Source organism: Bacillus sp. EKM501B (assembly GCF_011800505.1).
In the GTDB taxonomy this organism is placed as follows: Bacteria; Bacillota; Bacilli; order Bacillales; family Bacillaceae_G; genus Bacillus_A; species Bacillus_A cereus.
Window position 1 is genome coordinate 403014 of the sequence record NZ_JAALFZ010000001.1, and the last position, 57671, is coordinate 460684.

Here is a 57671-nt window from a genome sequence, read left to right on the forward strand (position 1 = left end):
CATTCTCTTTAACAGCTGTAGCAAGAGAAGCGAAGAAAGTAATGACAGAAGGCGGAAATATTTTAACATTAACATACCTTGGCGGCGAGCGCGTTGTGAAAAATTATAACGTTATGGGTGTTGCGAAAGCTTCATTAGAAGCGAGCGTGAAATATTTAGCGAACGATTTAGGTCAACACGGTATTCGTGTTAACGCTATTTCTGCAGGACCAATTCGTACGTTATCTGCAAAAGGTGTAGGCGATTTCAACTCAATCTTAAGAGAAATTGAGGAGCGCGCACCACTTCGTCGTACAACAACTCCAGAAGAAGTTGGGGATACAGCAGTATTCTTATTCAGTGATTTAGCACGCGGTGTAACAGGAGAAAACATTCATGTTGATTCAGGGTATCATATCCTAGGATAAATATAATATTAATTTTTAAAGGACAATCTCTAAATGCTGAGATTGTCCTTTTTATTTGTTCTTAGAAAGAACGATTTTTAACGAAAGTTCTTACCATGTGATGAATATAACTATAATAGTACACGATTTATTCAGCTACGTATGGAAGTGGGAGGGACGAGTGTGAAGAATAAAAATAAAAGTTCAACAGTTGGAAAACCGTTGTTATATATCACGCAAGTAAGTTTAGAACTTGCTGCACCGAAAATAAAAAGAATTATCCTGACAAACTTTGAAAATGAAGATCAAAAAGAGAAAAGTAATAGACAAGAAAATATTGTAAGAAGTGCTGTGGAAGAGGTAATAGAACAAGAACAACAAGAAGAGCAGCAAGTGGAAGAAAAAATAGAAGAAGAAAAAGAAGAACACATAGAACAAGAAGAGCAAGAACCAGAACCAGTAAGAACTGTCCCGTATAATAAATCATTTAAGGATATGAATAATGATGAAAAAATTCATTTTTTACTAAACCGCCCTCATTACATTCCGAAAGTAAGATGCAGAATAAAAACAGCTACAGTCTCATATGTTGGATCGATCATATCGTATCGTCATGGCATTGTATCTATTATGCCGCAAAATAGTATGAGAGATATTAGGTTGTCTATAGATGATATCCAATCGATTAGTATGGCCGGTTTTTAAATATGTAAAGGTGGTAGAAAGCTTCTACCACCCCAATAGTTTTTTAGTTTACTTTACGATAGAAACGTCGCGTAAGCATTGAATCGCACAGAAACAGCTTAAATCAACAGTAATGCAAGTAGTTGTAGATATTAATCTTGCATTTGGTACAGCTAAAAACGTACAAATTGGATCGTCACCAGGTGGTACCGGAGTACCGTCACCTAATACTACAGTTAATACACGTAGCACAGCACAGCTATCATCATCTACACTTTCCACACGGAAAATTGGAGATCGGCAGCTAGTAAGGCTTGAAGATGGTGCAAATGCTTCAAAAGGTTCTCCAGTTTTTGTGTATAAAATAAAAGGGCGTGTATTTGCTACTGATGCAGTATTGTGTGCACCTAAAAATGGGATTTCACAACCAGATCCACATGTTGTTGTAGAACAATCTTGTAATTCATTGATGAATTTTACAACGTCAACTACACAATGAGAAGAGCCATGGTGTTTATTTTCGTTACAACTCATTAATGTCACTCCTTATCTTCTTGTTTGTATTTACATTAATAAGATATTGGAGTCGAGGAGATTTGGTCACAATCTCAAGACCTTTTTTTTTAAATAGGCGAAAGAGGATAAGGGTAGGTGGAATTATGCTGTTTACAAGCTGGCTTTTATTTTTTATTTTTGCGTTAGCTGCTTTTAGGCTCACTCGTTTAATTGTTTATGATAAAATTACAGCCTTTTTGCGAAGACCATTTATTGATGAATTAGAGATTACGGAGCCGGATGGAAGTGTATCAACGTTTACAAAAGTGAAAGGTAATGGATTAAGAAAGTGGATTGGCGAATTATTAAGCTGTTATTGGTGTACAGGTGTATGGGTTAGTGCTTTTTTATTAGTCTTATATAATTGGATCCCTATCGTTGCGGAACCGTTACTTGCATTATTAGCTATTGCAGGAGCGGCAGCAATCATTGAAACAATTACAGGATATTTTATGGGAGAATAATATATTTTCATAATACGAGAAAAAGCGGAGTTTAAAAGAATGAGGGAACGGAAATAAAGAGTTGTTCATATAGTAAATAGACAGAATTGACAGTAGAGGAGATGTTTGCTGTGAGCAATAATCTAAGGCAGAATTCATATGACCTGCAGCAGTGGTATCATATACAGCAACAACACCAAGCACAACAACAGGCATATCAAGAACAATTACAACAACAAGGATTTGTGAAGAAAAAGGGATGCAATTGTGGGAAAAAGAAGAACACAATAAAACAATATGAAGAATGAAACACTCATGCTACTGTGAGTGTTTTTTATTATATATAAAAAGCGGTATTTCTGTATAAGAAATACCGCTTTTTACTAGCTAATTTGTGCAACTGTTAATGCTGCAGCACGAATGTCTACAGTTCCAATTAACTGAACTGGCACAATTTGAATTAAGTCACCAGGATTTAAGTTAATAAGAATAACACCGCTGGATACGTCTACTTCACCAGTACCAATAACGTTAGAACGAACTGCTGTACCTGATCCAGGAATAATGTTAGCTGGTGTATTTAATGATAAGAAGAAACGACCAGCTTCTGGTGCAGTAGGTACGTTATCAAGACTAATTGTTAATGTATAACTAATTTGATAAATACCAGCTCGTAGAATTCGAATGCCATCTCCGACACTTACTGTATCATTTATTACAGGAACAGTAATATTTGGGTTTGGACTTACGCTAGGTAATAATAGTGGTGTAAATAGTGAAGCAAACTGAGGTGCAGACGCGTTGAAAGCAAAACCAAAGGCAGGTAGTGTACTAGCTGGCTTCGCCTCACAATCGATTTTAGTAAATTCGCAATCAGAAGAGAACATGTTTTTCACTCCTTTATCTGTTTCTACTTTCAGTTAATGAAAAGGACAGGTTCTATGTTCTAGACAAGTTCCCAATTTTAAGAAATTTACATAAGAATACTCGTTAAGCATGGATTGGGTGGCAGAATACTCTGCCACCCAATCCATGCTTAACTCATTATTTAGTTTTAAATAGAAACATCGCGTAAGCATTGAATAGCGCAGAAGCAACTTAAATCAACAGTAATGCAAGTGGAGGTTGATATTAGTCTTGCATTTGGTACAGCTAAAAACGTACAGATTGGGTCGTCACCAGGTGGTACAGCGGTACCATCACCTAAAACTACAGTTAATACACGCAATACAGCACAGTCATCATCATCTATACTTTCTACGCGGAAAATAGGAGATCGGCAGCTAGTAAGGCTTGAAGATGGTGCAAATGCTTCAAAAGGTTCTCCAGTTTTTGTGTATAAAATAAAAGGACGTGTATTCGCTACTGATGCATTGTTATGTGCACCTAAAAATGGAACTTCGCAACCAGATCCACATGTTGTCGTGGCACATTCTTGTAGTTCATGTATAAAACGAACAACATTCGATACACAGTTGAAATCACACTCATGTTGATGATCTTCATTACAATTGCAGCTCATTATGTTCACTCCTTCTCGTGAGTTCTGACATACACTATTACAATATGAGTGGGATATGGCTGATATTACGTTAATTCTCACGATAAAAACAAGGAATTTATATAGGAGGGATGTACATAACGTGATATAAAAAAAGACATCCTTATTTAGTGGATGTCTTTTCAGGTAAATCTTTTCGCACAGTATATAAAAAACGAGATATATCTAATTTCTTTCCTCTGAAAAATTGCGGAGAAGAAATGTAAAGTTCTTCTTTCGCACGTGTAATGGCAACATAAAGTAATCGGCGTTCTTCTTCTAACGCTTCAGAAGTTTCCGTAACACGATCATTTGCATCTTTTAAAGAAGAAGTATGAGGCAGGATTCCATCACTCGCTCCAAGTAAAAAGACACATGGAAATTCAAGGCCTTTTGCGTTATGAATTGACATAAGTGAAACGGCATCTTTTTGCGGCATTGTTTTTAATGCTTCCATTTCTTTTTGACCTTGAATCGCCTCGTCGATAAATTGTAAATAAGCTGGAATATCGGTGAAACGAGTTGCAGACTCCATTAATTCTTCCAACATTTCTTCTTGTATGTCTTTATGCATTGTAAAGGAAGAACGATCGTTACTTTGTAAGTACTCTAAATATTTTCCTTTACCATGAATGATTTCTTTTAATGCTTTTTTCGGTTCTAATTCTTTAATAAACTTAATAAAATCGATGCGCTCATTTACCTTTTTCACTTGAAAAGGTTTTAAGCTTGGATTTAATAGTAAGAAATGAAGAAGAGAAGGGAAGCGCCCCTCACCATATTTCCATTGTTCACGTTCAATAAATGAAATACAATCATCACGTCCGATATACATCGTCGGCAATATGTTTGAAAGTGATTCTAGTCGAAACGGCTCAATCACGAGTCTTAAATGATCTAATACAGGCTTAATTAAAGAATGTTCATAAAATGATTGGCTCGCTCCGTGTTTAATAAACGGGATTTTATGAATGGTAAGCTGATCAAGTAACGAACGACTTACAGAATGTGTGCGATACAGTAAACAAAAATCTTTAAAGTTACGTTCACCACTCTCTACTTTTTCTTGAATAAGCTGCAAAATTTGATTTGCTTCATCAAGAGTCGTAGCAGGTCTTGCATAAAAAGGTTGTACACCTTCCTCACGAACAGAGTATAGCTCTTTATCAAAACGTTCTTGATTTAATTTTATAACTTCATTTCCAAGCCCGACGATAAAGGGATTGGATCGATAATTCGTATTTAGTGCAATGATTGTTGTGTTATCAAATTCTTTGGGAAAAGATAAAATAATTTGGTGACTTGCTCCTCGCCAGCCGTATATCGCCTGGTCGTCATCACCTGCGATAAATAAATTATTTCTTGGCGTGGCTAACAATTTTACGATTTCATATTGTGCATACGATGTATCTTGAAACTCATCTACTTCAATGTAGTGAAAACGTTGTTGTAATTGAGTTAGTAAAGGAGCATTATTTTCTAACATATAATATGTTTCCAATAAGATGTCATCGAAATCAATATAATTGTATCTTTGTTTTACCTCTTCAAAACGTTCGTATACTTCTTTAAATTCTTGTTCGACTGGTGTTTTCGCTTTTACATCTTTCGGACGATTTAATTTGTTTTTCTCAAGTGAAATCATCGCGAGCATCGTTTCAGCATCATAATCGTCTTTTAAACGCAATTCTTTTAAGATTTTCTTTATCATAATTTGTTTATGTTTTTCATTTGCTAAAATTTGCTGATTATAACCTTGGCTACGAAGCAATTTTAAGAAAACAGAGTGGAATGTACCAGCAACAACATAGCTACTTGCTGCATGATTCATACCCGGTAACTTCGCAACACGACTTCGTATTTCTTCAGCTGCTTTTTGTGTAAATGTAAGTAATAAAATATTTCGTGGATGAACTTGTTTTACATTTACTAAATAACCAACGCGAGTTGTTAAAACAGATGTTTTCCCGCTTCCGGCACCAGCTAGTGTAAGAACAGGACCTTCTGTTGTACGCACGGCTTCTAATTGTTTTTCGTTTAAAAAAACATTTTGTTGCTCGAGAGCGCGGAAATAAGCCGCATCTACATCTTCTTCCATAATTAAATGGGTAGATGTTTTCGGAATATGATATGTCGCACGCGGAATATCAGCGTGTGTTAACGATTTTTGTGAAAATTTTTCTTGTGTCATATGTTCACCTTCAAAACTATAGCATCAACATTTAACTTTAGCGGAAGAAAAAGAAAATAGCAATGTAAAAAAACAGGAGGGGTCACCTCCTGCTTTCAAATTACAATTCTTTTATCATTACGACGTGCGGGATATTTGCTTCCATAAATACATCAGAACTTGTTACATATCCAAGTTTTTTATAGAAATCTTCAGCATGTGTTTGAGCGTGAAGTTTCAATTTCGGTAGCGAATTTTCTTTTGCATACGCTTCAAGCGAATCCATAATAATTTTTCCGATGCCTTTTTTACGATGGGAATTTAGCACGCAAATGCGTTCCATTTTTCCTATACCATCAAGGGTGCGAAAACGTCCAGCACCAACTGGAACATCATTGTCATATATAACAACGTGTGTTGAAGTTTCTTCAAACTCATCGTACTCTTCTTCAGCAGAGACACGTTGTTCATTTACAAACACTTGTTTACGTACAGAGAATGCATCTCTTAGTTGTTCGTCCGTTTGTACAATCTGTGCGTGCAAATTAGTTGTTCCCCTTTCCAAGACGGAATGTTTCGTGTACAGTCCATGTTCCATTTTCTAATTGATATAGAAGATGGAAACGATCAATTGGTTGTTCGTAATAGAAATCTTTCATACGTAATCGGCCCAACACATCAGCATGCTCTGCATCTGATAAGCCTTGTCCGATTGTTAAATGAGGTACGAAAGCATATTCGCGTTCTTGCGTGAATAACCCGCTATGCATTTCTTCATTTAAGAAAGTAAGTTCAGGTGTTTTTTCTACTTTAAAGTAAAGGACGTTATTAACAGGTGCGAATGAACCAACTTTCCCAACATGAAGGGTGAAAGGGTTCGTTTTACTTGCGATTGTATGTAACTCGTTTACAATCGACTCTAATTGTTCATCTTGCGCCTCAAAGGGTGTTTTCAATGTAATATGTGGCGGAACTAATGCGTAGTGCGGGTCATAACGTTTACGCAATCCGTTCGCTTTATCTTGAATCATTTTAGATGGAAAAATTACAATGCCTAATTTCATGTTCCAATTCCTCCCTTTGTAAGTCTAGTTAGATTTTGAGATAAATAAATCTCTTTATCTATTATATCAAATTATTCTGAATACTGCTCTCTATTATTTCATTGATAGAATATGAGAGAAGGCTTTCGGTAAATCAGTCTGCCAATATTTCCAAGTATGATTGCCTTCAAATTCCTCATAATGCGTGATGAAGTTTCTATCTGTAAGAAGCGTATTTAACTCACGGTTCGGCCCTACGAAATCAGATACTTGTCCATCAGTACGCTTTACAGCCGTTTCTTCTGTACCGATGACGTGATACAGTTCTAACGCCTGTGGATCTTTGAATTCTTTTGCTAAGTTCATCACTGTCTCATCCACAAATGGTGATTGCATAACGACTTTACCGAATGTATGCGGATACATAAGTGCAGTCATAAAGGAAACTGTTCCGCCAAGAGAATCACCAATTAAAACACGACCTTTTCCCATTTGGTACGTTGGATAATTTTCATCAATATATGGTGCAAGTTCATGAGCAAGGAAACGAATATATGCAGCATTTTTTACTTCATTTGGGAAATATTTTTCTTTACGATCATGTACATTTTTATATGGAATACCGACAATAATTGTACGGTCAATTTCTTCGGTTTCACGAAGGCGCTCAATTACACGGTGCGCTTTACCAAGCTGAAAATAATCTCTACCATCTTGTGCAATTACAACTGTATGTTTGTGCAGTGGTGTGTAATTTACTGGTAAATAAACGAGAAGTGTAACATCTTCTTGAAGTGATGCGCTATAAAATGAAATTTCTTCAATTCTCCCTATTGTTTGACTCATGTAGATCCCCCTAAATAAAAATTTACTGTAACGATTGTAAGAGCGACGCTTGTAGTGAAAAGGAAAGAAATATTCACTAATTGGTGCCTTAATTTCTATTTTACCATAATGGTACGAAGAATCTAAAAAATTAGTATTTAAGTTGCGAAAGAAAACGGATATAATGAAGTGGGATTTTTGACAGGTGAGAGGGGAGACAGGATTTGAAACAAGAAAAATCAATCGCACTACCATTAGCAATTTCTATAATTGCCATTTCCTTTGCAGCAGTTTTTGTAAAGATGTCCTCAGCACCATCTTCAATATTAAGTATGTACCGCTTATGGATTATCGTACTTATTATGCTGCCTATCGTATGGAAAAAAAGAGAGGAATTTAATAGGATTCAAATGAAAGATTGGGGCTTTTTAATTGGATCTGGTTTCTTTTTAGCACTGCATTTTCTTTTATGGTTTGAATCTTTAAAGCATACAACAGTTGCTAGTTCAACAATTATTTTGGCACTTCAACCAATCGTATCTTTAGTTGGAGGTTTTTTTCTATTTAAAGAAAGAACAACATATTCAGCCATTGCAACGATGGGAATCGCTATTTTAGGAGTAATGTGCATTGGTTGGGGAGATTTAGGTTTAAGTAAGCAAGCAATTTATGGTGACATATTATCCTTTCTAAGTGTAATAGCGGTTGTCGGTTATTTATTTATCGGGCAAACGACAGTGAAGAAAGTATCGCACTGGATTTATAGCTTTACAGTCTTTGCGTTCGCAGGTCTTTTTATGGGGATTTATAATGTTATATTACAAGTACCCTTTACAGGTTATACGAAGTGGGATTGGACTGTTTTTCTTTTACTTGCGGTTGTGCCGACAGTGTCACATGTAATTAATAACTGGCTATTAAATTATGTAAATGCAACGACAATTTCAATGAGTATTTTAGGAGAACCTGTTGGAGCATCTATACTTGCGTTCTTCTTACTTGGAGAAAAATTAAATGCAATGCAAATGATCGGTAGCATGCTCGTATTGTTTGGTGTATCTGTTTTCTTAATGCAGCAACAAAAGCGAACAGCAAAAAATGTCGTAAACGAGCCAGTGTATACACAGGAATTATAGTGTTAGGGGAGAAAAGAGAAGTTATGATACTTCTCTTTTTGTTTTATAGAAATGCGGGCGTAGAAGGGGGAGGAAAATGGAAGAGATATTAAAGAAGTATATGAATAGATTTACAACACTAAGTGAAGAAGAGCAGCAAATGATCCTCAGGGAATTACAAATTGAAGAATATAAAAAAGGAACAGTGCTCCTAAGACAAGGAAATGTTCCGTTAAAATGTTATTTTGTATTAAAAGGATGCGTTAGGCAACATAGTATAGATGAAGCAGGGAAAGAAGTTACATCAAATTTTTATACAGAAGAACAGGCAATTTCGAATTTCAACCATCATAAACAAGATAAATCTTCATCTTTTTTTATTAACCTTGTAAAAAGTAAAAACTAAAATATTGAAATCAAGTAAAAGAGTGGCTACGAAGCCACTCTTTTACTTTGGATTTGTCATATAAGGTTGTACATGAATGACACATAGGTCACGAAATTTGCCTTCAGCAGTTGTGACAATTACGACTGCTTTACCTGCACTTTTTCCAGTAATCGTCACGGTGTCACCTTTTGGATATATGGTGATGATATCAGAATTCATATTTGACCAAATAAGCTCTTTATTCGTTGCTTGTATTGGTAAAATGGAAGCTGATAACACAATGTTTTGTCCCGTTTTTATTTTTAATTTATGTTTTTCCATATGAACACCGATGACTGAAATAACAGAAGGAGCAATTGAAATTTTAGGCGGGTTAGGTTGCATGTTTAAACAAGACGCAGAAGTATTTGTGATAGGTGAAAATTTTCGTGTTTGTTGTTGCTGGAAAGCTGCTAACATGTTGGAGTCCCCTTTCTGTATAAGTGCTGATACTCATACTATAAAGGAGTAGTGTTATGTTAAATTTAACGAAACATAAAGAATTTGTTAAATTTGATAAAAAGATTGTCGAACTGTAAAAAATCTCTGCTGTTATGATAACAGCAGAGATTTTTTTATAAATTATGACGATGTTGTTTTTCGAAATCCTCAAATTGCTCTTTAACTTCTTTTGAAGGTTGTGTTAGTAAACTAACAATTACGATGGCTAGTAAACTAATAGCGAAACCTGGAATCATTTCATATAAGAAATCTTTTAAGAATTTGAATTGAGTCCATATAATAACAGTAGCGGCACCAGAAATCATACCGGCAAGTGCGCCCCACTTCGTCATACGTTTCCAATATAAGCTTAATAAAATAGCAGGTCCGAATGAAGAACCAAATCCAGCCCAAGCGTATCCAACAAGAGCTAAAATCGTATCATTTTGTTTAAACGCTAATGCGCACCCAACTAATGCAATAACAAGTACAGCCATACGACCGACAAATACAAGTTCTTTATCAGATGCAGAACGTTTGAAGAATGTACGATATAAATCTTCAGTTACAGCACTAGAAGTAACGAGTAGCTGTGATGAAATTGTACTCATAATCGCTGCTAGAATGGCTGCTAATAAAAATCCAGTAATAAGTGGATGGAATAAAATTTTCCCAAGTTCAAGGAAAATTGTCTCTGGATTAGATAATGTCAACTCTTGTTGTGAGTAGTAAGCAATACCGATAAGACCAGTAAACATAGCTCCGACAACAGAAAAAATCATCCAGCTCATACCAATTCTTCGTGCGCTTTTCAGTTCTTTTACGGACGAAATCGCCATAAAGCGTACGATAATATGAGGTTGTCCAACATAACCAAGCCCCCATGCGAATAAAGAAATCATTCCTAAAGTAGAGGCACCTTTAAAAATATCTAAACGTGTTGGATCTACAGAGCGGATTGTATCAAATGCAGGTCCAAGTCCATTCGAATTCATAATTGTTACGATAGGAACAAGAATAAGAGCGACTACCATAATGATTCCTTGCACGAAGTCTGTCCAACTTACTGCTAAGAACCCACCAAATAATGTGTAAGCTACAACAACGCCTGCAACAATGAATAATCCAACGTGGTAGTTCATACCAAATGAATTTTCAAATAATACAGCGCCTGAAACTAATCCTGAAGCTACATAGAAAGTAAAGAAAATCATAATAACAAGTCCAGATACTAAACGTAGCATATGAGATTTGTCGTGGAAACGGTGTTCCAAAAATTCTGGAATAGTAATAGAGTTATTTGCAATTTCTGAGTAGGTACGTAAGCGAGGAGCAACATAAAGCCAGTTTGCGTATGCGCCTAGTGTTAGGCCGATCGCAATCCAACTACTACTTAATCCAACGCTAAACATTGCACCTGGTAATCCCATTAAAAGCCAACCACTCATATCGGATGCTCCAGCACTTAATGCCGTTACTGCGGGGCCTAGTGTACGCCCGCCAAGCATATAATCTGTTAAGTTGGACGTTCGTTTATAGGCGAAATAGCCGATTACTAACATCCCGAGCATGTAAATAGAGATTGAAGTTAAAGTTAACATCTGCGTACTCATGAAGTTCCCCTTCCTTTTGTCATGTCTTTTGATGCGTTATGCATATTTATCCCGCATAAACGGGCAGTAAAACTCCCACCTTAAAATTGGCTGGGCAAGGAAGTTAGGTGGGAGAGCAACTGCCCGTAAATGCCCGATTGATTTAACTAATAATCAGTGGGATGAACAAACCCCTACTGATTAAAGTTTCACTTTATAATCTATCATGATTATTCTGAAAAATCCATATAGAAATACGAATTTTCAGAAATGTAAGCGTTTTTTGATGTCATTTTACTTTTTTAATATATAATATTCATACAAAAAACCTTATTTTTAATAGAGTATTTATTATATTTACATAAAAAGAGGTTGTTTTGTCAATATAATATTGAAAGGAAAGAAAAATAAAATTTTTGAAAAAGTATTGACTTGTGAAAAAAGTCAGGTCTATAATGAGTGCAACTTAAAAAAAATGCAAGCGTTGATGAAGAAGAGTACACATGATGAACATGTCAGAGAGCTGATGGTTGGTGCGAATCAGTATGGAATTGATGTGGAATGGGCTTCGGAGCTTCCAAACCGAAACGAAAGAAGTAGGCTTTGGCGACATGATCTCATCGATACAAGAGACACGTATTGTTTTTGATACGGTAAAGTGCGTTACATTTGTAACGAATTAAGGTGGCACCACGGGAGTACCCGTCCTTTCAATAGGATGAGTACTCCCTTTTTGTGTATAAAAAATTAAATAAATGAAATCGTTTAAGTAAGAAGAGTACGTATATTGGAGACGTTACAGAGAGCCGGGAATAGGTGGGAGCCCGGTACGGTGCCATATACGGAATGGGCTTACGAGAGGTATGCTGAACAATTATTTTCAGTAGGCAACCCGGGTTCCGCCGTTACAAGGATAAGGTATAAATTTTGTACCTGAACAAAGCGGGATGCTTTTGCATCCAACACGAGGTGGTACCGCGGTATATTTATCGTCCTCTACATATTTTCGATATGTAGAGGACTTTTTTATTTTTCAGAGCGAGGTGAAGGACATGATGACGAAAGAAGAATTTATAAAACAAAAAAGAGAGAGAAAGACATTTTTAGTAATCACTGAAGAAGAAGGAGATAGCATTACGCCAATTTCTTTATATAGACGTATGAAAGGGAAGAAGAAATTCTTATTAGAAAGTTCACAGCTTCATCAAGATAAAGGGCGTTATTCTTACTTGGGATGTAATCCTTATGGAGAAGTGAAAAGCGTTGGTACGGGAGTGGAACGAACGATTTACGGCCGCGCAGAAAAGTTACAAGGTAACGTACTACAAGTGTTAGAAGAAGTAATTGCACCATCACAAGTAGACAGTCCATTTCCATTTTGCGGAGGAGCAGTTGGTTATATTGGGTATGATGTCATTCGGCAGTATGAAAACATTGGAGCGGATTTACACGACCCATTAAATATTCCAGAAGTACACCTTTTACTATATCGTGAGTTTATCGTTTACGATCATTTACGCCAAAAGTTGTCGTTTGTATATGTATGCAAGCAAGATGATTCAGCAGATTATGAAGAAGTATACGAAAGGCTGCGAGTATACAAAGAGGAAGTGCTACAAGGAGAAGAAGCTGAAGTAAATGCAATACAATCCACATTATCATTTACTTCTTCTATAACGGAAAAAGAGTTTTGTGAGATGGTAGAAATTGCGAAAGAATATATAAGAGCAGGAGACATATTCCAAGTCGTATTATCACAGCGTTTACAAAGTGAATGTATTGGGGATCCATTCGGGTTATACCGAAAACTTCGAATTGCAAATCCATCACCATATATGTTCTATATCGATTTTCAAGATTATGTTGTACTCGGTTCTTCGCCGGAAAGTTTACTATCAGTAAGGGAGGATAAAGTGATGACGAATCCAATTGCTGGTACAAGGCCGAGGGGGAAAACGAAGAGGGAAGATGAGGAAATCGCAAAAGAACTGTTAGGCAATGAGAAAGAGCGAGCAGAGCATATGATGCTTGTAGATCTTGGGCGAAACGATATTGGTAGAGTGAGCGAAATCGGCTCGGTTACGATAGATAAATATATGAAAGTAGAAAAATACTCTCACGTTATGCACATTGTATCTGAAGTTTACGGAACATTGCGAAAACAAATGGGCGGATTTGATGCGTTAGCGTATTGCTTACCAGCAGGGACGGTTTCTGGAGCTCCGAAAATTAGAGCGATGGAAATTATAAATGAACTAGAGAATGAAAAAAGAAATGTATACGCTGGTGCAGTTGGATACGTTAGTTTTTCAGGAAATCTTGATATGGCGCTCGCCATTCGAACGATGGTCGTAAAGGATGAAAAAGCATACGTTCAGGCAGGAGCAGGAGTCGTTTACGATTCAGATCCAGTAGCTGAATATGAAGAAACATTAAATAAAGCGAGAGCGCTTTTGGAGGTAATGAAATGATTGTACTTATTGATAATTACGATTCGTTCACATATAACTTGTATCAACTGTTAGGCGAACATGAAGAAGAAATTGTAGTTGTAAGAAATGATGAAATAACGATAGAACAGTTAGAAGAGATGAATCCAAGAGGAATTGTACTTTCACCAGGACCAGGAAAACCAGAGGATGCTGGCATTTGTATCGACGTCATCCGTCATTTTTATAAGAACGTTCCCATATTAGGGATTTGTCTTGGCCACCAAGCGATCATATCTGCATTTGGAGGAGACATTGTTAGAGCAGAGCGTATTAAACACGGAAAAACATCGCGTGTGAAACATAACGGAACGTCAATCTTTTCATATGTTACACAGCCCCTAACGGCGATGCGCTATCATTCCCTTGTTGCAGAGCAAACGAGCTTGCCAAAGTGCTTTGACATATTAGCGACAGCGATGGACGACGGAGAAATAATGGCAGTCCGTCACAATTATTATCCGCTCTTCGGATTACAGTTTCATCCGGAATCAATCGCAACAGAAGAAGGCGGAAAGTTAATCCGTGCCTTTTTAACAGAAGTAAAAGAGGAGGAAAGAGTATGAACAACTATCTTCGTAAATTAGTGGAGGGTCAACATTTAACAGAAGAGGAAATGTATAAAGCAGGACTACTTTTATTAAGTGAAAACATATTAGAAAGTGAAATTGCAGCTTTCTTAGTCTTACTGAAAGCGAAAGGTGAAACTGCAGAAGAAATATACGGTCTCGTTCGAGCTCTTCGCGAAAAGGCATTGCCGTTTTCGAACCATATACAAGGAGCAATGGACAATTGCGGGACGGGTGGTGATGGTGCTCAAACGTTTAATATTAGCACAACATCAGCATTCGTACTGGCAGGAGCAGGTGTAAAGGTTGCAAAACATGGTAATCGTGCTGTTTCTAGTAAAACAGGAAGTGCAGACTTATTAGAAGAACTAGGTGTAAATATTAGTAGTACGCCAAACGAAATTGATTATTTACTAGAGCATGTAGGTATTGCATTTTTATTTGCACCAGCGATGCATCCAGCACTAAGGCGCATTATGAAAATAAGAAAAGAGTTAAACGTGCCGACGATCTTTAACTTAATTGGCCCTTTAACAAATCCAGTGAATTTAGAAACACAATTTGTCGGTATTTATAAACGAGATATGTTATTACCAGTTGCACAAGTATTACAAAAGTTAGGCCGGAAACAAGCGCTTGTCGTAAATGGAAGTGGTTTTTTAGATGAAGCATCATTACAAGGGGAAAATCACGTAGTCCTTTTAAAAGATAATGAAATAGTAGAAATGAGTATTGATCCAGAAAAGTATGGTTTTTCAAGAGTGAAAAATGAAGAAATTAGAGGGGGGAATTCAAAAGAAAATGCAAAGATTACGCTTGAAGTATTGAGCGGAGAAAAGAGTGTTTATCGTGATACAGTTTTATTAAATGCAGGTCTAGCTCTTTTCGCAAATGGAAAAACGGAAACGATTGAAGAAGGAATTAAACTCGCGGCACATAGCATTGACTCTGGAAAAGCATTAGCCAAATTAAACTTATTAATTGTAGCAAGCAACGAAAAATTAGAAAGGGTGAACTAAAGTGGGGACGATTTTAGATAAAATTGTAGAACAGAAGAAAAAGGAAGTTGCGGAGTTATATGAAATATATACACCAGTAAAAACAAAAAGAAAGACACATTCACTTGTAGAAGCGTTACAGCAGTTTACTGTCATTGCAGAAGTAAAGCGAGCATCACCATCAAAAGGAGATATCAATTTACACGTTGACGTACGAAAACAAGTGGGAACATATGAGAAATGTGGTGCAGGAGCAGTATCTGTTTTAACAGATGGTCAATTTTTTAAAGGATCGTTTCACGATTTACAAACAGCAAGAGAAGAAAGTAACATTCCGCTTTTATGTAAAGATTTCATAATCGATAAGATTCAAATCGATAGAGCGTATGAAGCGGGAGCAGATATTATTTTACTAATCGTAGCAGCGTTAACGAAAGAGAAGTTAAAAGAGTTGTATAGCTACGTGTTAGAAAAAGGATTGGAAGCGATTGTTGAAGTTCATGATGAACAGGAATTAGAAACTGCGATTGTATTAAATCCGCACGTTATTGGCATTAATAATCGTAATTTAAAAACGTTCGAAGTAGATTTAAGCCAAACTGAAAAGCTTGGAAAAAGATTGAATGAGGAGAAATTACTTTGGATTAGTGAAAGTGGCATTCATTCAAAAGAAGATATTATTCGTGTTAAAAGAGCTGGAGCCAAAGGTGTATTAGTTGGAGAGGCGCTTATGACATCATCTTCTATTAGTAGTTTTTTTGAAGATTGTAAGGTGAATATATGAAAGTAAAAATTTGCGGCATCACTGATGTGGAAACAGCGAAAAGTGCGTGTGAATATGGCGCAGATGCACTCGGATTTGTTTTTGCGGAAAGTAAACGGAAAATCACTCCAAAGAGAGCGAAAGAAATCATTCAGGAGCTTCCAGCCAACGTGTTAAAAATCGGTGTTTTCGTAAATGAATCAGTAGAAGTGATCCAGAAAATTGCAGATGAGTGTGGGTTAACACATGTACAACTACATGGAGATGAAGATAATTATCAAATTAGAAGATTGAATATTCCGTCTATAAAATCACTAGGAGTAACTTCAGAAAGTGATATGAAAAATGCTCAAACATATGAAACGGATTATATATTGTTTGATAGCCCGAAAGAAAAGTTTCACGGAGGAAATGGGAAGAAATTTTCATGGGAACTACTTGTGCATATGCCAGAAGAGTTGCGAGAGAAAACGATATTAGCTGGTGGATTAAACGCTCTTAATATAGAAGAAGCGATTCGAACTGTTCGGCCTTATATGGTCGATGTGAGCAGCGGAGTAGAGACAGAAGGAAAGAAAGATGTAGAGAAAATAAAACAATTTATTATAAAAGCGAAGGAGTGTTCCAAATGAACTACGCATATCCAGATGAAAAAGGACATTACGGTATATACGGAGGACGATACGTTCCAGAAACGTTAATGCAATCTGTACTAGAACTAGAAGAAGCATATAAAGAAGCGATGCAAGATGAGGCATTTCAAAAGGAATTAAATCATTATTTAAAAACGTACGTCGGAAGAGAAACACCGCTTTATTTCGCTGAAAATCTGACGAAGTATTGCGGAGGTGCAAAGATTTATTTAAAACGTGAAGATTTGAATCATACAGGAGCTCATAAAATTAACAATACAATCGGTCAGGCACTACTTGCAGTGCGAATGGGCAAGAAAAAAGTTGTCGCTGAAACAGGAGCTGGACAACACGGAGTTGCAACAGCTACTGTATGTGCTCTTCTCGGATTAGAATGCGTCATTTTTATGGGAGAAGAAGATGTAAGACGTCAAAAATTAAATGTGTTCCGAATGGAATTACTCGGAGCGAAAGTAGAAAGTGTAGCGGCAGGTAGTGGTACATTAAAAGATGCGGTAAACGAGGCGCTTCGTTACTGGGTTTCACATGTGCATGATACGCACTACATTATGGGATCTGTTCTCGGACCACATCCATTCCCGCAAATTGTACGTGATTTCCAAAGTGTAATTGGAAATGAAACGAAAAAACAATATGAGGCGTTAGAAGGAAAGTTACCAGAAGCAGTCGTTGCTTGTATTGGAGGTGGTAGTAATGCAATGGGGATGTTTTATCCGTTCGTACACGATGAAGAAGTTGCTCTTTACGGCGTAGAAGCAGCTGGAAAAGGCGTTCATACAGAACAGCATGCAGCAACTTTAACGAAAGGAAGCGTCGGTGTTTTACATGGATCAATGATGTATCTTCTGCAAAACGAAGAAGGACAAATTCAAGAAGCACACTCTATTTCAGCAGGACTTGATTATCCAGGTGTTGGTCCAGAACATAGCTTGCTAAAAGATATTGGCCGCGTTTCTTATCATTCGATAACAGACGAAGAAGCATTAGAAGCATTTCAATTATTAACGAAAAAAGAAGGCATTATCCCGGCGCTAGAAAGTTCACATGCTGTCGCATATGCATTAAAATTAGCTCCGAAAATGAAGGAAGATGAAGGACTTGTTATTTGTTTATCTGGCCGTGGTGATAAAGATGTAGAGAGTATAAAACGTTATATGGAAGAGGTGTAAAAAATGGGAGTAGAAAAAATTAAAGCAGCGTTTGAAAATGGCAAGAAAGCATTTATTCCGTACGTAATGGGCGGAGATGGCGGCTTTGAAAAATTAAAAGAAAGAATTCGTTTTTTAGATGAAGCAGGAGCGAGCATCGTTGAAATCGGCATTCCTTTTTCGGATCCAGTCGCAGACGGTCCAACGATTCAAAGAGCAGGGAAACGAGCGCTAGATAGCGGTGTAACAGTAAAAGGTATTTTTCAAGCATTAATAGAGGTAAGGAAAGAAGTGCAAATTCCGTTTGTACTCATGACATATTTAAATCCAGTACTTGCATTCGGAAAAGAACGATTCATCGAAAACTGTATAGAAGCAGGGGTAGACGGCATCATCGTTCCAGACCTACCATATGAAGAACAAGACATTATTGCACCGCTCCTTCGAGAGGCAAACGTTGCGCTAATTCCACTCGTTACCATCACGAGCCCAATTGAGCGAATCGAAAAAATTACGAGTGAATCAAAAGGATTTGTTTACGCAGTTACAGTAGCGGGCGTAACAGGAGTACGTCAAAACTTTAAAGGTGAGATTCATAGTTACTTAGAAAAAGTAAAATCACATACGCATTTACCGATAGTGGCAGGGTTCGGTATTTCAACAAAAGAACATGTAGAAGAAATGGTTACAATATGCGACGGAGTTGTCGTTGGAAGTAAGATCATTGAGCTTTTAGAAAATGAAAAGCAAGAAGAAATATGTGAATTAATATATGCAACAAAACAAAAAGAAGAGGCGTAGTCTCTTCTTTTTGTTTTGCGTAATAAATGTTAAAATATACAGAAAATACATATAATTTAGAGGGTGAGAAGACATGCTAAGACGGAAATTACTATATCTTCTTTTAACTGTACCACTATACGCTTGGCTCATTAGCATGACGAAAATAGAGTTAATGGCTCTATTTTTAGGATATGTATTTATCTTTTCCAACTTAAATCGCATTCAAGAACAGTCTATTTTAGAAATATGTCTATTTTCGATTAGTATAGAATTATTTAGTATCGTTTCGATTGTATTATTAAACGAATTATTTCTACGGATTCATTCATTTACATTAATGAAATTTTGGAATATTATATTGCAAGCAATATGTACTTACATTGTGTTTGTTGTGTTGAAAGAAATAGTCGGAAAGCAGACCGTTTTTCAGGATAATAGAAAATGGGAGTGAATGAAAAGGAGCCGTTTGGTTCCTTTTTTAAATCTGTTGTAAAAACAATTGAAAATTATAGTATCTGTTATATAATAGTTAAAAATTGTATTTTAAACGAAATGAGATGATAACATGGCCATATTGTTGGCACTTATCCCAATTATGATGATTTTCATTTGTTTATTTTTATTTAAACAAACGTCATTAAGGTCCTCGTTAATTTCTTATGCTGTGTCTGTTGGAATCGTTTTACTCTCGCCAATGTTTCAATTAGGGATAAGTGAAACTGTGCACGCAACGATTAAAGGATGGTTAATTTGTTTTATTGTCGGGTACGTTTTATTTTTCGGTATTTTTTTATTTCACCTCATGAACAAAATGGGGTACATCGATCAAGTAGCACGTTTTCTAGAAGCAGTTACTCAGGATCGCTTATTACAAATGCTGCTTATGTGTTTTGGCATTTGCCCGCTTATTGAATCAGTAAGTGGATTCGGTATTGGCTTCATGGTTGCAGCACCTATTTTTCTTTCACTAGGATATAAACCATTTCAAGCTGTACTACTCTCATTCATCGGCTTACTAGCTAGTTCATGGGGCGCAATGGCAACTGGTACGATTATCGGTTCGCAGCTAATAAATATGCCTCTTACAACACTTGGCACAAATACAGCGCTATTAAGTATTCCGATGTTTGCTTACTTCGTTATTCTTTCTTTACACGTTGTTGGCGGCTGGCAAGCGGTTATAGAAAAGTGGAAAGAAGGAGTAGGGTTCTTTCTATTATTTTCTCTCGGAATCTATCTTTCTAATGCGTACGTAAGTGTTGAACTAGCCGGGATATTAAGTTCTATCGTTACGATTACCTTTGGCTTTTTTATCATTAAATTAAAAGGAAAAAGTGGGCAAAATCTTATAACAGAACATGCGGCTGCAACGGAAAGAGAAGTATCTATTCTAAAAATTATTAGCCCTTATATATTTCTAACAGTTTGTATTTTACTTTCTCGCCTCGTTCCTGCATTACATGACTTGTTCAGATCATATGCAGTCCTTGATTTAAAATCATACTCTTACAAATTAGAAATGCTGTATTCACCAGGATTTTGGCTCGGTATGACTTGCTTATTTACTATTATTTTCTTCCGGATACCATCTCATATTATTAAACAATCACTCTCGCAAACGATAAAACAATGGATTCCATTTGCGATTACGACGACAATGTTTATCGCCATTTCAGAACTAATGGGTGCATCTGGTATGCATTTATTACTTGCAAAAACCGCTGGTGAAACGTTTGGAACTTTTTTCGTTTTCGTTGCCCCGTTTATTGGCGCTATTGGTGGATTTTTAACAGGTAGTAACGCAGGATCAAATGCAATGTTTATAAAACTACAAATGCAAACCGCACAAAACGTAGCACTCCCGTGGCAATATGTCACAACACTTCAAAACACTGCATCATCAGTAGCGACAATCGCTTGTCCATCACGGATTACACTAGGTGCTTACTTATGTAATATTCCTTACCGTGAAAATGAACTATTAAAGAAGACGACGTTAATGATCTTTGGTGCGGTTTTACTTGTAGTGGTAGAGGTTATTGTTTGGTATATGTTGAGAAATTAAAAATCCTCCTAACATAGGAGGATTTTTTTTATGAGTGGATAATGATTTAAATATGAATAGCTTCTACTAAATGAATAGGAGATGAAATGTATGCCCCTAAAAAACTACGGTGTGTTAAAAGGTACAGTTATACAATCAAAGATTGGAAAAGGGAAAACACCTCATTATCAAGTTCATTTACAGGGCGAGACAGGAGTAAATTATCGTATTGCAATTAACGTAAAATCGCAAAGCTATCCGTCAGAAGTTTTATATTTTGCGAGTAACAATATTAAGTCAGAGGCGATTCATATTTTACCGACATTACCATTCGGTTTTACAGAAATAAAAAACAATGAACCGAAAGTAGCTTTAGATTATGTAAGAGGAAATCTATTTGACTCAAATCAAATGATTCCTTTGCCTCCCGAAAAAGCAGGAGCAGATAATGATTTAAATGAAAAAATAGAACGTTATATAAAACGAGCAATAGAAGAAAAAGCAATTATTTACGCGTTTGGTGAAAGATGGGGACCAGAAGAAAATACACCAGATTCCTATTTTCATTTCAAACCAGGAAACGGTATACATGATATTCATATGAATCAAGGGAATGTAGAAAAATGGCAAGGTGATGATGGCATATGGCAAGACGGAGGAATACTCATTCACTTCGAAAAGGAAGAAGAATGGATTGGTATCTTTCTTGCATTCCAATCACAGTCATGGTGTACCGATGAAGAAGGGCATGCTCGCGTTCCGGTTGAGCATTGTGATTATAAGGGGAATAATTAATAAGAAGAGGGCGTTCAAAAAGAACGCCCTCTTCTTATTTTATAAAACGAAAAACTAACGAGTGTAGAAAGACAAGAGAACAGCAGTGCCACACTAGAAAACGCAATGAGATAAATATTATATTTCATAACCTGTCCAATTAGCTGATTACTGTCGTATTGAAACAGTCCTGCTATTATGTTGAATAAAAATAACACGATAAACATGACGACAACACCGTCTATTGATCCTTTAATGTCTGGTTTACTTAAAGCGATATGTGCAGAAATACAAATGGCGATAAATAAAAATAGCCAAAAGGAAGGATTCAATAAATTACTTATTGTAAATAAGCTTTTCAATAATACAAACGTCGACAAGAGCATGTTTTGAACCATTTCTATATTAATAGAAGTAGAAGCGATTGTTTTTTCGAGAGTTGTATTAAATAAGAAATATGAATTCGGTACGAAATAGCGCATTAAAAGGATTAACGCAGTAATACCAGAAATAATAGGACCAATTCCAATGAAGAAGTTCCCAATTCGTTGATATACACTTTTTTGATTGTATTGATGTTGTACGTAACCTAAAGCCCCTTGACTTGTATCTGTCGGGAAGAACTGCGTTGCTACAATCTTATGACGGAACAGCACGCACATAATGGCATGTCCAAGTTCGTGAATAGGAACACCGATCCAAGCCGTTAATAGGAATCCTTTTCGTCCAAAAGCTCTCGACCAATACATCCGTGTGAGAGATTCTAAATAGCCTAATAGAAATCCAATTACAATGATAACGCCAATTAAAGATAATAATTGGATTACGCTTGTAAGGAGTATTTGAAAAATTGAGTTTACCAATTCCATTGCCAGTCATCCAATCTGTTAAAAATATTATTTATTCTGTTTCATAATAGCATTTTTTTTCAAGATTACTAGCACATATATTTTCTTTCGGAAGAAGGATTTCAGAATCTTTTTCTTGTAGTCATGTTTTATGTACAAATTCATATATTGAATTTGTAACACCCTATACGGTATATCCTTAAGGAGGGATAAGAGAATGAAATGTCCGTCATGTCATACAGAAAATGCAGCGGAGGCAAAATTTTGCGGGAATTGTGGACATTCGTTAACGGAAGAAGTAGTGGCAAGTAGTGGCCAAGAAGAAGGGCCGGAACAAGCAAAGGAAGCTCGGCAAAATGAAACGGTAGAGCAAGCGAAGCGGTTTGCGAGCGGCTATTTTCAATTTTTTAAACATGCATTACAAGCACCGACAGCGATTATGCAAAGCGGCGCTATTGAAGTACGAAATGGAATTGTAAGTCTTGTTCTTATTTGTTTTTTAGGAGCATGTATTTTTTATAGAATGATGAGTGCAGCATCAGCAGTTACGAGAACATTTGCACCAGATATATCTACTCCCACGTTTTTTGTAGAATCTATAACGGTCTTTTTCTTTTTATTAATTTTAACTTTATTTGTCGGATTTATTATTTTTGTAAGTGGTAAGATGATGAAATCATCTTTTTCGTTTCTTGAAGTATTCGGTATATGGGGAACGATAGCGACGCCGGCTATTGTCATATTAGTCCTTTCTTTTCTTTTTAGTTTCTTATTAATCTTTTTCTTACCGATATTATTATCCGTAGCTGCAACTTATATAGGGATTAGTATAACTGTAGCCGTATTAAAGCTAGACAATGGCGGATTAGATCTCGTTTACACACTTATTATTGCAAATGTTTTAATTGGAATTGCAACATTCATTGTACTTTGGTCTTACATTAGCACGATAATTCAAGCCTTAACACAGGGAATAACTGGCTTCTAATGAAAAGGTGGTTGACTGGATGAATGTATGTACAAAGTGCGGAATTCAGTTTGAAGATGGTGTGCAATTTTGTCAAAACTGCGGGACGAAGAGGGGACGTTCTGTAGTAAAGAAGAACATGAGCGGTGGTGTAAAAGTTGGCATTACACTGTTAGCGCTATTTGTTATAGCGATTATTGGATTGTATTTGTACGGATCGTCGTATTATACGCAGGTGGCACAAGTAGACCGGATGATTAGGATTTTACAAGAGAGGGACGGAGAGAAATTAGCTGAGATCGTTACGGCAGATGATCCATCGGCTATGATAACGAGAGAGAGCGTAACGCCTCTATTTTCATATATAAAAGAAAATCCATCTTACGTAAATGAATTAAAACAATATTTGAGACAAGGTGAAAAACAACGGGACGGAATAGAAAAAGCTGATTTTTCATTAACGAAAGACGGAAAGTATTTCTTTATATTTGATCGATATAAATTGAAAGCGAAGACGTACTATACAACTTTGCTTACAAATGAAAAAGACGTATCGTTAAAAATGAACGGAAAAGAAATTGATAAGACAGATGACAAAAAGTTTGAGAAGCAATATGGGCCATTTCTTCCGGGAAATCAAGTGTTTCAATCAGAGTATAAAAATGACTATGTAAAACTATCGCGTGAGGAAAAGGTTGTACTTATGAAACAAAGCCAAAATAACGTAACGGTAGATTTAACGTTGCAAGGTCAATATATTACAGTTCAAACGAACGCGCCTGGTGCAACATTGTACGTAAATCAAAAACCAGTTACAGCGCTGGCAGGAGAAGAAATTACATGGGGGCCTGTAGCGACTGATGGAAGTGCGACGATTTATTTAGAACGAAATGGAGAAAGTGGACGGGAAACGACAAAAGTAGAGACGGTAACGGCACTTTCGTCTTATAATCTTCCATTTCAAAAGAAAAGTACAGAAAAACCAGTTGTTTATAATGTTACTCCAACGCCCGCGACTGAGTATGTATATAATGGTTTCATCTTTCCTGATAGTGATATTCGAAAATTAACGAGCGCAGATTTAACATATTTATCGAAAGAGCAGTTGAAAATTGCTAGAAATGAAATATATGCAAGGCATGGACATATTTTTCAAACGAAAGATATGCAAGTGTATTTTGCAAAACAGTCTTGGTATAGAGAAAATCCTTATTTTACAGGAAAGTTAACAGATATCGAAACTTATAATATTGAACTAATCAAATCAAGAGAATAGAGCGCGTGAAAAAGGTACAGTGTATATTGCTGTACCTTTTCTATCGTTATTTGGCTGGACGAGGTTCCCTAGAGAAAAAGATATGAAAGAGAAATGTGACTTTACTTGCCCCTCCTGATGTACTGGCTTGCACATCAGATAAAGAACTAGACGTTAAAGCAGCTTCAGAATGAGGAGGGACGATTATTTTAAGAGCATCATCTGATTCTGAGGATGCAGTAACTGTTATTGTATCGTCAGAAAAATTTAAAATTTTAACAGTACCGACTGGAAAGATGGCCTTGCGAGCATGTGATGCAGAAGCGAAGCGGGTAGCTTTCCAAATAGTTTGTGAGAAAGTGTCATTGTCAGATAACCAAGCACGAGCACTGTATAAAGTTACACTAACGGTAAACTCCTGTTCAAGCGGGAGGGCGGGTTTCGGTTCTATCGGTTCCTCTGGAAGCTGGACGAGAAGGCCGGCGCACATGTATGTTTCACCTACTTTCAACTGGTTACTGTTATAGGATATTAAACATGTTGTTTATAAGACACGACAGGTACCTATTCATACATAAGTTTGTGCACAAAATTTGAAGATGAAATTCTCTTTCTTTACAATGGAAGTAGGTGTTATTTCTATAAAATATGGAAAACGTAAAGAGTATGTAAAAAAGAAGGAGTGGTAAAGTGAACTATGTCATTATTGGCGGAGATGCAGCTGGTATGAGTGCAGCGATGCAAATTGTTAGAAACGATGAAGATGCAAATGTTGTAACTTTAGAAAAAGGTGAAATTTATTCGTACGCTCAGTGTGGATTACCGTATGTCATTAGTGGTGCTATCGCTTCAACTGAAAAGTTAATCGCGCGCAACGTAAAGACGTTTCGTGAGAAATATGGAATTGATGCGAAAGTGCGTCATGAAGTAACGAAAGTAGATACGGAAAAGAAAATGGTGTACGCAGAGCATACGAAGACGAAGGATGTCTTTGAATTTCCATATGATCGATTATTAATTGCGACTGGAGTGCGTCCTGTTATGCCAGAATGGGAAGGACGGGAATTACAAGGCGTTCATCTTTTAAAAACAATTCCTGATGCTGAGCGCATATTAAAAACGTTAGAAACGAATAAAGTTGAAGATGTAACGATTATTGGCGGTGGTGCAATCGGACTAGAGATGGCAGAAACATTCGTCGAACTTGGTAAGAAAGTAAGAATGATTGAGCGAAATGATCATATCGGTACGATTTATGATGCAGATATGGCTGAATATATACATAAAGAAGCAGATAAACACAATATTGAAATTTTAACGAATGAAAATGTAAAAGCGTTTAAAGGGAATGAACGAGTAGAAGCAATTGAAACGGATAAAGGTACGTATAAAGCAGATCTTGTTTTAGTGTCGGTTGGAGTGAAGCCAAATACTGATTTTCTTGAAGGGACAAATATACGTAAGAATCATAAAGGAGCAATCGAAGTAAATGCATATATGCAAACGAATGTGCAAGACGTATATGCAGCTGGTGATTGCGCAACACATTACCACGTTATAAAGGAAATTCATGATCATATCCCACTCGGAACGACTGCCAATAAACAAGGGCGACTTGCTGGACTGAATATGCTTGATAAACGAAGAGCATTTAAAGGCACGTTAGGCACAGGCATTATTAAATTTATGGATTTGACGCTCGCAAGAACAGGCTTAAATGAAAAAGAAGCGAAAGGGCTAAACATCCCGTATAAAACAGTTAAAGTAGATTCTACAAATATGGCGGGCTATTATCCAAATGCAAAACCACTTTATTTGAAATTACTATACCGTTCTGACACGAAACAATTATTGGGCGGGCAAGTAATTGGAGAAGAAGGTGTAGATAAACGTATTGATGTGATTGCGATGGCGCTTTTCAATAAAATGAGCATTCATGATTTAGAAGACGTCGACTTAAGTTACGCACCACCATATAACAGCGTGTGGGACCCAATTCAACAAGCGGCAAGACGAGCGGAATAGCACTTTTTAAGTGCTATTTTTTTTGCAAAGGGAGGTAAACCTTTTTAGCGAATAATAAAGAGGGAGGAACAGTTATAGATGGGAAAGGGGATTATTAAAAATGTTTGCAACACTTCAAACCGTTCAAGAATCAGAAAAAGAAATATTACGTAATTTGTACGCATTATATCTTCATGATCTTTCTAAGTTCACTATGAATATAACTATCGGAGCCAATGGTTTTTTTGGATACAAAGATTTACATATGTTTTGGGAAAATGACGGAATCACTCCGTATTTTATAAAAGTTGATCATAGTATTGTAGGATTCTTATTACTACTGGAACGTCCGTTTTTGAAGAAGGAAAATGATTTTGGTATTAATGATATTTTCATATTGAATCAATATAAAGGAAAAGGAATCGGTAAACAAGTAGTTGAGAATTTACTAGAAGAGAAAAGAGGACAATATTTCGTTATCGAACTTCTAAAAAATGTACCAGCAGTGTCGTTTTGGAAGAAAGTATATAAAGAATTAAACATTGAATTTGATGAGAGAGCGCAGCTAATTGATGATGAAGAATGTCTCGTTCAAACGTTTAAAATTTAATGAAATTGGTGTTCCTTTTATATTACTTTGAAATTTAACTTTATCCTGCTATTTGCGGGCAGTAAGACCCCACTGATTAAAGTTTCACTTTATTTTGAATATACCGTTCCCCCTTGAAAACATATTACGTATCGCTTATATTTTCATATAGTATTTATTTTTTAAACGAAGCAATGAACGAACCAGGGGGCGCAGTATGGCAATTAACATGAAAACAATCGAAGAATGGATTGCTGAATCAAATGCAAGACATGAAGAAGACTTTGGACACGTTGTGGAAGAAATGAAAGAAGTATGTGTCGGACTTGATAACGCGACATTAATTTATACGAAAAATGTATTTTGTTTCGGTAAAAAAGTAGAAGTCTTTTTCTTCTTCCAAGACCATGTCGTGATTGGACAAGAAAAAGACGAATATATTGAGATTGAAAAATTAAAGTATGATGACATTACAAATAGTAACTTAAAAACAAATGACAAAAATACTACGTTAGAATTAAAGTTTGCTAACGGACAATCTATCAATTTAGATAGTTTAAATGATAACTACGGTACGAAAAATTGGTTATTTGCTAGACAAATTAAGAGTATTTTTAAGTTAATCTAGTAAAAAAGCACGCCGTCCATCGGCGTGCTTTTAACTATGCAAAGCCCCTTTTAACCAATTCCGCGCCCGATATGCCCCAACTGGAACTTGAATAAGAGATGTTTCATTCCCAGTATCTATTCCGTACAATTGATCACATGCATTTGTATCAAAACTAAGTAAAGGATGCCCGCCCATCCCCATAGCAGTTGCAGCAAAAACGAGTTTATGAACGAGTATACCTGCTTCCATTTGGTGAATACGGTATCCTCTATAGCCTAATGCACGTGTATAGTAATCTTTCTGTCCGACTACATGTAAGCAAAGTGGTACTTGAAAAAGGTTTACGTTATCCATCGTCATACTAGACTGAAGTGGGTAGCGAAGGTCTCCATACCGAATTGGTTGTATGGAATGTGTTTTACTGTTATAAGCGTAAGCTCCGTTTTCAATATTTTTCACGCTATAAAAACATCCGTATAAGGAGACGCGTGTATTTTCATTTGTATACTTACCGTCAAGGTCGTTGTAATAGGGGAAGGAAAGGCTCGCTTCTTGTAGTAAAGTAGCGAGCTCAGCTGCATCCCATTTCGTTAAAATAAAATCCGCATCAGGAGAATATCGTTTTTTACAAAGTTGTAGGAAATCATACGATAACCGTTCTACTTTTGGTAGCTGTACAGCGTACGGATTATGTTGATAGTGCTCTTCATGATGTAGTGTTTGGAAGTGTGCTGTTGATTCGATCATAGAAGCTTCATTTATTTTTGTTATCATCGGATATTCACCTACATGTTTTGAGCGAATGAAATGTTCATGTGCGAGCGGCGGAATTTGTTGCAACAACTCATGAGAAGTAACTGTTTTATTTTCACGGTAATCATTGTGAAACCAATTAGTTTCTGGCTCTGTACTTAAAGGAATAACGGCATACACACTTTCTTCACCTTCTGACAATCCGAGTAAATGGTTCAGTGCACGGTCTAGAAATTGAAAGTATACGCCGTTTGTATAACCGAATTGCTTTGCACATTCTAGCAATTGTCCAATGAGGACCCCGCTATCTAATCCTTGAAGACGATATGAAAAATTATTGTATTTAAAGAAATTTTTCCAAAACATAGTGGATACGAATGCAGCACCGAAACAATCATCTATATTACAGCGATTACCGAGTGTGTCTGCCAAATAAGAATCGAAATTTCCTTCGCGAAGTAAAATAAGTCGGTGATGCGCGGCGTCATAATGGTAAATGCCGTCTGGGTAATCGTCAATCTTTAAATAGATATACAATTCATTCGGATATAAAGCACCACCCGAAGGAATAGATCTTCGTAATACATTTCTCTCGCTATTTAGCTGACATAATTGTGTTACACCAAATGAATACCAAAGGTAGTGACCAATCTCATCTAAAGTAGGTGTAGTAGAAGAGTTCGGTAAAGATAATGGGATTTCTAAGGAGAGCGGGATGGTAGGTAAATTTCGATATAATTTATAAGGAAGCGGTGCGTCTTTCCAGTCCACCTCATGATTCGGCATAATTTCATCGATAGAGAAATGGAGATGATGTAAAAAAGTATCTAGCTGCATGAAATCCCTCCTTTACTATGGAAACGGATGTGGATGTGGATTTAATCTTTCATTCGTTAAAGGTTCGTCTGTATATCCAAGTGTCATCGGTACGGTATATACCCGGTCCAGTCCTGTAACTCGAGTAAGATGGTGACCAAACGTCATCGGTAGCATGCCTGGAATAATAACTTTTACACAATGTAATCCATTCTTTTCTATGAGGGGAACGGTTTGATCTACAACGATTATTTCAAGATTAGATTGATGCAAACGATTTAAAAGTTGGTGGAGATCGGATGTTAGATCCATATCAAATGATTGTGATACATTCATTTCTTGGAACGTTTGCACCGGTGCATCTTCCCGTAAAAGGAAGTGAAGACGTTCTTCTGTTTCTTTCAATCCATACAGCATACTATGGTCTTCCATTTTATTAACGAAATAAGGATCTTGTAAGCATTTTTCGTAGTATTCTCTTTTGTGCTCGAGCTCATCGTCTGTTATAAGTAACATGCCTGCTATTTCTTGAATGGCGCTTTTTAAGGCTCGAATAGGATCTAAATGAGCGCCTCCTGCACAAACAACGTTCATTCCATTTTCACGCGTATTTTTTGCAATTACCCATAAGCTAGGAATGCCGTGTTCCATCGTCGCGTTAAAAGCGTGTAATTCGTATCCGGTAATCGTACGTAACCGCTGAATCATTAATTGTAATTCTGTATCATTTGCTGAATTAAGATCCAGGCGGGGAAGAGGTAATTCGGCATACCAAGTGAGTAAGAAGGCATCACGCTCTACAATTTCTAAAATGCCGTGAAAAATCGCTTCTTCTAAACTACCGCCAATTGCACATCCATTTGATGTTTCATACACGAAAGCATCTCGATGACCGAGGCTATAATAAGCAATTGATTCAGGAACTAAAAGCGGTCTGTTTTGTGATAAAGAATATCCCCATACCCAGTTTTGCTCATAATCAGGATCAAACGGCTTGAATGGAAAGTTATCACGATTGTAATGTTCATTTGTATGGACACCGAGTGTGAGGGGATTTAGTGCATGTTCCTCTAAATCATGAAAACTACCATGCACATTTGTCTTTTTCCCTCGAGGCGACATACCGCAATATCGTTCTAAACCTTCTAAAATAGCAGTTGCTTCACTCACTGCAAATGAATGAGTTCGTCCCGCAACACCTTCATTTCCGAACATTAATGGCATGTTTATAATGACGTCAGCGAATGGTAATACAGAATGCTGCATTTTTCCGTTCAACATACCGACCCGATAATCTAAATAGTCTCTCGTTAAAAATGTGTTTAGCTCATGAATGGAACGGCAGCGATACGTTTCGGTGCTTACTTTTAAACTCGGTTGTAAAGAAACTTCCGCCGCATCCGCAGTATCATCAGGTAAATTACTACATACAGGACAGAGAGGATCTGGAAGAAAAGAATGCCGCGTACATTGTAATGTTTGTAAGTTTAGTAAAATAAGTTCATTTTCTAAAGAAGAATGGTTATGAGTTAATATTTTTCCTGTTTCTGCGCAAATAAGATGGCACATTTGCAACATTCCATTTTGGGTGGCACGTACGTCACGTCTCGTTACATTATCTGCTTTAAAGGCATATTTCCGCTGTAGTTCCCACATTTCTTTTTGATCAAAGCCAGCGATAAAACGGCGTCCATCAGAACAATGGGAACATCCAGGCGTAAGAGGATGAATGTAAGGACCGATAATACCTTCGCCAAATGAAGTAAAACCACGAAGCCATGGAATATGATTTGAGCGAAAAATAAGTTCGGCATCATGATGAATAGTAGAAGGAGATCCGTCATGTAATACGAGAGCGAGATGAATATTTTCAGGAAGTTCTTCTGTAAGGGTCTGCTGACGAATGATGGAATATTGTTTGCATAATTGATCATGTACATAGTCTGCAAGAAGGCCATCTCCTATAAGCAATATATTTTGAATCATAAACCGTCCTCCTTTGCAATTAATACCCCATACACACCGTCTAGGTTTTCTTTCAAAAATGGTTCGATTGCTAAATCGAACACGAAGGGATAAAAATTATGTTCTTCTAAATGCTGTAAGGCAAGCTGTAAAGATTGCACACTTGGAATTTCTTCTTCCGCTTGTATTTCCACTCTAAAAGAATCCGTGTCATATAAAATAATAGAGGATTCAGGCAAGATATTAGCTCTGTAAGGAATTTCTTCATTTTGAACGTGAAAGAGTGATAGTTGTAGTGCGTTTCGTAACGCTAACGTCATATTAATATTAGATGCACCGTACCATCTATCATTTATACCAACCCAAACGACTGGAAAACTGAGAATCTCTTCACTCATTGCGATTTTAGGTGTTTCATGGATTGTAGAGAGAGCATCGTAATAAAATCTACAATGTTTATCTTGAATATCAATTAAATCAACAGTTGTAAGTTCCTCTAGAATATGTGACTGCCGCTCATACAGTTTATTGTTTAAATGTTGTTGTAGTGCCCGGTAAAATCCTTCTGTCATCGTTTCTCCAGCACCGATACCGATATTGTTATGTTCAGGAATAAGGCGGTGAATGATTTCTGCTACATATGTTTCAATTCCTGTTAAACCAGCTTCTCGGCGTGCTTCATTATGAGTCAATCCACTACGAGTCATAAGAGGCAGAAGGGGAGCTGGGCCATCTGATAGTGGAGTAGCTACTTGAATATAGCATTGTGATAATGGTAATTGATATGAATCTTGTTCATCCCATACATGGAATATACCGGCTTCTTTAGAAGTTAATGAATCGAAAAAGCGGAATACATCAGTTGAAGTATGTTGGCCATACCGATGCTCAAGTTTTTCAGAAATATTTTCTATCGTATCAATTGTAAAACTTTCATCAGTTACAAGAGGGTGTTTTATAAAAGGATGCCACGTTCCTTCAAGTGTTTCATAGTTTAATAAAAAGAATTGTGATTCTTTTTCACGATATGAATCATCCGCGACATGTTTAAACAATTCAAAAACGATTACATTTGCTAACATGGCAGATGTAATTGGTGAGAAGGAATCCGATGAATTTTCATTTTGTAAAGTCGTTTCATGTAGCCGATGCCATGCGGATTCCCAGCATTCATCACGATTTTCTGTTACGACAGGTCCAGCTATACCGAGTGTTGATAAACAAATAGCTGGTATGAAATTCTTTTTCGTTTCTCTACAAATAGTGTGAACTGTTTTTAAACCGTCAATGTCTCCGTTTTGAGAAACATATAAAATCCAATCAAAAGGTTCGAATACTTCACGCAAGGGACGGTCAATTGTAGTATCGATTTCTTGAAGGAGTACACTGTTATCAACTTCATATGCACATTCTATTAGCTCATGTATTCTGTCATAGTTTGTTTCATCCCGATCTGTAACGAGGTAATGAAATGTAGGTAAACCAGATTCTAATAAAGAAGAAACTAAGGAAGTGAGCATATCCCCAGAACCAAGTACAAGGACATTTGCTCCGCGGTATGTTTCAAACTTTAAAGCACCTGAATGAGAATCAGCTTCTAAAAATTCAATTTGTGAAGCATATCTGTCGAGTAATGTACTGTTTAATTCATGAGGTGCATCTTGATTTGCATCGCGAACGAAACCATTTTCATATAAAATCTCTCCAATTTCAAATACACGGTTTTGATAGGGGAGAGGGAGGCCATCGGTTATTTCGGCTAAAGAATAATTCCCGTTAAACATTGGCATTAATTTTTCAATCCAATCATAAATTCCATCACCGTCCATACGAAATGAACTGGCGTTATTTCGAAAATAGACACCCCCGTTTGAATCGGGGAGGAAGAAAGTATCCTTATTTACTTTAAGTTTTGCATGAATTGGAAGGTTATTCATTTTAATCCTCCTTACGTTTAGGCATACATTATTACCTTATGTCATGAAATTTGTCCCGTATGAACACAATAAAAAAAGGCTGTAGAATGATTCATTCTACAGCCTTTAATAGATTTTTAATCTATCAACCTTCTAATAATAATGACTTTGGATCTTCAAGCATATCTTTAACAGCAACAAGGAAGCTAACTGCTTCTTTACCATCAACAATACGGTGATCGTAAGATAAAGCAATGTACATCATTGGGCGGTTTTCCATACGCTCGTTATCAATTGCAACTGGGCGTACTTGGATTTTATGCATTCCTAAAATACCAACTTGTGGGCTATTTAGGATCGGTGTTGACATTAGAGAACCGAACACACCACCGTTTGTAATTGTAAATGTACCACCTTGTAGTTCTTTTAATGAAAGTTTGTTGTCACGTGCTTTTTTACCTAATTCACGAATTTCACTTTCAATTTCAGCGAAATTTAATTGGTTGGCATCGCGTACAACTGGAACAACTAATCCATCTGGAGCTGCTACTGCAATACCGATATCATAGAATTTTTTAATGATAAGCTCGTCACCTTGAATTTCAGCATTTAATAATGGGAATTGTTTTAATGCTGCAACAACTGCTTTTGTGAAGAATGACATGAAGCCAAGACGTACATCATGTTTTTTCTCGAAAGCATCTTTGCGTTCTTTACGTAATTCCATGATCGCACTCATATCAACTTCGTTAAATGTTGTTAACATTGCAGATGTTTGTTGAACTTCTACAAGACGTTTTGCAATTGTTTGACGGCGGCGGGACATTTTCACGCGCTCAACTGGTTTTTCGAATTCCGTTTTTGCAACTGGAGCAGGAGCTGGACTCTTTGGAGCAGCTGGTGCTTCTTTTGGTACTGCAGCATGAGCTTGTACATCATGTGGTCTCACGCGTCCAAGTGGGTCTGTGCTACGTACGTCGTTTAAGTCGATTCCTAATTCACGAGCCATTTTTCTAGCAGCTGGTGATGCGATAGGACGGTTTGTATTTGGTAACCCTTGTAGTGTTGCAGTTTGCTCAGCATTTGGTGCCGCAGCTTTCGGTGCTTCAGTCGTTTCTTGTTTTGGTTGCTCAGCCACTGGTGCAGGTGTACTTACTGCAACTGGTGCTCCATTAGCATCTAAAATTGCGATAGTTGCACCAACTTCAACTGTATCCCCAGGTTCGCCTAGTAACTTCGATACAATACCTGAATCTTCTGCAATGATTTCTACATTGACTTTATCAGTTTCAAGCTCAACAACGCTGCCACCTTTCTCAACTTTGTCGCCTACGTTGATAAGCCATTGTGAAATAGTTCCTTCAGTAATAGATTCTGCAAGCTCAGGTACTTTAATTTCGATCATTTTAAATGTCCTCCCCTTATTTGCCTAACGGTGTGTTTTTTCTTCTTTTGTCTTCGGTAATCTCCATTTGTTAGCCTGGCCTTGGGCAGAATATCTGCCCAAGGAACAAGCTAGAAAGCTTCATTGTTACTTTTTAGTTGCTGTAAACTTCAATTTCTTGTTTATCTTGACGGAAGTTATACTTCACATCTAAAGCATGTGCAACAATTAGTTCTTGCTCAGCTTTGTGAGCGAATGGATCGCCGCCAGATGGACTAGAGCGATCAGGACGTCCAATGTAGCCTGTTTTCACTTTATCTCCAGCAAGTTCGAACAGAATTGGAGCCATGTAATGCCATGCGCCCATATTACGAGGTTCTTCTTGAACCCAAATGATTTCTTCTAAGTTTTTAAAGCGTTTAATAATAGATTGAACTTTCTCAGCAGGGAATGGGTACAATTGCTCAATACGAACGACATGAACTTCGTCTAAGTTGTACTCATGTTTACCAGACTCGATTTCTGCTGCTAAGTCAATCGCCATTTTACCTGTGCTTAAAACAAGACGTTTTACTTTATTTGGTTTCATGCCAAGGTTTTCTTGTTCTAAAGCAGGTTGGAAACGTCCTTCGCTTAACTGACTAGCAGTTGAAAGCGTAAGTGGGTGACGTAATAAACTCTTCGGCGTCATCAATACTAATGGTCGAACAGCTTCTGTTCCTAAGATAGATGCTTGACGACGCAGGATATGGAAGTATTGAGCCGCGCTCGTTAAGTTTGCAACTGTCCAGTTATTCTCAGCAGCTAACTGTAAGAAACGCTCTGGACGTGCACTAGAGTGCTCTGGTCCTTGACCTTCATAACCGTGTGGTAATAGAAGAACTAAGCCAGATTTTTGACCCCATTTTGCTCTTCCAGCTGAAACATATTGATCAAATAATGCTTGCGCAGTATTTGAGAAGTCACCATATTGCGCTTCCCACATAACAAGAGTTTCTGGAGCGAATACGTTATAACCATATTCGTAACCAACAACAGCAGCCTCTGATAACGGACTGTTATGAACAGAGAATGAAGCATTAATGTTTGGTAAGCGATGTAATGGTGAATATGTTTCATTTGTATCAGTATCGTGTAATACGATATGACGGTGTGCGAATGTACCACGCTGTGAATCTTGACCAGTTAAACGAATTGGCGTACCTTCTTGTAAAATAGAAGCGAATGCTAATGATTCAGCAAGTGCCCATTCAATTTTGCCGTTCTCTTCAAGAGCATCTTTACGGCGCTCAAGAATTTTCTTCACTTTCGGATATACGTTAAAGCCTTCTGGCCAAGATAGTAGACCTTCATTAATTGTACGAAGTGAGTCAATCTCAACGCCAGTATCAATTGACTGAATACCTTTTGCAACAACATCTGGTACTTTAACGTGAATTGTTGCATCACTCGTATCAGCTGGTGGTACGAGTGCATAGTCGGATTTTAATTGCTCTTGTATAAACTGTGTAATTGTTTCAACCTCATCTGCATTTAGAACACCAGCAGCTTGTAATTGATCTGCATAAATTGCTCTTACAGTTGGATGGTTTTTAATTTTTTTGTACACTTGTGGTTGCGTAACTGCCGGGTCATCCATTTCGTTATGACCGTAGCGGCGGTAACCAATTAAATCGATTAAGAAGTCTTTTTTGAACAACATGCGATATTGAATCGCAAGGTTAGCAGCTGCAAGACAAGCTTCCGGATCATCAGCATTCACGTGAACAATCGGAATATCGAAACCTTTTGCAAGGTCACTTGAATATTTCGTAGAACGAGAATCATAGCTATCAGTCGTAAAACCAACTGCATTGTTTGCGATAACATGAATCGTTCCGCCTGTTTGGTACGCGTTCAATCTGCTTAAGTTGAGTGTCTCAGATACAATACCTTGACCAGGGAATGCAGCATCACCATGAACTAAAATTACGAATGATTTTGAAGTATCTTGATCTGGAAGACCAGATTTTTTACGATTCTCTTGAGCCGCACGTGCGAAACCTTCTACTACAGGATTCACGAACTCAAGATGACTCGGGTTATTTGCTAATGTAACGCGAGTACTAACTTCTTCGTTACTAACGACTTGTTCTCTACCTAAATGGTATTTCACGTCGCCAGTCCAGCCAGAATTAGCCACTGCGCCTTCTATTTTTGCATGTTTGAACTCAGCAAACATGTGGCTATATGGTTTTTCTAATACGTGAGCAAGTACGCTTAGGCGACCGCGGTGAGCCATACCAATCATGACATCCTCTACGCCGTTCTTAGCACCTTCTAGAACAATTTCATCTAAAACAGGTACAAGCATATCAACGCCCTCGATAGAGAAACGTTTTTGCCCAACGAATGTTTTATGCAAGAATTGCTCGAAACCTTCAACAGCTGTTAAACGTTTTAAAAGAGCAGTTCGTTTTTTATTTGATAGTGGTTGACGCAATGAATTTGATTCCACCATTTGATGCAACCACGCGCGTTCTTCACTATCTTGTATATGAGAAAATTCATAAGCTAAAGATTTTGTATAAACGTCTTTTAATCTATGAATTACATCAAGTGCAGTGTGAATACCTTCTGGTGCATCTTGCCATACCGTTTTCGCTGGAATCGCTTTCAAGTCAGCATCGCTCAGTTCGTTCATTGCTTTCTCAAGAAGAGATTGTCCATTTGCAGCATCTTCCATCGGGTTGATGTGAGCCAACGTGTGCCCGAAAGAACGAATCTGCTCAACAAGTTGAACGACTTTAAGAATTTTTTCAATGTTACCTGTGTTTTGAGGAGAAAAATGTGTTGCTGTGTTGTCCCCTGTTACGACATCATCTTGAAACGAAGGAGCTCCAAAAATTTCAAAAAGCTCTTGTAATTCCGGATCAACAGAACCTGCTCCAGTTACGTAAAGATCATACTGCTCAATAACATAACCAAGGTTCGGACCGTGGAACTTGGCCCAAGGGTTTGTCGTTGTATTCTTCCTCGTCATTTGTTTAAACCTCCCAATGCATATAATCCTTTTCCATACAAAGGTGCATTTTGCTCTTTTTCAATAAGTAATGAATCAATAATCAATGTAAATGTTTTTCTTTACTCTTATGTTATTACAATAATTTACATAATACCAAACACTATTACTTATCTGTTTTGTAAAAAAACATTCACAATAACTTATCACCCAAGTTAATCTTTCATGTTATAAAGTAATTTTACAGAAAAATGGGGTGGATATATTTGGTATGCCTATACTAATAGCTATAATTGTTGCATTTAAATATAGGTATAATAGTTAGAATGTTTCGATAAAAACAGTTTGAATTATGTATATTGAAATAATAAGCGCTTTCATAGATATTATACAACAATATAACGGAATATAGTATAAAAAATAAAAAATTATGAATTTATCGTAAACTTTATTTAGATAGTGTTAAATATTGAAAGGAAAGCGAAGGATTTCTACAAAAAAAGTTGCTAAACATAAAAAATGCTCCATAAACAGTTAGTTTCTATAAATATGACGAAAAACACCGTAAAACAAATAACGCATTTCGTGAAATAAAGAAATAAATGAAATATTTTAAAAGGATAAAACAAATATGGAGATATTAAATTTTAAAAAAAGAAGTGAGGAGATATAGTAACATTTATTTACAGTGTTCCGTGTTTCGCTTCAAAATAGACGTGCTGAAATTTAAAAAAGTTTCTTCTATATTATTGAATATACTTATGGCACTTATAATGAGTACCGTCTTTATCTCATTTGTTGTTTTGGCAAAAAGATATTAAGATGGAAGAGAGAAAGGAAGATTAACATATGCAAATGATGTATGCTTTTGGCATTGGGCTTGTATTATTTTTAGCCGTATTCTTATTTATTCGTAAAGACGTTCAAGGTGGGACATTAACGAAGCGAGGATTTTATAAATTAATCGGCTGTTTAGTTGTTATGCTTATAGCAATTATTGTAATGATCGTATTAATTAATCAGTCACTATAGAATGTAAAAACGGAACCTTACTTTGGTAAGGTTTTTCTTTATTGTTCAACCTAAAAATCACCACCAAATCCATTTTTTGAAAATAAATTGTGTTATATAATCCAATGAAATGATAGATAAGGAGTGTAGTATATGAATAAAAAAACTATCTTCTATTTATTAACTTGTATACTACTTGTAGCTAGTACTACTTATATAATATGTAACAAAAGAGAACAAGTGCCACCTATATTAGTATGGGACGAACAAGAATACTATGTTACGAATGAACCTGCCAAAGTAGAAGAAGTTGGGCAAAAACTTGGCGAAGTAACAAAGAAAATTAAAACAAGTAAAAAACCTACTAAAAATAGAGAATCTAATACATTACAAGAGAAAACAGAAGTATTCATAATGATTGAGGAAGAAAAAAGTGATTACCCGCCTTTAATCATAAAGGAAGCTTATAGTGATGAATATAGGGTAGTGAGGCCGATGTTGAAGCAAGTATTATGATGAAAAGGGGATTCATATGCAGACAGTAACTTTGTATCCGTGGTCGTTAAGAAAAATATTTGTCTTTTTCCTCCTATCGGTGCCGCTTACATTTTGATGAATAGAGGAGCAATACAAAAGAGAGATTACATTTTATATTTATTATTTGCTACTATGAATATATCACTTTGGTTATCGCTTATGATTTTTGATCGGAGTATGTGGATGGTAGCAGGGCATTATATAATTGGAGCAATTGTTATTGTTTTTTCAAATATAAATAAGAGATAATCCAGCAATCTTAAAGTTGCTGGGTTTTATTTTGATATTTATAATTAAGAAACAAATTTTGAATAGAGAGTAGTGGGCGTTATGAGATGGAAAGCAGGAACGTTTGAAAAAATAGAAACGAATGACTCATCTATTGAGAAACTCATACATACATTTAAGGAACAAAACGTAAATGGCGGAGTGGTTATAAGCTGTTTTAAAGTACATAACGAAAATTTTTTTAAAGAAATACCATATTGGAAAGATGGACACGAGCACTTCTTTAGAAGAATCTTTAACTCTTTAGATATAATCAATAGCTTAGAAGAGTTAAAAATACATACGTCAGAAAAATATAAGTTGCATTTTAAAGAGCAATGGGCAGTCATGCTTGATGGTAGCATTGCCGCTCAAATTTTGTCGGGCGGAGCATATGAAGGATTTAAGGAACGACCAGTTATCGCAAAACAATTAGCCGTGAATGTATGTCAATATATGTTCCAAGATCGCTATGAAGATATTAAAGTGTTCAAAAGCTATTGCCCTTGGACAGATTGGTTTTACGATGTTGCATGGGATGCTACTTGGATGGTGTTAGATAGTAGGGAGCGTAAAATGTGGTTCATTTGTGCTACGGATACAGATTGATAGAAGAGGGGCCTTGTAGGAATGCTGCAAGGCCCTTTATCTTTTGGGAATTAATAGAAAACAAATCATATAAATGCTATACTAAAAAATGTTTGTAATGTCAGTTTCATAATATTGTATGATGCTGACTTACTAGAAAAGATAAGAGGAGAATGAACGTGCAAAAGATAAAGAAATTATTGCTATTAATGATGGTAGTAGGATTAACAGCAGGTGTTTTAGCGGGGTGTGCAAATCCGAAAGATACTACAGAAGAATTTTTAACAGCGATACAAAAAGGTGATGTAGAAAAGGCTCGTACATTTGTTGAGAGTGACAAGGAATTTAATAAACTAAATGAAAAAACAGATGATGCTGAGGCAAAAGCAATGCTAAGTGCAATTACGAAAAACTTTAAATTTGAAAAGCTAGAAGAAGTATCGAAAAAGGATGACAAAGCAGAAGTGAAAGTGAAAATTACATCTGCAGATCTATCCGTTGCTGTAACAAAAGCAGTGGGAGAAGTTATGCCAATGGCGTTCGCTAGTGCCTTTAGTGAAGACAAAGAACAATCTGAAAAAGCAATCGAAAAAACAATGACATCAACTATCGTCAAAAACTTAGCAGATAAAGATGCAGCAATGGCAACTCGCGAAGTTACATTGAACTTAAAGAAAGACAAAGATGGCGACTATAAAATCGTTGCTGACGATAACTTGAAAGAAGTATTGTTTGCCAATGCGAAGTCTTTGGAGAAGATGTTTGGTGGGAAGTAATTGAATTAGATAAAAAGAGACACCATATCACGTAGAAGGTTGATATGGTGTCTCTTTTTTATGACCCCGGAGAGGCTCGAACTCACGACCTCCACCCTGTCAAGGTGGCGCTCTCCCTGCTGAGCTACGGGATCCCAACTATAAATGTTACCATCAGCAATGTATTTTCATTTCATTCGTGTAATCGGAGAATTTGTACAATTTGTTGAGTATTGTAACATTTGATGTATTCCTATAATAGCAACAAACTTTAATGGTGTAAAGGTGTAATTTTCTGAATATTCATATTCTAATTTTTGTATAAAAAAATAAGCCCCGAAGAGCTTATTTTAATAATAATATCAACGCAATTATCAATGATATTTTCAAAAATACAATCATAAATAATGGAGCTTGTTCATAAGCTATCGTCCTGTAACTGTCATTCCTGCTGTGTAAATTGTATCAATAGAACCGTCAGCGCCTTTTATTTCGACTTTATAACGATATGTTCCATCTTCATAAATATCATCGCCATATCCTGTGAAAGTTGCAATTTCATCATTGCTTCCAGCTGGGACCCATTGATTTTGCCAACGGAAGTTGGTTTCAAATTCTCCCCATCTATCGCCATATTTCTTTTCAAGGCTGACATTGTAATGAATTTCTTCAGCTCGGTCATTTGTAATTCTTGCAATTACGCTGTTACCAAAAGTAACTTGTGTAGAGTGTACCTGAACTGTAACACCGTTCACCGTTTCACCAGGACCACAAATGTAATGACAACCATCCCATTCGTCAGCATGTGCTTTTGGTGTATCAATGTTCATAACCGTTAAACCGCCTAAAGCTAATGCGCCAGTTAATAATACTTTACCAAATGTTTTCACTTGAAATTCCCCCTAAGTATATTCTCAATTCGTTCGATAGATATCACATTAATCTAATGGAACGTTTTTTCCTTAAGTGTATTCGCTATGAATCTTTCATCTTGTAGTAATCTAACCTCTACATAAAATTTCATAGTTTTGATTCCGTATATGTATCATGATTTACATAGAACAAATCTGTTAATACGTTTTGGTTATTTACTTATCACACGTCTCTCTATTACCTTTTATTGGTAAAACATTGGTTTTATTATATACCATTATTATCTATTTACAAGAGAAAATAATACTGTATGCAAAAATGCATAATATAAAACACTGCTTGTATTCTGAATTATAGAATACAAGCAGTGTTGGGTTTCAATTAATATTTGATTGGAACCTAATGCTAATTTTCTATACTTAACAGTATACATATATCACTTTTTTTAGTCATAATTGATAAACCTTGTCCAGGGGACGCTCTTCTTGCTGAGCTACGGGATCTTCAAAAGGGAAAGTATAAGCCGATTATGCTAGTAATGTATGAAGGAATAATGATGAGAAGCGAATTTAGTAGAAAGTAGTCTTTGGATGTAGTGGTTATATTATTTACGATACCAATCCAAAGGACCTTCAGCACTCAAATCAACAAGAAAAGGGAGTAAGAAATGTAAAGGTAAGCTTATAAGTTCTGGCATAGCGTTCACCGTTTTCTTTGATAGATATTGTCTCATAAAACAATACGGACAATCCTTTTCAAATGTCACGAGTATTGCCCATACATCTTTTATTGTCCACTTCGTTTTACAATACGTACAACGCGTCATGAGGTTCCTCCTCATTTTAAGTTTTCTTCTAGTATACTCCATTCCATTGTAAGAAAGTCATTTGTATTTGGTGTGGTAAAATGTAAGTTGTTTTATTTTTATGTGAATCTATTTAGTCATTTATGAACAATTACATATCATTTGATATTTTTGCAGAATGATAGATTTTCAGTTTCAATATGCCAATTGGCCAATATATCCTTTTTACAATTTACTGAAAATCATGTATAACAGAGATACATGATTATTTTATCTCGCTATTTGCGGGCAGTAAGATCCCTTACCTCGAAATTCAGCAAAAGTAAAGAAGTTAGGTTCGGGTCGGAATGCCCGTAAAAGTCCGATTCGTGAGGGTTGATGAAAGTTTCACTTTATAAATATTCAGAAGTAGAGGGAGAAAAGTTGTAATGGTAAGAAAAACGTTCAAGATGCGCGTGTCTAAAAATAGAACGATTTCGATTAATGGATCGATTCTTGATGTGGATGTTACACATGATGAATTTTTACAAGAGTTTGTTGAGTGGGTTGATTCTAAAGGTTGGTCGTTTATGGGAATAACAGATGAGATTACGCCCGAGGAAGCTAGTCAAAAGTTAATAGATTCGTTGATTGATGAGAAGGATAAGAAAGAGTAATTCCTTCTTATTTTTATTGTATATTTATGTTCTTTATCGTAAAAGTATGATATAGTAAAAAATAGTGAAAATTCTTCCAATATAATACAAATTACATATGATTGGTAGATTTATTATTTTGTTAAGGAGTAAATGGAAAAGGGAGAGTCATATGGTAAATTTTAAGAAAATTTTGGTTTTTATTACAGTTATTTGTTCGTTTTTTTTGACGCCCATAACATTGCGTGCTGAGACGAATATTGGAGTAAATCCAGAACAAGTTGCACCACCACCTGCGGAAGGACCGAATGTTTTTAGTCAGTTTGCAACGACAATTGATGCAAAAACAGGAGATGTTTTGTATGACAAAAACGCATATCACCGAGCATATCCTGCTAGTACGACGAAAGTGTTAACAGCGATTTTACTCATGGAGCATACAAAGCCAGAGGACCAATTTACATTTTCACAATTAGCATTAGATCAAGAGAAGAGTAATTATCAAATTGAGTTTCAACCTGGAGAGACAATTAATAGAAATACTGCGCTTATGATTTTAATGGTGCTGAGTGCGAATGATGTGTCGTATGCGATTGCGGAGCGGATTGGCGGGAGTGTTGAGAATTTCGCTAATATGATGAATGAGAAAGCGAAGCAATTAGGAGCGAAAGATAGCCACTTTGTAACACCGAATGGATTGCATGATCCGAACCATTATACGACGCCGTATGATATGGCTATGATTACGAAGGGTGTGCAAAAGTATCCTGAAATTTTACAAGCGATGAATACGAAAAGAACGACAGTTACGACGTCTAGGCAGACGGTGTCTATTTTTAATAAATCTAATTTTTTTGAAAATCCATATAGCATTGGCGGTAAGACAGGGTTTACGAATGAAGCACGTAATACACTTGTTTTATTAAATGAGAAAGATGGAAATCGTATTATAAGCGTAGTAATGGCTTCTCAAAGACCTGAAATTTATGAAGATTTGAAGCAGATGGCGGAATATTCTTTCGGTCAATTTACGAAGCAAATGGTGCTTGATAAACATAATTGGCATCAAAAAACAACATATTTAAATAAAGATGTTAATTCTGAGTTGGAACAAAGTGCGGAGCTTATGCTTAAGAAAGATGAAGGGAAAAATGTGAAAACTATTTTCCGGGCGGCTTCATTAGATAAAGAATCTTTATATCATAAAGGAATACATCGTGGTGAGGTAGTTGGTGCAGTTGATATTACGAAAAATAATCAAACAATTGCGACGGTAAATGTTCTTTCAACAGAAGATGTCACTTTTACGATGCCTAAAAAAGATACAACTATGCCTGAAGTAAAAGACTCAAATGTGAAAGTAATAAGTGTTGGGATAGGTGCGATTATATTATTTGGAGCAATTTTATATGTAGTGTTGCGCCGAAATACAAAAGGAATGAAATCAGAAGGTAAATAAATTACTAATAAAAAGACTGTGTAAAATTTTGGCACAGTCTTTTTTCTATATTTTAAATAACTAATAATTGTAAATTTTCTTATTGCAATAACTTAAAGTTCGTTATATCATTTACTTGTGTTCTTGTTAAAGAACGAAGTGGATATTGCATACTTCAAATAATATAAAACAACGGAGAGGGAGAGAGACGATGAAATTAATATGGAAGATAATTAGCAACGCGATCTCATTTGTTTTATTTGCATTGATGGTTTTTTTAGCTTTTGTAGTTATTTCTTCAAAAGCAAGCGGTGGTGATCCGACAGTGATGGGATATCAATTTAAGAGCGTTCTTTCAGGATCAATGGAGCCGACGTTTTTAACAGGATCAATCATTGCAATAGAACCAAACAAAGATGGTTCTAAATATCAAAAAGGTGATGTTATTACCTTTAAAGAGAAAGATCAAAAAATTATCACTCACCGTATTATCGGTGTGAAAGATACAAATGGAAAAGTAATGTATGAAACAAAAGGGGATAACAACAACGGACCAGATTTAGAGCCAGTACTTGCAGAAAATGTAGTTGGAAAGTATGCAGATATTACAGTTCCGTATGTTGGTTATTTACTGAATTATGCGAATTCAAAAGCGGGAGCAGCATTACTTCTTATTATTCCAGGAGTCTTTTTACTTGGGTATTCCGCGATTTCTATTTTTGGTGCTATTCGTAGCATTGACGGAGAAAAGAAAGATAAAAAAGTAGAACAATCCGTCTAGTTCGTTTGGTTATACTTTCCGTTTAGGAAGTTAACAAATATATATTAAGGGGATATGGACATGACTTTAAAGAAAAAATTAGGAATGGGTATTACATCAGCAGTATTAGGAGCAGCTTTAGTTGGTGGAGGAACATTTGCATTTTTCAGTGATAAAGAAGTGTCAAATAATACATTTGCGGCTGGAACACTGGATTTAGCATTAAATCCATCAACAGTTGTTAACGTATCGAATTTAAAACCTGGGGATACAATTGAAAAAGAATTTAAACTAGAAAATAAAGGCTCTTTAAATATTAAAAAGGTTCTACTGAAAACAGATTATAATGTAGAAGATGTAAAGAAAGACAATAAAGATGATTTTGGTAAACATATTAAAGTAACATTCTTAAAAAATGTAGATAAGCATGAGACAATTGTGAAACAAACTACTTTAGATAAATTAAAAGGTGACACACTTACAGCTGTAGATAATGATTTATCGGCTTGGTTCTGGGATGAAAAAGGTATTTCAGCAGGTAAATCTGATAAATTCAAAGTGAAATTTGAGTTTGTTGATAATGGAAAAGATCAAAATCAATTCCAAGGCGATAAGTTACAATTAAATTGGACGTTTGATGCACAACAAACAGCAGGTGAAGAAAGATAATAAGAAAAAGGGCTATCACATGGATAGCCCTTTTTCTATTTTTCTAGTATTTGTCTATCAATTTTAATAGTTCTTTACTATAATATAGATAATGTTCTGTATAAAGAACGTAATGTTCGATGGGAGAGATTAAGATGCTGAAAAGACCGCGTAATTTTAAAAAGATGCTTATATTGCCGTGTATGTGTTCTATTACGTTTTATTTAGGATCTCAAATTATGACGCATACAGAAGCGGCGTTCATTCATGAAACGAAAGTAGAAGCGACGCTTTCTACAGCAATTATATTTCCGAAAACAGTTAATACGTTAAAAGAGCAATCTGAGAAACATAAACAGTTTATTGAGCGTGAGTATGGAACGATGAAGGGAAAATCGAAAGCAACTTCTATTGAAGAAATAAAACAGGCGATTTCTGTATGGCAACAAGGGCGTGAGAAAATTGTTGCTGAGAAGGAAGCCCTGCAAAATGTATATACTGAAATAGAAGCTCCTTACAATCAAATACAAGAAGAATTAAAGGTAAATAAAGATGAGTCGATGCAGCAAGTGTCCATATATGTAAATGAAGGCTTCCGCAGTATCAAAGAGAAGCGTGACTATATTGAGAAAGAAATTAGCTTGAAAGCTATTGATGAGCAAATTCAGGCTCTTCAGCAACAATTAAACGTTGCAATTGAAGCGGAAGGACAAAAGAAAGCAGAAGAACAGAAGAAAGTAGAAGAACAGAAGAAAGCAGAAGAACAGAAGAAAGCAGAAGAACAGAAGAAAGCAGAAGAACAGAAGAAAGTAGAAGAACAGAAGAAAGCAGAGGAACAGAAGAAAGTAGAAGAACAGAAGAAAGCAGAAGAACAGAAGAAAGTAGAAGAGCAGAAGAAAGCGGAAGAACAGAAAAAGCTAGAAGAGCAAAAAAAAGCGGAGTAACTGCTTTAGTGAAACAGCCGGAAAACAAGAATGTGGTGTAAGAGAGAGTGAACGAATAAGCAAGACTAGTAATATTTATACGAGTGTGAGGGAACGTTAGCCCTCACCTCTTTGTTTTTCTTTTTTCTTATAGTATTAAATGATTTGAGTGTGAAAAAAGTTATAAATTATCATTGTTTTTTTCTGAAAAGTCTAAATGATATTGAGAAATAAAAATAACTGAAAATATTAATAAATATGTGTTGTGTTTATATAGGGTTGTTCGTTATAATGAACATAAGGTTTTTAAAAAAGAACGCATATTAGCTAAGCTAATATAGTTTTCTTTACATCTCTTATTGAAAAATAAGTGATAAAAATATAAAAAAAAGCTAGGGGGAATTGATTGTGAGTCTGAAAAAGAAATTAGGTATGGGAGTTGCATCAGCAGCATTGGGGTTAGCTTTAATTGGTGGAGGAACATTTGCATTCTTTAGCGATAAAGAAGTATCAAACAATACATTTGCAGCTGGGACGTTAGACCTTACATTAAACCCTAAGACGCTTGTAGATATTAAAGATTTAAAACCAGGGGATTCTGTTAAGAAAGAGTTCTTATTACAAAACAGCGGTTCGTTAACTATTAAAGACGTTAAATTAGCAACAAAGTATACTGTTAAAGATGCAAAAGGTGATAATGCTGGTGAAGACTTTGGTAAGCACGTTAAAGTAAAATTCCTTTGGAACTGGGATAAACAAAGTGAGCCTGTATACGAAACAACTTTAGCAGACTTACAAAAAGTTGATCCAGATCTTTTAGCTAAAGATATCTTTGCTCCTGAGTGGGGAGAAAAGGGTGGATTAGCAGCTGGTACAGAGGATTATCTATGGGTACAATTTGAATTTGTAGATGATGGAAAAGACCAAAATATCTTCCAAGGTGATACATTGAATTTAGAATGGACATTCAATGCTAACCAAGAAGCTGGGGAAGAAAAATAATAAAAAAAGCGGGTATTCCCGCTTTTTTTTATAAAGAAAAAGAAGTGCTGGTTGTAAGCACTTCTTTCTATTATTATTTTTGATTTTGCTTCCACTTTGTAAATTCAAGAAATTCACGAAATTGTTCTTTGGAGACACCAGAGTTCATTGCATCTTTAACGAGTTGTGTCCATTCGGAGTCTAGGTTAGTTTCCTTTGTTGTTTCATCATGAAGTAAAGTATCAACTGGAATTTGTAGAACTGCTGCGATCTTTTCAAGAAACTGAATGGAAGGGTTTTTTTGTAAATTTCGTTCTATAGAACTAATGTAAGATTTAGCAACGCCAGCTTTTTCGGCAAGTTCAGTTAATGAAATCCCTTTTTGTAAACGAAGGCGTTTTATACGTTCTCCAATCATATTTGCGCACCTTTCTATCAATATGTAGTTGTCTTATGATGTCATTATTATAACATAAACTTCGTTAAAAAGAACAAACCTATTGAGCCTGACTGGATGGCTTCATACGTTGGAAAAATTGCTCGATGTCTTGCATGGCGATACCAGCATCTAGAGCTTCAAGTATTAAATCAATCCATTCTTGATCCAGTGCGTCTGTCTTATCTTTGTACAAATGTAATTCCTCCCTAATTATCGGTCATAATTGCTGCTACAGAATACATGATAATGAAATCCGATTTTGTGTTTTATATAGTGAATTATCAAATATTGTGTAGATGAAACAAAGATAAAATCCCCATTAAACTCCCTCTATGGAAATTATAAATTGTTCGATAAAAACTTTCAATATTTTCAGAAAACATTGTTGAATTGTGATATATTCGTATGCTAACTATGAAATTTTTACAAATATATTAAAAACATTACATAATATGACTAAATATTGAAAAAATATTGAATTTTTAATAAAATTCAATTTGTAATACATATTATTTATTAGGGGAGGAAATAAGGGATGAACAAGAAACCGTTCAAAGTTTTGTCATCAATCGCATTGACAGCTGTATTAGGCCTTTCATTCGGAGCTGGCACTCAATCTGCATATGCTGAAACGCCTGTGAATAAAACAGCTACGAGCCCAGTTGATGATCATTTAATTCCGGAAGAACGTTTAGCAGATGCATTAAAAAAACGTGGGGTAATTGATTCGAAGGCTTCAGAGACAGAAACAAAGAAAGCAGTCGAAAAGTATGTAGAGAACAAAAAGGGTGAAAATCCTGGGAAAGAAGCAGCGAATGGGGACCAACTTACGAAAGATGCATCCGACTTTTTAAAGAAAGTGAAAGATGCGAAAGCAGACACGAAAGAAAAATTAAATCAACCAGCAACAGGCACACCTGCAGCAACAGGCCCAGTTAAAGGCGGTCTAAATGGTAAAGTACCAACTTCTCCAGCGAAACAAAAAGACTATAACGGTGAAGTTCGTAAAGACAAAGTACTCGTTTTACTTGTAGAGTACGCTGACTTTAAACATAATAATATCGACAAAGAGCCTGGATATATGTATTCTAACGATTTTAATAAAGAACACTATGAAAAAATGTTATTCGGCAACGAGCCATTCACATTAGATGATGGAAGTAAAATTGAAACGTTTAAACAATATTACGAAGAGCAATCTGGTGGTAGTTATACTGTAGACGGAACAGTTACAAAATGGTTAACAGTTCCTGGTAAAGCTGCTGATTACGGTGCAGATGCTGCTAGCGGCGGCCATGATAATAAAGGACCAAAAGGGCCACGTGATTTAGTAAAAGATGCATTAAAAGCAGCTGTAGATAGTGGTATTGATTTATCAGAGTTCGACCAATTTGATCAATACGATGTAAATGGTGATGGGAATAAAAATCAACCAGACGGTTTAATCGATCACTTAATGATTATTCATGCGGGTGTTGGACAAGAAGCAGGCGGTGGTAAATTAGGCGATGATGCAATTTGGTCGCACCGTTGGACAGTTGGACCAAAGCCATTCCCAATTGAAGGTACACAAGCGAAAGTACCATATTGGGGTGGAAAGATGGCAGCATTCGACTATACAATTGAACCAGAAGATGGAGCAGTTGGTGTATTCGCACATGAATATGGTCACGATTTAGGTCTTCCAGATGAGTACGATACACAATATAGTGGTCAAGGTGAGCCGATTGAAGCTTGGTCTATTATGAGTGGCGGAAGCTGGGCTGGTAAAATCGCTGGAACGACGCCAACGAGTTTCTCACCACAAAATAAAGAGTTTTTCCAAAAAACAATCGGTGGTAACTGGGCAAATATCGTAGAAGTAGATTACGAGAAATTAAATAAAGGTATCGGTCTAGCGACATATTTGGATCAAAGTGTTACGAAATCAGCAAGACCAGGTATGATCCGTGTTAACTTACCAGATAAAGATGTTAAAACAATTGAGCCAGCATTTGGAAAACAGTATTACTACAGCACAAAAGGTGACGATCTTCATACGAAGATGGAAACACCGTTGTTCGATTTAACGAATGCAACGAATGCAAAATTTGATTTCAAGTCATTATATGAGATTGAAGCAGGTTATGATTTCCTTGAAGTACACGCTGTAACAGAAGATGGTAAACAAACGTTAATTGAAAGACTTGGTGAGAAAGCAAATAGTGGAAATGCAGATTCGACAAATGGAAAATGGATTGACAAATCATATGATTTAAGTCAATTCAAAGGCAAGAAAGTAAAATTAACATTTGATTACATTACTGATGGTGGTTTAGCATTAAATGGATTCGCTCTTGATAATGCTTCATTAACAGTAGATGGTAAAGTAGTATTCTCTGATGACGCAGAAGGTACACCACAATTAAAATTAGATGGTTTCGTTGTATCTAACGGAACAGAGAAGAAAAAACATAACTACTATGTTGAGTGGAGAAACTATGCTGGGGCAGATAACGCGTTGAAATTTGCTCGCGGTCCAGTATTTAACACTGGTATGGTTGTATGGTATGCAGATTCAGCTTATACAGATAACTGGGTTGGTGTACATCCAGGACACGGTTTCCTTGGTGTAGTTGATTCTCATCCAGAAGCAATTGTTGGTACTTTAAATGGTAAACCAACAGTTAAGAGTAGTACACGATTCCAAATCGCTGATGCAGCGTTTTCATTTGACAAAACGCCAGCTTGGAAAGTCGTATCTCCAACGCGTGGAACATTTACGTATGATGGCTTAGCAGGCGTACCGAAGTTTGATGATTCTAAAACGTATATTAATCAACAGATTCCAGATGCAGGACGTATTTTACCGAAGCTTGGTTTGAAATTTGAAGTAGTAGGACAAGCTGATGATAATTCTGCAGGTGCTGTTCGTTTATATCGTTAATACTGTAAAACTACCGAGAGATTTTCTTTCGGTAGTTTTTTTGTGAGCAATGAATTTTATATAGCTGAAAAAGTCATATATAATGTAACCTTAAGAATAGAAATTTGTTATATATGAAGTTTATATAAATAATGAAAGAATTGGATAAAAATAGTGGGAGAAGGTGAGTGAATGAGTATTTCCTCTATTGTAAGTAGGCAAAAGGAATATTTTTTAAAAGGGCATACGAGAAGCATCGAAATGAGAAAGAATAATTTGAAGAAGCTTTATGAAGGCATTCAGCGTTTTGAAGAAGAAATATTTCAGGCATTGAAATTAGATTTAAATAAGTCAGTTCACGAGTCGTTTACAACGGAAGTTGGATATGTATTAAAAGAAATTTCCTTTCAATTGAAACATATGTCATCGTGGAGTAAACCGAAACGAGTTCGAACAGCACTTACTCATTTTGGATCAAAAGGAAAAGTAGTGCCAGAACCGTATGGTGTGACGCTTATTATTGCACCGTGGAACTATCCTTTTCAATTAGCAATTGCACCACTTGTAGGAGCACTGGCAGCTGGAAATACAATCGTTTTAAAGCCGTCAGAGTTAACGCCAAGCGTTTCAAAAGTGCTTAAGAGAATGTTAGATGAATTATTCCCAGAAGAGCTTGTAGCGGTAGTAGAAGGTGGCGTTGAAGAGAGTACATCTTTGCTGAAGGAACCGTTTGATTATATTTTCTTTACTGGTAGTGTTGGCGTTGGAAAAGTTGTAATGGAAGCAGCAGCGAAACAGTTGACGCCGCTCACTTTAGAACTTGGCGGGAAAAGTCCTTGTATTGTACATAAAGATGCAAAGATAGAGATGACAGCAAGAAGAATTGTTTGGGGTAAGTTTTTAAATGCAGGGCAGACGTGTGTAGCGCCTGATTATATGTACGTGCATTCTTCCGTGAAAGAAAAGCTAATTGAGGCACTGCGACATGAAATTACAGAGCAGTATAGTAAAGAACCTTTACAAAATGAAAATTACGTGCGTATTGTAAGTGAGCGTCATTTTGAACGATTATGTGGATTCTTACAAGATGGTCAAGTCGTAATTGGTGGAAACTATGAGAAAGATACTTTACATATTGAACCGACAGTACTAGCGGATATTACATGGCAAGATGCTGTTATGGAAGATGAAATTTTTGGTCCGATTTTACCAATCATAGAGTACGACAATATAGAAAATGTAATTGGCACAATCCAGCAACATCCGAAGCCGTTAGCGTTATATGTATTTTCTGAAGATAAAGAAGTACAAAAGAAAGTGACGAGTAATATTTCATATGGTGGAGGCTGTATTAATGATGTTGTCTATCACCTTGCTACGCCATATTTACCTTTTGGGGGTGTTGGAAGTAGTGGATTAGGGGGTTATCATGGGAAAGAAAGTTTTCGGACTTTTTCACATTATAAAAGCATTTTAGCCCAATCTACAGCATTCGACATGAAAATTCGTTACTCTTCTACAAAAAGTGCTTTAAAATTCATACGAAAGTTGTTAAAATGATGATGGTGTTTATCAGTAGGCGTAGCCGTATGATAATAGCCCCTTCGCAATGGAAGGGGTTTTTCTGTTCGACGTTATGTATCAGGCGAAAATGAATCAAACATACTACATAAAGAATAGAAACGAACGCTTGCTAAATAACCATTTTTGTTTGGATCGAAACAAAAAATAGTCTATAGAACATAAATATTTATTCATGAATATAAAAATTTAAAATTTAAGGTAGATAGGACGGGAAAATGAAAAAGATTATTAAAGTTGAAGCAGTTGAAAAACATTTTGGAAATCAAGTGATTATCCCACCTCTTTCTTTAGATATTAAAGAGGGAGAGTTTTTAACAATTTTAGGGCCGAGTGGCTGCGGGAAAACGACGTTACTTCGTATGATCGCAGGATTTGAAACTCCAACTAAAGGGAATCTTTTATTAGATGATGAAAGAATTAACGATTTGCCGCCATATAAGCGTCATATGAACCTAGTGTTCCAACATTACGCACTATTCCCACATATGACAGTAGAGAAGAATATTTGTTTTGGTATGAAAATGCAGAAAGTATCAGCAGCAGAGCAGAAAGAGCGTGCTGAAGAGGCAATGCGTTTAACGCAGTTACTTGAGTTCCGTAATCGTAAACCTGCGAAGCTTTCTGGTGGACAACAGCAGCGTGTTGCAATTGCAAGAGCGATTGTAAATAATCCGCGTGTATTACTATTAGATGAGCCACTTGGAGCGCTTGACTTTAAGTTACGAAAAGACTTGCAACGTGAATTGAAAAACTTACAACGTAATTTAGGAATTACGTTCATATACGTAACGCACGATCAAGAAGAAGCAATGAGCATGAGCGATCGTATTGTAGTTATGAATAAAGGACATATCGAACAAATCGGAACACCGAAAGAAATTTACAATAAGCCGAAAACATTGTTCGTTGCGACATTCATCGGTGAAAATAATATTGTGAAAAACGGGGAAGGCTATGTAGCAATTCGCCCTGAAAATGTAAAAGTACGTTCGGTTGAAGAGTCAATTTTAAAAGAATACCATCTTGGACATATTGAAGATATCGAGTTTGTCGGAAATATGGAGAAGCTTTATGTACGTGATGAGAAAACATCAGAATTACTAATGGCATATCAAACTGCTGAAGAGGCAGCACAGTGGAGCATTGGAGATAATGTATATGTAGGCTGGGAGCAAGAGGACGAGGTGACCTTAAATTGAAAAAAGGGAAATTACTCGCACTACCTACAGTCGCGTGGCTGTTAATTTTCTTCCTAATCCCGCTCGTATTCGTATTAGGATTCGCCTTCATGCAGCGCGGAGCTTACGGGACAGTAGAAATGCAATTTACGCTGGAGAATATATCCCGTGTGTTTGATCCATTATACTTAGGAACGTTATGGGAAACTGTTAAAATTGCAGTTATTACAACAGTAATATGTTTATTAATTGGTTATCCGTTTGCGTATACAATTACAATTGTTGACCGCAAATACCGCTCTATTCTTTTATTATTGGCAACGATCCCGTTTTGGATTAACTTTCTTGTTCGTTCATACGCATGGATTGTTATTTTACGTTCACAAGGTCTTGTGAATACGTTGTTATTAAAGCTTGGCATTATTAGTGAACCGTTAAATTTATTATATAATACTCCTTCTGTAATACTCGGAATGGTCTATTCTTTATTACCATTTATGATTTTACCAGTGTATGCAGCAATTGAGCAGTTGGATAAGCGTAAGCTAGAAGCGGCTTATGATTTAGGAGCAACACCAATAAAGGCATTTTGGAATATAACAGTGCCGATGACGATGTCAGGAATTGCGACTGGTTCTATTTTAGTATTCGTTTCTTCTATCGGAATGTTTGTTGTATCAGACGTGATGGGCGGATCGAAAGTAGCATTAATTGGAAACGTTATTCAAAATCAATTCTTAGGTGCACGTGACTGGCCGTTTGGATCTGCGTTATCGATTATCGTTGTTCTATTCTCTGTTCTGTTAATTTACTTATATTATCGTGCAACGAAAGTATATAAATATAATGAGAACGGAGGGGAATAGGCAAAGATGAAGAAGTTTTTAGTTTCTTATTCTTGGTTAATTTTGTTATTCTTGTATTTTCCAATGATGGTTTTAATGGTCTATTCTTTCAACGACTCTCGCATTAATGCGGAGTGGGAAGGTTTTACATTCCATTGGTATACAGATTTATTTCAAAAACAAGATGTTATTGATGCATTTGTAAATAGTATTACGATTGCAGTTATAACAACGATTGTGACAACGGTACTTGGTGTATTCTTTGCAATCGCTTTACATCGTTATAAATATCGTTTTGAAGGGGCTATTAATGGCCTTGTATATTTACCAATTTTAATTCCTGATATTTTAATGGGATTATCTTTACTAATTCTTTTCAGCCAGTTAGGAATGGAACTTGGACAAACAACGATTATTATTGCACATATTACATTTAGTATTTCGTTTGTTGTTGTTATTTTAGCTGCGCGTCTTTCAAGTATGGGACGTGACTTAGAAGAAGCTGCAAATGATTTAGGAGCAACGCCTTGGCAAACGTTTCGTTATGTAACGTTCCCAGCAATTGCACCGGGAGTTATTTCGGCAGCATTATTAACATTCACATTATCAATTGATGATTTTGTAATTAGTTTCTTCGTATCAGGACCAGGATCAACAACATTGCCACTATACATTTACAGTATGGTTAAGCGCGGAGTATCACCAGAAATCAATGCTCTTTCTACAATTTTAATTGTTGCTATCGTAGGATTAATGGTTCTATCTGAAATCTTCCGGAATAAAGGTGCAGATGGTGAAGAAAACTCTGGAGGACACCTTCCTTTATAATACGAACGATATAGAAAGTACAAGGGGGTAATAAACCGATGAAATTAATGAAAAGAATAGCTGGCGCAGCAATTAGTTTTAGCCTTGTTGCTGGTGTGCTTGCTGGTTGTGGTGAAAAGAAAGAAGAATTAAATATTTATAGCTGGGCTGACAATTTTGATGAGCAAGTGCTAAAAGATTTTGAAAAGAAATATAATGTGAAAATTAACTATGACAAGTACGCAAGTAATGAAGAAATGCTTGCGAAATTACAAGCTGGTGGCGCAAAGTATGACTTAATCCAGCCGTCTGATTACATGGTTAAAACAATGGCGAAAATGGACTTATTAGCGCCGTTAGATAAAAAGAATATCCCGAATATCGAAAATATGGTTTCTAATTTCAAAACACCTGCGTTTGATCCAGAGAATAAATATTCTTTAGTGTACACTTGGGGTGTAACAGGGATTGCATACAATAAAAAGTATGTGAAAGAAGCACCTACAAGCTGGGCGGACTTATGGAATGAGAAATATAAAGGACATGTAACGTTACTGAACGATTCTCGTGAAGTATTAGGAGTGGGTCTTAAGAAGCACGGGTTCTCAAACAGTACGAAAGACGATGCACAATTAAAGACAGCAGCAGATGATTTAAAGAAGCTGCTTCCAAACTTATTAGCATTTGATACAGATAACATTAAACAAAAATTCATTACAGAAGATGCTTGGATCGGAACAGTTTGGTCTGGAGATGCAGCATTTATCGCAAAAGATAATAAAGATGTAGAATATGTTGTACCGAAAGAAGGCGGCACAATTTGGGCTGATACGTTAGCAATTCCAAAAGGTGCAAAACATAAAGAGCTTGCTGAGAAATTTATGAACTACTTACTAGATGAAAAAGTAAGTGTGAAAAACTACGAGTCAATTGGTTACAGTAATCCAAATGAAAAAGCTCATCCTCTTCATAGTAAAGAATACCGTGATAATCACATGATTTTCTTAACGAAAGAAGAGTTAGATCGTACAGAATGGCTTGTTGATGTAGACGATAAGTTAAAAGACTATGATCGTTACTGGACAGAGCTAAAAACAAAAGGTAAATAAGTAAGGAAATGCGGTTTCTAAAGTAGAAATCGCATTTTTTCATAGTAGGAGGAAATCGTTTGAAGAAGAAGTTACATCAGTATGAGGTAATGTGTATCGGTTTGTTATTTGCTGTATTTGGTATTGTTGCTTGGCGCGTACATGCAGGTGGCGTTACAGTGATGGATACATATGTCCGTGGATTAGTAAGAGGGCTACAAACGGAAAGTTCTCTTATATTTTTCTCGTACTTTACAAAATTGGGATCAGCAATTGGGATAGTCACTACGCTCGTTATAAGTTTGCTTGTTTTTTGGAAGAAGCGTTATTATGCTGCGATGATTGTATATCCAATGGGGATTTTAATAACACATCTTGTGAATAAAGGGATAAAAGAGATTGTAAAGAGAGAACGTCCGTCATTAAATGAAGCGCTAGATGCACTTGGATATAGTTTTCCTAGTGGACATGCAATGCTATCGATTATGACATTTGGATTTCTTACTTATATCATTGCTGCTAATTTGAAAAGCGTAGCTGGGAAATGTGTCACAACGATTTTGATGGGTATAGTAATTCTATCGATTGGATTAAGTAGAGTCATTTTAAATGTACATTACCCAACTGATATTTTAGCTGGTTACTGCGTAGGTGGTATTTTGTTAATTATCGTGATTTACTACCATCGTTTACTTACTGAGAGATTAGGGCTTAATAAAGAGAGATAGAAAAACGTCTGGAAAAACTATTATTATAGTTTTTCCAGACGTTTTTTGTTTATATCAAGATGTGATACAGTATAAGTGACAATTGAATTATTTAAAGTAGGTGAAAATGTGTGAAGACAAACGTACATAAAGTTGATAAGTGGGGGAAGTTAGGAGCCTTTTTGTATCAGTTTCGTTATACAGTAATTGTAGCGTTACTGTTGCTCGCAATCGCACTTGGGATTTTTGCTCCAAAGTTACCGGGAGTATTAGGTGGTGACGGTTTCCAAACGGAAGGCGACTATCAAAAAACAAAAGAAATTTTAGATCAAGATTTTAAGAAGTCT

Annotated in this window: 58 protein-coding genes, 1 tRNA gene, 3 pseudogenes and 2 other annotated features (2 of these 64 cut by a window edge); of the genes and pseudogenes, 41 read left to right on the top strand and 21 right to left on the bottom strand. The window is 36.2% G+C overall.

The annotated features are described in order from the left end of the window. Window positions 1–407, top strand: partial view of an enoyl-ACP reductase FabI gene (fabI, locus tag HFD78_RS02105; protein WP_000421885.1) — the 3' portion only. The gene continues 364 nt to the left of window position 1, outside the view; the window shows 407 of its 771 coding nt (coding positions 365–771); the start codon falls outside the window, past its left edge; the stop codon is at window positions 405–407. Between the two features lie 141 nt (window positions 408–548). Next, a complete protein-coding gene (locus HFD78_RS02110) occupies window positions 549–1091 on the top strand; it encodes a spore coat CotO family protein (RefSeq protein WP_002196304.1) in 543 nt (180 codons plus the stop codon). Between the two features lie 48 nt (window positions 1092–1139). Here the strand turns inward: HFD78_RS02110 and exsY are convergent, their stop codons facing one another. Further along, the gene (exsY, locus tag HFD78_RS02115) at window positions 1140–1604 is read right to left on the bottom strand and encodes an exosporium assembly protein ExsY (protein ID WP_001277743.1); all 465 of its coding nucleotides are present in this window, start codon (window positions 1602–1604) and stop codon (window positions 1140–1142) included. A 125-nt stretch (window positions 1605–1729) separates the two neighbouring features. Here exsY and HFD78_RS02120 point away from each other — a divergent pair, with 125 nt between their 5' ends. Beyond that, a complete protein-coding gene (locus HFD78_RS02120) occupies window positions 1730–2089 on the top strand; it encodes a DUF1360 domain-containing protein (RefSeq protein ID WP_000899664.1) in 360 nt (119 codons plus the stop codon). Window positions 2090–2190: 101 nt separating this feature from the next. Then, complete coding sequence (locus HFD78_RS02125) at window positions 2191–2376, top strand: hypothetical protein (protein ID WP_021727509.1); 186 nt, start codon at window positions 2191–2193, stop codon at window positions 2374–2376. Window positions 2377–2451: 75 nt separating this feature from the next. Here the strand turns inward: HFD78_RS02125 and exsF are convergent, their stop codons facing one another. From exsF to HFD78_RS02155, 6 genes are all read right to left on the bottom strand, one after another. Further along, window positions 2452–2955 carry an exosporium protein ExsF gene (gene exsF / locus HFD78_RS02130; RefSeq protein WP_000492943.1) on the bottom strand — a complete coding sequence of 168 codons (504 nt, stop codon included), beginning with the start codon at window positions 2953–2955 and terminating at the stop codon, window positions 2452–2454. Window positions 2956–3122: 167 nt separating this feature from the next. Beyond that, a complete protein-coding gene (gene cotY / locus HFD78_RS02135; protein ID WP_001277719.1) occupies window positions 3123–3590 on the bottom strand; it encodes a spore coat protein CotY in 468 nt (155 codons plus the stop codon). Window positions 3591–3732: 142 nt separating this feature from the next. Further along, complete coding sequence (locus tag HFD78_RS02140) at window positions 3733–5799, bottom strand: ATP-dependent helicase (protein WP_000191204.1); 2067 nt, start codon at window positions 5797–5799, stop codon at window positions 3733–3735. A 100-nt stretch (window positions 5800–5899) separates the two neighbouring features. Next, window positions 5900–6322 carry a GNAT family N-acetyltransferase gene (locus tag HFD78_RS02145; protein ID WP_000543306.1) on the bottom strand — a complete coding sequence of 141 codons (423 nt, stop codon included), beginning with the start codon at window positions 6320–6322 and terminating at the stop codon, window positions 5900–5902. Window position 6323: 1 nt separating this feature from the next. Further along, window positions 6324–6842 (bottom strand): YjcG family protein, encoded by a 519-nt coding sequence (locus tag HFD78_RS02150; RefSeq protein ID WP_000765863.1) that lies wholly within the window; start codon window positions 6840–6842, stop codon window positions 6324–6326. A 93-nt stretch (window positions 6843–6935) separates the two neighbouring features. Next, the gene (locus HFD78_RS02155) at window positions 6936–7667 is read right to left on the bottom strand and encodes an alpha/beta hydrolase (protein ID WP_000084013.1); all 732 of its coding nucleotides are present in this window, start codon (window positions 7665–7667) and stop codon (window positions 6936–6938) included. A 203-nt stretch (window positions 7668–7870) separates the two neighbouring features. Between HFD78_RS02155 and HFD78_RS02160 the strand changes: the two genes are divergently transcribed. Continuing rightward, window positions 7871–8782, top strand: coding sequence for a DMT family transporter (locus HFD78_RS02160; protein ID WP_000806941.1), 912 nt, complete (start codon window positions 7871–7873; stop codon window positions 8780–8782). Between the two features lie 76 nt (window positions 8783–8858). Beyond that, window positions 8859–9131: pseudogene (locus tag HFD78_RS02165) on the top strand (Crp/Fnr family transcriptional regulator); the annotation flags it as partial. Window positions 9132–9209: 78 nt separating this feature from the next. Here HFD78_RS02165 and HFD78_RS02170 read toward each other — a convergent pair. Beyond that, window positions 9210–9608, bottom strand: a complete 399-nt coding sequence (locus HFD78_RS02170) for an Ig-like domain-containing protein (RefSeq protein ID WP_000878734.1) — start codon at window positions 9606–9608, stop codon at window positions 9210–9212. A 155-nt stretch (window positions 9609–9763) separates the two neighbouring features. After that, a complete protein-coding gene (putP, locus tag HFD78_RS02175) occupies window positions 9764–11242 on the bottom strand; it encodes a sodium/proline symporter PutP (RefSeq protein ID WP_000107211.1) in 1479 nt (492 codons plus the stop codon). Window positions 11243–11696: 454 nt separating this feature from the next. Next, window positions 11697–11934, top strand: a binding site (T-box leader). A gap of 42 nt (window positions 11935–11976) precedes the next feature. Beyond that, window positions 11977–12221: a binding site (T-box leader), on the top strand. 52 nt (window positions 12222–12273) lie between these two features. On the opposite strand from putP, the gene trpE reads away from it, so the two are divergent. The 10 genes from trpE to HFD78_RS02225 all read left to right on the top strand — a co-directional run bounded on the left by trpE (window position 12274) and on the right by HFD78_RS02225 (window position 21463). Continuing rightward, window positions 12274–13692, top strand: coding sequence for an anthranilate synthase component I (gene trpE / locus HFD78_RS02180; RefSeq protein ID WP_002100838.1), 1419 nt, complete (start codon window positions 12274–12276; stop codon window positions 13690–13692). After that, window positions 13689–14276, top strand: coding sequence for an aminodeoxychorismate/anthranilate synthase component II (locus tag HFD78_RS02185; RefSeq protein ID WP_000636321.1), 588 nt, complete (start codon window positions 13689–13691; stop codon window positions 14274–14276). The genes trpE and HFD78_RS02185 overlap by 4 nt, the downstream gene beginning before the upstream one ends. Beyond that, window positions 14273–15298, top strand: coding sequence for an anthranilate phosphoribosyltransferase (trpD, locus tag HFD78_RS02190; RefSeq protein WP_001067362.1), 1026 nt, complete (start codon window positions 14273–14275; stop codon window positions 15296–15298). The genes HFD78_RS02185 and trpD overlap by 4 nt, the downstream gene beginning before the upstream one ends. 1 nt (window position 15299) lies before the next feature. Beyond that, window positions 15300–16061, top strand: a complete 762-nt coding sequence (gene trpC, locus HFD78_RS02195; RefSeq protein ID WP_000536699.1) for an indole-3-glycerol phosphate synthase TrpC — start codon at window positions 15300–15302, stop codon at window positions 16059–16061. After that, window positions 16058–16672, top strand: a complete 615-nt coding sequence (locus HFD78_RS02200) for a phosphoribosylanthranilate isomerase (protein ID WP_000865146.1) — start codon at window positions 16058–16060, stop codon at window positions 16670–16672. The genes trpC and HFD78_RS02200 overlap by 4 nt, the downstream gene beginning before the upstream one ends. Then, on the top strand, window positions 16669–17862 hold the full coding sequence (gene trpB, locus HFD78_RS02205; protein WP_001105019.1) for a tryptophan synthase subunit beta: 1194 nt from the start codon (window positions 16669–16671) through the stop codon (window positions 17860–17862). Before HFD78_RS02200 ends, trpB begins: the two co-directional genes overlap by 4 nt. Before the next feature lie 3 nt (window positions 17863–17865). Further along, entirely contained in the window at window positions 17866–18642 is a 777-nt protein-coding gene (gene trpA / locus HFD78_RS02210; RefSeq protein ID WP_000537813.1) for a tryptophan synthase subunit alpha, read from the top strand. A 73-nt stretch (window positions 18643–18715) separates the two neighbouring features. After that, window positions 18716–19075 carry a DUF4029 domain-containing protein gene (locus HFD78_RS02215; RefSeq protein ID WP_000946151.1) on the top strand — a complete coding sequence of 120 codons (360 nt, stop codon included), beginning with the start codon at window positions 18716–18718 and terminating at the stop codon, window positions 19073–19075. A gap of 114 nt (window positions 19076–19189) precedes the next feature. Continuing rightward, window positions 19190–20689, top strand: coding sequence for an L-lactate permease (locus HFD78_RS02220; RefSeq protein WP_000996245.1), 1500 nt, complete (start codon window positions 19190–19192; stop codon window positions 20687–20689). Between the two features lie 90 nt (window positions 20690–20779). Beyond that, window positions 20780–21463: a DUF2278 family protein gene (locus HFD78_RS02225; RefSeq protein ID WP_001128613.1), complete on the top strand. Its 684-nt coding sequence runs from the start codon at window positions 20780–20782 to the stop codon at window positions 21461–21463. Between the two features lie 14 nt (window positions 21464–21477). Here the strand turns inward: HFD78_RS02225 and HFD78_RS02230 are convergent, their stop codons facing one another. Next, window positions 21478–22311, bottom strand: a complete 834-nt coding sequence (locus HFD78_RS02230) for a hypothetical protein (protein WP_000424533.1) — start codon at window positions 22309–22311, stop codon at window positions 21478–21480. Between the two features lie 196 nt (window positions 22312–22507). Between HFD78_RS02230 and HFD78_RS02235 the strand changes: the two genes are divergently transcribed. After that, entirely contained in the window at window positions 22508–23278 is a 771-nt protein-coding gene (locus tag HFD78_RS02235; protein ID WP_000650085.1) for a zinc ribbon domain-containing protein, read from the top strand. 19 nt (window positions 23279–23297) lie between these two features. Beyond that, window positions 23298–24533, top strand: coding sequence for a TcaA 3rd/4th domain-containing protein (locus HFD78_RS02240; RefSeq protein ID WP_001099913.1), 1236 nt, complete (start codon window positions 23298–23300; stop codon window positions 24531–24533). A 46-nt stretch (window positions 24534–24579) separates the two neighbouring features. Here HFD78_RS02240 and HFD78_RS02245 read toward each other — a convergent pair whose 3' ends face one another. Next, entirely contained in the window at window positions 24580–25002 is a 423-nt protein-coding gene (locus HFD78_RS02245; RefSeq protein ID WP_000332420.1) for a hypothetical protein, read from the bottom strand. A gap of 200 nt (window positions 25003–25202) precedes the next feature. Here HFD78_RS02245 and HFD78_RS02250 point away from each other — a divergent pair, with 200 nt between their 5' ends. From HFD78_RS02250 to HFD78_RS02260, 3 genes are all read left to right on the top strand, one after another. Next, window positions 25203–26537 (top strand): CoA-disulfide reductase, encoded by a 1335-nt coding sequence (locus HFD78_RS02250; protein WP_001110198.1) that lies wholly within the window; start codon window positions 25203–25205, stop codon window positions 26535–26537. A 100-nt stretch (window positions 26538–26637) separates the two neighbouring features. Beyond that, on the top strand, window positions 26638–27126 hold the full coding sequence (locus tag HFD78_RS02255; RefSeq protein ID WP_000458343.1) for a GNAT family N-acetyltransferase: 489 nt from the start codon (window positions 26638–26640) through the stop codon (window positions 27124–27126). 196 nt (window positions 27127–27322) lie between these two features. Next, complete coding sequence (locus tag HFD78_RS02260) at window positions 27323–27733, top strand: DUF3908 family protein (protein ID WP_000996781.1); 411 nt, start codon at window positions 27323–27325, stop codon at window positions 27731–27733. 30 nt (window positions 27734–27763) lie between these two features. Here the strand turns inward: HFD78_RS02260 and HFD78_RS02265 are convergent, their stop codons facing one another. From HFD78_RS02265 to odhA, 5 genes are all read right to left on the bottom strand, one after another. After that, on the bottom strand, window positions 27764–29305 hold the full coding sequence (locus HFD78_RS02265; RefSeq protein WP_001175532.1) for a SagB family peptide dehydrogenase: 1542 nt from the start codon (window positions 29303–29305) through the stop codon (window positions 27764–27766). A 15-nt stretch (window positions 29306–29320) separates the two neighbouring features. Next, window positions 29321–31270, bottom strand: coding sequence for a TOMM precursor leader peptide-binding protein (locus HFD78_RS02270; protein ID WP_000615607.1), 1950 nt, complete (start codon window positions 31268–31270; stop codon window positions 29321–29323). Next, on the bottom strand, window positions 31267–33186 hold the full coding sequence (locus HFD78_RS02275) for a putative thiazole-containing bacteriocin maturation protein (protein ID WP_001061550.1): 1920 nt from the start codon (window positions 33184–33186) through the stop codon (window positions 31267–31269). The genes HFD78_RS02270 and HFD78_RS02275 overlap by 4 nt, the downstream gene beginning before the upstream one ends. Before the next feature lie 124 nt (window positions 33187–33310). Beyond that, window positions 33311–34570 carry a 2-oxoglutarate dehydrogenase complex dihydrolipoyllysine-residue succinyltransferase gene (odhB, locus tag HFD78_RS02280; RefSeq protein ID WP_000569928.1) on the bottom strand — a complete coding sequence of 420 codons (1260 nt, stop codon included), beginning with the start codon at window positions 34568–34570 and terminating at the stop codon, window positions 33311–33313. 133 nt (window positions 34571–34703) lie between these two features. Further along, the gene (gene odhA, locus HFD78_RS02285; RefSeq protein ID WP_000197135.1) at window positions 34704–37571 is read right to left on the bottom strand and encodes a 2-oxoglutarate dehydrogenase E1 component; all 2868 of its coding nucleotides are present in this window, start codon (window positions 37569–37571) and stop codon (window positions 34704–34706) included. 725 nt (window positions 37572–38296) lie between these two features. On the opposite strand from odhA, the pseudogene HFD78_RS30055 reads away from it, so the two are divergent. The 6 genes and pseudogenes from HFD78_RS30055 to HFD78_RS02305 all read left to right on the top strand — a co-directional run. After that, window positions 38297–38371, top strand: a pseudogene (locus HFD78_RS30055) (permease); the annotation flags it as partial. A 28-nt stretch (window positions 38372–38399) separates the two neighbouring features. Continuing rightward, a complete protein-coding gene (locus HFD78_RS02290) occupies window positions 38400–38582 on the top strand; it encodes a DUF3976 domain-containing protein (RefSeq protein WP_001178294.1) in 183 nt (60 codons plus the stop codon). Window positions 38583–38714: 132 nt separating this feature from the next. Then, window positions 38715–39077 (top strand): hypothetical protein, encoded by a 363-nt coding sequence (locus HFD78_RS02295; RefSeq protein WP_001036576.1) that lies wholly within the window; start codon window positions 38715–38717, stop codon window positions 39075–39077. 16 nt (window positions 39078–39093) lie between these two features. Continuing rightward, a pseudogene (locus HFD78_RS29380) lies at window positions 39094–39347 on the top strand (hypothetical protein). Window positions 39348–39428: 81 nt separating this feature from the next. Then, window positions 39429–39974, top strand: a complete 546-nt coding sequence (locus HFD78_RS02300) for a hypothetical protein (RefSeq protein ID WP_001267321.1) — start codon at window positions 39429–39431, stop codon at window positions 39972–39974. 158 nt (window positions 39975–40132) lie between these two features. Next, the gene (locus HFD78_RS02305) at window positions 40133–40729 is read left to right on the top strand and encodes a DUF4878 domain-containing protein (protein WP_001169482.1); all 597 of its coding nucleotides are present in this window, start codon (window positions 40133–40135) and stop codon (window positions 40727–40729) included. A gap of 61 nt (window positions 40730–40790) precedes the next feature. On the opposite strand, the gene HFD78_RS02310 is transcribed toward HFD78_RS02305, so the two are convergent. The 3 genes from HFD78_RS02310 to HFD78_RS02320 all read right to left on the bottom strand — a co-directional run bounded on the left by HFD78_RS02310 (window position 40791) and on the right by HFD78_RS02320 (window position 42407). Then, window positions 40791–40863: transfer RNA gene (locus tag HFD78_RS02310), tRNA-Val, on the bottom strand. A gap of 270 nt (window positions 40864–41133) precedes the next feature. Continuing rightward, window positions 41134–41598, bottom strand: coding sequence for a hypothetical protein (locus HFD78_RS02315; protein ID WP_000846653.1), 465 nt, complete (start codon window positions 41596–41598; stop codon window positions 41134–41136). Between the two features lie 587 nt (window positions 41599–42185). Then, window positions 42186–42407, bottom strand: coding sequence for a hypothetical protein (locus HFD78_RS02320; protein ID WP_000196288.1), 222 nt, complete (start codon window positions 42405–42407; stop codon window positions 42186–42188). A 407-nt stretch (window positions 42408–42814) separates the two neighbouring features. Between HFD78_RS02320 and HFD78_RS02325 the strand changes: the two genes are divergently transcribed. The 6 genes from HFD78_RS02325 (at window position 42815) to calY (ending at window position 47792) form a co-directional block, all read left to right on the top strand. Further along, window positions 42815–43042: a hypothetical protein gene (locus HFD78_RS02325; RefSeq protein ID WP_000251856.1), complete on the top strand. Its 228-nt coding sequence runs from the start codon at window positions 42815–42817 to the stop codon at window positions 43040–43042. Window positions 43043–43193: 151 nt separating this feature from the next. Next, window positions 43194–44480, top strand: coding sequence for a D-alanyl-D-alanine carboxypeptidase family protein (locus HFD78_RS02330; protein ID WP_000247031.1), 1287 nt, complete (start codon window positions 43194–43196; stop codon window positions 44478–44480). 190 nt (window positions 44481–44670) lie between these two features. Continuing rightward, the gene (sipW, locus tag HFD78_RS02335; RefSeq protein WP_000767792.1) at window positions 44671–45240 is read left to right on the top strand and encodes a signal peptidase I SipW; all 570 of its coding nucleotides are present in this window, start codon (window positions 44671–44673) and stop codon (window positions 45238–45240) included. 60 nt (window positions 45241–45300) lie between these two features. After that, a complete protein-coding gene (locus HFD78_RS02340) occupies window positions 45301–45888 on the top strand; it encodes a CalY family protein (protein ID WP_000172854.1) in 588 nt (195 codons plus the stop codon). A gap of 119 nt (window positions 45889–46007) precedes the next feature. Beyond that, window positions 46008–46811 (top strand): DUF4047 domain-containing protein, encoded by an 804-nt coding sequence (locus HFD78_RS02345; protein WP_002196312.1) that lies wholly within the window; start codon window positions 46008–46010, stop codon window positions 46809–46811. 387 nt (window positions 46812–47198) lie between these two features. Continuing rightward, on the top strand, window positions 47199–47792 hold the full coding sequence (calY, locus tag HFD78_RS02350) for a biofilm matrix protein CalY (protein WP_000053713.1): 594 nt from the start codon (window positions 47199–47201) through the stop codon (window positions 47790–47792). A 73-nt stretch (window positions 47793–47865) separates the two neighbouring features. Here calY and HFD78_RS02355 read toward each other — a convergent pair whose 3' ends face one another. Then, window positions 47866–48189 (bottom strand): helix-turn-helix domain-containing protein, encoded by a 324-nt coding sequence (locus HFD78_RS02355; RefSeq protein ID WP_000578885.1) that lies wholly within the window; start codon window positions 48187–48189, stop codon window positions 47866–47868. Between the two features lie 79 nt (window positions 48190–48268). Then, a complete protein-coding gene (locus tag HFD78_RS02360; RefSeq protein WP_000276219.1) occupies window positions 48269–48403 on the bottom strand; it encodes an anti-repressor SinI family protein in 135 nt (44 codons plus the stop codon). Between the two features lie 342 nt (window positions 48404–48745). On the opposite strand from HFD78_RS02360, the gene inhA1 reads away from it, so the two are divergent. The 8 genes from inhA1 to HFD78_RS02400 form a co-directional block, all read left to right on the top strand. Then, window positions 48746–51136, top strand: a complete 2391-nt coding sequence (inhA1, locus tag HFD78_RS02365) for a M6 family metalloprotease immune inhibitor InhA1 (RefSeq protein ID WP_001035943.1) — start codon at window positions 48746–48748, stop codon at window positions 51134–51136. 171 nt (window positions 51137–51307) lie between these two features. Further along, window positions 51308–52675, top strand: coding sequence for an aldehyde dehydrogenase (locus HFD78_RS02370; RefSeq protein WP_000028382.1), 1368 nt, complete (start codon window positions 51308–51310; stop codon window positions 52673–52675). Window positions 52676–52914: 239 nt separating this feature from the next. Further along, window positions 52915–53898 carry a spermidine/putrescine ABC transporter ATP-binding protein PotA gene (potA, locus tag HFD78_RS02375; protein ID WP_000720336.1) on the top strand — a complete coding sequence of 328 codons (984 nt, stop codon included), beginning with the start codon at window positions 52915–52917 and terminating at the stop codon, window positions 53896–53898. Further along, on the top strand, window positions 53895–54743 hold the full coding sequence (gene potB, locus HFD78_RS02380) for a spermidine/putrescine ABC transporter permease PotB (protein ID WP_000715500.1): 849 nt from the start codon (window positions 53895–53897) through the stop codon (window positions 54741–54743). The genes potA and potB overlap by 4 nt, the downstream gene beginning before the upstream one ends. A gap of 6 nt (window positions 54744–54749) precedes the next feature. After that, on the top strand, window positions 54750–55550 hold the full coding sequence (gene potC, locus HFD78_RS02385) for a spermidine/putrescine ABC transporter permease PotC (RefSeq protein WP_000714192.1): 801 nt from the start codon (window positions 54750–54752) through the stop codon (window positions 55548–55550). A 38-nt stretch (window positions 55551–55588) separates the two neighbouring features. Further along, entirely contained in the window at window positions 55589–56638 is a 1050-nt protein-coding gene (potD, locus tag HFD78_RS02390) for a spermidine/putrescine ABC transporter substrate-binding protein PotD (RefSeq protein WP_000772485.1), read from the top strand. Window positions 56639–56697: 59 nt separating this feature from the next. Continuing rightward, a complete protein-coding gene (locus HFD78_RS02395) occupies window positions 56698–57345 on the top strand; it encodes a phosphatase PAP2 family protein (protein ID WP_000727791.1) in 648 nt (215 codons plus the stop codon). Between the two features lie 110 nt (window positions 57346–57455). Continuing rightward, on the top strand, window positions 57456–57671 hold the start of the coding sequence (locus HFD78_RS02400) for an MMPL family transporter (protein WP_098005797.1). Its footprint extends 1977 nt past the window's final position; only the first 216 of its 2193 coding nucleotides appear in the window; its start codon is at window positions 57456–57458; the stop codon falls past the right edge of the window.

Excerpts from the sequence above, each read along its gene's own strand:
- HFD78_RS02110 (WP_002196304.1), top strand. The coding sequence starts at position 549 with ATGGAAGTGGGAGGGACGAGTGTGAAGAATAAAAATAAAAGTTCAACA.
- exsY (WP_001277743.1), bottom strand. The coding sequence starts at position 1,604 with ATGAGTTGTAACGAAAATAAACACCATGGCTCTTCTCATTGTGTAGTT.
- HFD78_RS02120 (WP_000899664.1), top strand. The coding sequence starts at position 1,730 with ATGCTGTTTACAAGCTGGCTTTTATTTTTTATTTTTGCGTTAGCTGCT.
- HFD78_RS02125 (WP_021727509.1), top strand. The coding sequence starts at position 2,191 with ATGTTTGCTGTGAGCAATAATCTAAGGCAGAATTCATATGACCTGCAG.
- exsF (WP_000492943.1), bottom strand. The coding sequence starts at position 2,955 with ATGTTCTCTTCTGATTGCGAATTTACTAAAATCGATTGTGAGGCGAAG.
- cotY (WP_001277719.1), bottom strand. The coding sequence starts at position 3,590 with ATGAGCTGCAATTGTAATGAAGATCATCAACATGAGTGTGATTTCAAC.
- HFD78_RS02140 (WP_000191204.1), bottom strand. The coding sequence starts at position 5,799 with ATGACACAAGAAAAATTTTCACAAAAATCGTTAACACACGCTGATATT.
- HFD78_RS02150 (WP_000765863.1), bottom strand. The coding sequence starts at position 6,842 with ATGAAATTAGGCATTGTAATTTTTCCATCTAAAATGATTCAAGATAAA.
- HFD78_RS02155 (WP_000084013.1), bottom strand. The coding sequence starts at position 7,667 with ATGAGTCAAACAATAGGGAGAATTGAAGAAATTTCATTTTATAGCGCA.
- HFD78_RS02170 (WP_000878734.1), bottom strand. The coding sequence starts at position 9,608 with ATGTTAGCAGCTTTCCAGCAACAACAAACACGAAAATTTTCACCTATC.
- putP (WP_000107211.1), bottom strand. The coding sequence starts at position 11,242 with ATGAGTACGCAGATGTTAACTTTAACTTCAATCTCTATTTACATGCTC.
- trpE (WP_002100838.1), top strand. The coding sequence starts at position 12,274 with ATGATGACGAAAGAAGAATTTATAAAACAAAAAAGAGAGAGAAAGACA.
- HFD78_RS02185 (WP_000636321.1), top strand. The coding sequence starts at position 13,689 with ATGATTGTACTTATTGATAATTACGATTCGTTCACATATAACTTGTAT.
- trpD (WP_001067362.1), top strand. The coding sequence starts at position 14,273 with ATGAACAACTATCTTCGTAAATTAGTGGAGGGTCAACATTTAACAGAA.
- HFD78_RS02200 (WP_000865146.1), top strand. The coding sequence starts at position 16,058 with ATGAAAGTAAAAATTTGCGGCATCACTGATGTGGAAACAGCGAAAAGT.
- trpB (WP_001105019.1), top strand. The coding sequence starts at position 16,669 with ATGAACTACGCATATCCAGATGAAAAAGGACATTACGGTATATACGGA.
- trpA (WP_000537813.1), top strand. The coding sequence starts at position 17,866 with ATGGGAGTAGAAAAAATTAAAGCAGCGTTTGAAAATGGCAAGAAAGCA.
- HFD78_RS02215 (WP_000946151.1), top strand. The coding sequence starts at position 18,716 with ATGCTAAGACGGAAATTACTATATCTTCTTTTAACTGTACCACTATAC.
- HFD78_RS02220 (WP_000996245.1), top strand. The coding sequence starts at position 19,190 with ATGGCCATATTGTTGGCACTTATCCCAATTATGATGATTTTCATTTGT.
- HFD78_RS02225 (WP_001128613.1), top strand. The coding sequence starts at position 20,780 with ATGCCCCTAAAAAACTACGGTGTGTTAAAAGGTACAGTTATACAATCA.
- HFD78_RS02230 (WP_000424533.1), bottom strand. The coding sequence starts at position 22,311 with ATGGAATTGGTAAACTCAATTTTTCAAATACTCCTTACAAGCGTAATC.
- HFD78_RS02235 (WP_000650085.1), top strand. The coding sequence starts at position 22,508 with ATGAAATGTCCGTCATGTCATACAGAAAATGCAGCGGAGGCAAAATTT.
- HFD78_RS02240 (WP_001099913.1), top strand. The coding sequence starts at position 23,298 with ATGAATGTATGTACAAAGTGCGGAATTCAGTTTGAAGATGGTGTGCAA.
- HFD78_RS02245 (WP_000332420.1), bottom strand. The coding sequence starts at position 25,002 with ATGTGCGCCGGCCTTCTCGTCCAGCTTCCAGAGGAACCGATAGAACCG.
- HFD78_RS02255 (WP_000458343.1), top strand. The coding sequence starts at position 26,638 with ATGTTTGCAACACTTCAAACCGTTCAAGAATCAGAAAAAGAAATATTA.
- HFD78_RS02260 (WP_000996781.1), top strand. The coding sequence starts at position 27,323 with ATGGCAATTAACATGAAAACAATCGAAGAATGGATTGCTGAATCAAAT.
- HFD78_RS02265 (WP_001175532.1), bottom strand. The coding sequence starts at position 29,305 with ATGCAGCTAGATACTTTTTTACATCATCTCCATTTCTCTATCGATGAA.
- HFD78_RS02270 (WP_000615607.1), bottom strand. The coding sequence starts at position 31,270 with ATGATTCAAAATATATTGCTTATAGGAGATGGCCTTCTTGCAGACTAT.
- HFD78_RS02275 (WP_001061550.1), bottom strand. The coding sequence starts at position 33,186 with ATGAATAACCTTCCAATTCATGCAAAACTTAAAGTAAATAAGGATACT.
- odhB (WP_000569928.1), bottom strand. The coding sequence starts at position 34,570 with ATGATCGAAATTAAAGTACCTGAGCTTGCAGAATCTATTACTGAAGGA.
- odhA (WP_000197135.1), bottom strand. The coding sequence starts at position 37,571 with ATGACGAGGAAGAATACAACGACAAACCCTTGGGCCAAGTTCCACGGT.
- HFD78_RS02290 (WP_001178294.1), top strand. The coding sequence starts at position 38,400 with ATGCAAATGATGTATGCTTTTGGCATTGGGCTTGTATTATTTTTAGCC.
- HFD78_RS02295 (WP_001036576.1), top strand. The coding sequence starts at position 38,715 with ATGAATAAAAAAACTATCTTCTATTTATTAACTTGTATACTACTTGTA.
- HFD78_RS02300 (WP_001267321.1), top strand. The coding sequence starts at position 39,429 with ATGAGATGGAAAGCAGGAACGTTTGAAAAAATAGAAACGAATGACTCA.
- HFD78_RS02320 (WP_000196288.1), bottom strand. The coding sequence starts at position 42,407 with ATGACGCGTTGTACGTATTGTAAAACGAAGTGGACAATAAAAGATGTA.
- HFD78_RS02325 (WP_000251856.1), top strand. The coding sequence starts at position 42,815 with ATGGTAAGAAAAACGTTCAAGATGCGCGTGTCTAAAAATAGAACGATT.
- HFD78_RS02330 (WP_000247031.1), top strand. The coding sequence starts at position 43,194 with ATGGTAAATTTTAAGAAAATTTTGGTTTTTATTACAGTTATTTGTTCG.
- sipW (WP_000767792.1), top strand. The coding sequence starts at position 44,671 with ATGAAATTAATATGGAAGATAATTAGCAACGCGATCTCATTTGTTTTA.
- HFD78_RS02340 (WP_000172854.1), top strand. The coding sequence starts at position 45,301 with ATGACTTTAAAGAAAAAATTAGGAATGGGTATTACATCAGCAGTATTA.
- HFD78_RS02345 (WP_002196312.1), top strand. The coding sequence starts at position 46,008 with ATGGGAGAGATTAAGATGCTGAAAAGACCGCGTAATTTTAAAAAGATG.
- HFD78_RS02355 (WP_000578885.1), bottom strand. The coding sequence starts at position 48,189 with ATGATTGGAGAACGTATAAAACGCCTTCGTTTACAAAAAGGGATTTCA.
- inhA1 (WP_001035943.1), top strand. The coding sequence starts at position 48,746 with ATGAACAAGAAACCGTTCAAAGTTTTGTCATCAATCGCATTGACAGCT.
- HFD78_RS02370 (WP_000028382.1), top strand. The coding sequence starts at position 51,308 with ATGAGTATTTCCTCTATTGTAAGTAGGCAAAAGGAATATTTTTTAAAA.
- potA (WP_000720336.1), top strand. The coding sequence starts at position 52,915 with ATGAAAAAGATTATTAAAGTTGAAGCAGTTGAAAAACATTTTGGAAAT.
- potC (WP_000714192.1), top strand. The coding sequence starts at position 54,750 with ATGAAGAAGTTTTTAGTTTCTTATTCTTGGTTAATTTTGTTATTCTTG.
- potD (WP_000772485.1), top strand. The coding sequence starts at position 55,589 with ATGAAATTAATGAAAAGAATAGCTGGCGCAGCAATTAGTTTTAGCCTT.